32 protein-coding genes, 2 tRNA genes and 1 rRNA gene (1 of these 35 running past the window's edge) are annotated in these 57,671 nt (G+C 43.5%); 23 read left to right on the top strand and 12 right to left on the bottom strand.

The features are described from left to right. Nucleotides 1-39: 39 nt before the first annotated feature. The 3 genes from RDO37_RS09825 to RDO37_RS09835 all read left to right on the top strand — a co-directional run bounded on the left by RDO37_RS09825 (nucleotide 40) and on the right by RDO37_RS09835 (nucleotide 2,324). Nucleotides 40-116: transfer RNA gene (locus tag RDO37_RS09825), tRNA-Asp, on the top strand. A gap of 30 nt (nucleotides 117-146) precedes the next feature. Beyond that, nucleotides 147-263 (top strand): 5S ribosomal RNA (rrf, locus tag RDO37_RS09830). 567 nt (nucleotides 264-830) lie between these two features. Beyond that, nucleotides 831-2,324: a tagaturonate reductase gene (locus RDO37_RS09835; protein WP_308498958.1), complete on the top strand. Its 1,494-nt coding sequence runs from the start codon at nucleotides 831-833 to the stop codon at nucleotides 2,322-2,324. Between the two features lie 167 nt (nucleotides 2,325-2,491). Here the strand turns inward: RDO37_RS09835 and RDO37_RS09840 are convergent, their stop codons facing one another. Further along, entirely contained in the window at nucleotides 2,492-3,355 is an 864-nt protein-coding gene (locus RDO37_RS09840) for an AraC family transcriptional regulator (protein WP_308498959.1), read from the bottom strand. A 602-nt stretch (nucleotides 3,356-3,957) separates the two neighbouring features. Here RDO37_RS09840 and RDO37_RS09845 point away from each other — a divergent pair. The 5 genes from RDO37_RS09845 (at nucleotide 3,958) to RDO37_RS09865 (ending at nucleotide 12,869) form a co-directional block, all read left to right on the top strand. Beyond that, the gene (locus tag RDO37_RS09845) at nucleotides 3,958-6,462 is read left to right on the top strand and encodes a TIM-barrel domain-containing protein (RefSeq protein WP_308498960.1); all 2,505 of its coding nucleotides are present in this window, start codon (nucleotides 3,958-3,960) and stop codon (nucleotides 6,460-6,462) included. A gap of 395 nt (nucleotides 6,463-6,857) precedes the next feature. Then, nucleotides 6,858-7,925: a TRAP transporter substrate-binding protein gene (locus RDO37_RS09850; RefSeq protein ID WP_308498961.1), complete on the top strand. Its 1,068-nt coding sequence runs from the start codon at nucleotides 6,858-6,860 to the stop codon at nucleotides 7,923-7,925. Nucleotides 7,926-7,938: 13 nt separating this feature from the next. Then, on the top strand, nucleotides 7,939-8,460 hold the full coding sequence (locus RDO37_RS09855) for a TRAP transporter small permease (protein WP_303074388.1): 522 nt from the start codon (nucleotides 7,939-7,941) through the stop codon (nucleotides 8,458-8,460). Beyond that, nucleotides 8,460-9,761 carry a TRAP transporter large permease gene (locus RDO37_RS09860; RefSeq protein WP_308498962.1) on the top strand — a complete coding sequence of 434 codons (1,302 nt, stop codon included), beginning with the start codon at nucleotides 8,460-8,462 and terminating at the stop codon, nucleotides 9,759-9,761. The genes RDO37_RS09855 and RDO37_RS09860 overlap by 1 nt, the downstream gene beginning before the upstream one ends. 429 nt (nucleotides 9,762-10,190) lie before the next feature. After that, nucleotides 10,191-12,869, top strand: a complete 2,679-nt coding sequence (locus tag RDO37_RS09865; RefSeq protein ID WP_308498963.1) for a TIM-barrel domain-containing protein — start codon at nucleotides 10,191-10,193, stop codon at nucleotides 12,867-12,869. Nucleotides 12,870-13,232: 363 nt separating this feature from the next. Here the strand turns inward: RDO37_RS09865 and RDO37_RS09870 are convergent, their stop codons facing one another. Beyond that, on the bottom strand, nucleotides 13,233-13,406 hold the full coding sequence (locus tag RDO37_RS09870) for a hypothetical protein (protein ID WP_308498964.1): 174 nt from the start codon (nucleotides 13,404-13,406) through the stop codon (nucleotides 13,233-13,235). A gap of 796 nt (nucleotides 13,407-14,202) precedes the next feature. On the opposite strand from RDO37_RS09870, the gene RDO37_RS09875 reads away from it, so the two are divergent. The 3 genes from RDO37_RS09875 to RDO37_RS09885 all read left to right on the top strand — a co-directional run bounded on the left by RDO37_RS09875 (nucleotide 14,203) and on the right by RDO37_RS09885 (nucleotide 20,653). Next, entirely contained in the window at nucleotides 14,203-15,690 is a 1,488-nt protein-coding gene (locus RDO37_RS09875; protein WP_308498965.1) for an altronate dehydratase family protein, read from the top strand. An 883-nt stretch (nucleotides 15,691-16,573) separates the two neighbouring features. Beyond that, nucleotides 16,574-18,520, top strand: a complete 1,947-nt coding sequence (locus tag RDO37_RS09880; RefSeq protein WP_308498966.1) for an MATE family efflux transporter — start codon at nucleotides 16,574-16,576, stop codon at nucleotides 18,518-18,520. A 936-nt stretch (nucleotides 18,521-19,456) separates the two neighbouring features. Continuing rightward, the gene (locus RDO37_RS09885; protein WP_027939055.1) at nucleotides 19,457-20,653 is read left to right on the top strand and encodes an amino acid aminotransferase; all 1,197 of its coding nucleotides are present in this window, start codon (nucleotides 19,457-19,459) and stop codon (nucleotides 20,651-20,653) included. Between the two features lie 443 nt (nucleotides 20,654-21,096). On the opposite strand, the gene RDO37_RS09890 is transcribed toward RDO37_RS09885, so the two are convergent. Continuing rightward, nucleotides 21,097-22,041: a 1-phosphofructokinase family hexose kinase gene (locus RDO37_RS09890; RefSeq protein ID WP_308498967.1), complete on the bottom strand. Its 945-nt coding sequence runs from the start codon at nucleotides 22,039-22,041 to the stop codon at nucleotides 21,097-21,099. A 470-nt stretch (nucleotides 22,042-22,511) separates the two neighbouring features. Beyond that, a complete protein-coding gene (locus RDO37_RS09895; RefSeq protein WP_308498968.1) occupies nucleotides 22,512-23,714 on the bottom strand; it encodes a polyamine ABC transporter substrate-binding protein in 1,203 nt (400 codons plus the stop codon). Between the two features lie 930 nt (nucleotides 23,715-24,644). Here RDO37_RS09895 and RDO37_RS09900 point away from each other — a divergent pair. From RDO37_RS09900 to RDO37_RS09915, 4 genes are all read left to right on the top strand, one after another. Continuing rightward, the gene (locus tag RDO37_RS09900; protein ID WP_308498969.1) at nucleotides 24,645-25,550 is read left to right on the top strand and encodes a DUF2333 family protein; all 906 of its coding nucleotides are present in this window, start codon (nucleotides 24,645-24,647) and stop codon (nucleotides 25,548-25,550) included. A 718-nt stretch (nucleotides 25,551-26,268) separates the two neighbouring features. After that, entirely contained in the window at nucleotides 26,269-27,207 is a 939-nt protein-coding gene (locus RDO37_RS09905) for a flagellin (RefSeq protein WP_308498970.1), read from the top strand. 278 nt (nucleotides 27,208-27,485) lie between these two features. Beyond that, a complete protein-coding gene (locus tag RDO37_RS09910) occupies nucleotides 27,486-28,436 on the top strand; it encodes a flagellin (RefSeq protein ID WP_308498971.1) in 951 nt (316 codons plus the stop codon). A gap of 353 nt (nucleotides 28,437-28,789) precedes the next feature. After that, nucleotides 28,790-30,625: an ABC transporter ATP-binding protein gene (locus RDO37_RS09915; protein ID WP_308498972.1), complete on the top strand. Its 1,836-nt coding sequence runs from the start codon at nucleotides 28,790-28,792 to the stop codon at nucleotides 30,623-30,625. A gap of 135 nt (nucleotides 30,626-30,760) precedes the next feature. On the opposite strand, the gene RDO37_RS09920 is transcribed toward RDO37_RS09915, so the two are convergent. Continuing rightward, complete coding sequence (locus RDO37_RS09920; protein ID WP_027939048.1) at nucleotides 30,761-31,264, bottom strand: phosphatidylglycerophosphatase A; 504 nt, start codon at nucleotides 31,262-31,264, stop codon at nucleotides 30,761-30,763. 367 nt (nucleotides 31,265-31,631) lie between these two features. Here RDO37_RS09920 and RDO37_RS09925 point away from each other — a divergent pair, with 367 nt between their 5' ends. The 3 genes from RDO37_RS09925 (at nucleotide 31,632) to RDO37_RS10885 (ending at nucleotide 35,238) form a co-directional block, all read left to right on the top strand. Continuing rightward, entirely contained in the window at nucleotides 31,632-32,372 is a 741-nt protein-coding gene (locus RDO37_RS09925) for a dethiobiotin synthase (RefSeq protein WP_308498973.1), read from the top strand. A 1,034-nt stretch (nucleotides 32,373-33,406) separates the two neighbouring features. Continuing rightward, the gene (locus tag RDO37_RS09930; protein WP_308498974.1) at nucleotides 33,407-34,849 is read left to right on the top strand and encodes an MFS transporter; all 1,443 of its coding nucleotides are present in this window, start codon (nucleotides 33,407-33,409) and stop codon (nucleotides 34,847-34,849) included. A 233-nt stretch (nucleotides 34,850-35,082) separates the two neighbouring features. Further along, a complete protein-coding gene (locus tag RDO37_RS10885; protein ID WP_374045315.1) occupies nucleotides 35,083-35,238 on the top strand; it encodes a tyrosine-type recombinase/integrase in 156 nt (51 codons plus the stop codon). 201 nt (nucleotides 35,239-35,439) lie between these two features. Here the strand turns inward: RDO37_RS10885 and bioA are convergent, their stop codons facing one another. Both bioA and bioB read right to left on the bottom strand, forming a co-directional pair. Then, complete coding sequence (gene bioA / locus RDO37_RS09935) at nucleotides 35,440-36,873, bottom strand: adenosylmethionine--8-amino-7-oxononanoate transaminase (RefSeq protein WP_308498975.1); 1,434 nt, start codon at nucleotides 36,871-36,873, stop codon at nucleotides 35,440-35,442. Nucleotides 36,874-37,290: 417 nt separating this feature from the next. Beyond that, nucleotides 37,291-38,616: a biotin synthase BioB gene (gene bioB, locus RDO37_RS09940; RefSeq protein ID WP_308498976.1), complete on the bottom strand. Its 1,326-nt coding sequence runs from the start codon at nucleotides 38,614-38,616 to the stop codon at nucleotides 37,291-37,293. Between the two features lie 847 nt (nucleotides 38,617-39,463). On the opposite strand from bioB, the gene RDO37_RS09945 reads away from it, so the two are divergent. From RDO37_RS09945 to RDO37_RS09955, 3 genes are all read left to right on the top strand, one after another. Next, on the top strand, nucleotides 39,464-41,155 hold the full coding sequence (locus tag RDO37_RS09945; RefSeq protein ID WP_308498977.1) for an 8-amino-7-oxononanoate synthase: 1,692 nt from the start codon (nucleotides 39,464-39,466) through the stop codon (nucleotides 41,153-41,155). Nucleotides 41,156-41,293: 138 nt separating this feature from the next. Further along, on the top strand, nucleotides 41,294-42,196 hold the full coding sequence (locus RDO37_RS09950; protein WP_308498978.1) for a hypothetical protein: 903 nt from the start codon (nucleotides 41,294-41,296) through the stop codon (nucleotides 42,194-42,196). Nucleotides 42,197-42,640: 444 nt separating this feature from the next. Then, nucleotides 42,641-43,744: a methyltransferase domain-containing protein gene (locus RDO37_RS09955; protein WP_308498979.1), complete on the top strand. Its 1,104-nt coding sequence runs from the start codon at nucleotides 42,641-42,643 to the stop codon at nucleotides 43,742-43,744. A 148-nt stretch (nucleotides 43,745-43,892) separates the two neighbouring features. On the opposite strand, the gene ilvN is transcribed toward RDO37_RS09955, so the two are convergent. From ilvN to ilvC, 3 genes are all read right to left on the bottom strand, one after another. Further along, nucleotides 43,893-44,402, bottom strand: a complete 510-nt coding sequence (gene ilvN / locus RDO37_RS09960) for an acetolactate synthase small subunit (protein WP_027939044.1) — start codon at nucleotides 44,400-44,402, stop codon at nucleotides 43,893-43,895. 347 nt (nucleotides 44,403-44,749) lie between these two features. Next, nucleotides 44,750-46,486, bottom strand: a complete 1,737-nt coding sequence (gene ilvB, locus RDO37_RS09965) for a biosynthetic-type acetolactate synthase large subunit (RefSeq protein WP_281709706.1) — start codon at nucleotides 46,484-46,486, stop codon at nucleotides 44,750-44,752. Between the two features lie 830 nt (nucleotides 46,487-47,316). Then, nucleotides 47,317-48,795, bottom strand: coding sequence for a ketol-acid reductoisomerase (ilvC, locus tag RDO37_RS09970; RefSeq protein ID WP_308498980.1), 1,479 nt, complete (start codon nucleotides 48,793-48,795; stop codon nucleotides 47,317-47,319). 849 nt (nucleotides 48,796-49,644) lie between these two features. Between ilvC and RDO37_RS09975 the strand changes: the two genes are divergently transcribed. Both RDO37_RS09975 and RDO37_RS09980 read left to right on the top strand, forming a co-directional pair. Then, nucleotides 49,645-50,511 (top strand): dethiobiotin synthase, encoded by an 867-nt coding sequence (locus tag RDO37_RS09975; RefSeq protein ID WP_308498981.1) that lies wholly within the window; start codon nucleotides 49,645-49,647, stop codon nucleotides 50,509-50,511. A gap of 356 nt (nucleotides 50,512-50,867) precedes the next feature. Next, a tRNA-Pro gene (locus RDO37_RS09980) sits at nucleotides 50,868-50,944 on the top strand. Between the two features lie 315 nt (nucleotides 50,945-51,259). Here the strand turns inward: RDO37_RS09980 and lon are convergent. Both lon and RDO37_RS09990 read right to left on the bottom strand, forming a co-directional pair. Further along, nucleotides 51,260-56,317, bottom strand: a complete 5,058-nt coding sequence (lon, locus tag RDO37_RS09985; protein ID WP_308498982.1) for an endopeptidase La — start codon at nucleotides 56,315-56,317, stop codon at nucleotides 51,260-51,262. Nucleotides 56,318-56,905: 588 nt separating this feature from the next. Beyond that, nucleotides 56,906-57,671 carry the end of a hypothetical protein gene (locus RDO37_RS09990; protein ID WP_308498983.1) on the bottom strand. Its footprint extends 1,574 nt past the window's final position, so 766 of the gene's 2,340 nt are visible here — the last part of the coding sequence; its start codon lies off the right edge, out of view — the gene reads right to left on this strand; its stop codon occupies nucleotides 56,906-56,908.

Here is a 57,671-nt window from a genome sequence, read left to right on the forward strand (position 1 = left end):
TTGTGCGAGAGTAGGTCATCGCCAGGCTTAATAATTTGCGGAGCGGTAGTTCAGCCGGTTAGAATGCCTGCCTGTCACGCAGGAGGTCGCGGGTTCGATTCCCGTCCGTTCCGCCACTTTTTATGCAATAAGAGTTCACCGAGTTTCCTAGCGACCATAGTGCTGCAGAACCACCTGTCCCCATTCCGAACACAGAAGTGAAATGCAGTGTACGCCGATGGTAGTGCAACGTACGATTGTGCGAGAGTAGGTCATCGCTAGGTTTGATTTCAAGAAGAAACCGCCCACGAGGCGGTTTTTTCGTATCTGCACCCTCCAAAACTTCATCCTGCCCAAGCAAAATTGCAATCCATCATCAGCTAAGATAGTAAACAAGCCTCTACTCAATCAATGTGCAACAGTAACACGCGCAATAATCTTTCTACTACGACAAGCCTCTCCATACGCCGTCATGCCTAGCTTGATTTTTAGATCTATAAGAGAGCTGCGAAGAGTACAACCGAATACGCAAAAATCTTAGCCTTCTGGGGCACTCACAAATCTGACGCATTTGTGGCGTGTGTAGCCTAAATGATTGTTATCGTGCTATCACAAGTACTCCATAGGATACCTTGTATTAGCGCTACGTCTACATTAGAACATATGCTTGACGCGATCCCTGTAATTACATGGTATATTTGATTTATTCAATTGCAACTGATTGATCGTGAGAGCACTTAGTACTGCGGTAAGACTATATTTATCGCAAGACTTATTTTGCAGTGGCTATGTGCCTAATTATTGTGTCTCAATAAATTTGTTTAGCGGTCATTGAGAATAATAGAGGCTATATGCAGAAGTTGAATCTTTCTTCAAAGGGTGAGGCTGCGTCTTCTCTTCCTATTCGTGCCATTCAGTTTGGCACTGGTAATTTCATCCGTTGCTTCCTCGATTGGATGATCTATAAGACCAATGAGCAAGGCCTTTTCAATGGTCGTGTACTTGCACTGCAGTGCACTCCTCATGGCAACAGTGTTCCAAAGCTCAAAGAGCAAGATTGCCTCTTTACTACCGTGCTCAATAGCTACGTTGATGGCAAGGCTTGCCAAGAGATAGATTTAGTTAATGCCATTGCTGACGTTAAGAACCCATACGATGAGTGGGAGTCAGTATTGTGTGCTGCAACTGATGAGAATGTTCAGTTCATCTTCTCTAATACCACTGAAGCTGGCATTACCTTTAGCGAGGAAAGCCCATTTAATACTGACGTTTGCCCTCAGTCATTCCCTGGTAAGTTAACTGCTATGCTCTTTGAGCGTTTCAAGGCTTTAAAGGGCAATGCTAAAGCAGGATTATGGATTGTTCCATGTGAGCTCATTGAGGATAACGGCTTAGAGTTAAAGCGCATTGTGCTCAAGCATGCTGATGAGCAGAACTTAGGCGATGAGTTTAAGGCCTATGTTAATGAGCAATGCCGCTTCTTAAACACCTTAGTTGATCGTGTTGTTTCAGGCTTCCCATATGCTGAAAAAGAGCAGTACAACGAGAAGTTAGGCTACGAAGATAAGCTCATTAGCTGCGGTGAGAAGTTCCACTTCTTAGCAATTGAAGGTGGTGCTGACGTATCTGAGGCTCTGCCATTTGCTAAGGCTGGTCTTAACGTTGTAGTAGCTGATGATATTACTCCTTACCGTGTACGTAAGGTACGTATCCTCAACGGTGCTCATACCGCTAACGTACCTGCTGCAGTTCTCTCTTTAATAGAGACTGTGGATGAGATGATGGCAAACGAGGTAACTGGTAAGTTTGCTCGTTCAGTTATCTATGACGAGATCATCCCTTCATTAAAGCTCGACAAGGATATGTTAGTTAAGTTTGCAGACGACGTAGTAGCTCGCTTTAGCGATCCTGCACTGCATCATCAGCTCACTGACATCTTAATGAACTGCACTTCTAAGATTAACGCCCGCGTTATCCCAACTATCTTAGATGCAAGAGCTAAGGGCGTGCTGCCAATGAAGCTGTGCTTTGCTTTAGCAGCCTATATTGCTCTATACAAGAATGCCACTGAGGTGCCTGTTGTTGTACAGCTGTCCAATGGCAAGACCAAGGAGTTCTACGATGACGCCTATGCTGTAGATGTCATCTCAAGTGCTTGGACTCATTATCGTAAGAATGAAGCTTCTGCTGTATTCGTAGTACAGGCTGTGCTTAGCGATAGCAAGCTCTGGGGCTGCAACTTATCTTCAGATATCGATTTAGTTGTCATCACTTCACGCCTGTTGCACGCCATCATCTCTGATGGTGCTATGGCCACTATGCGTGATCTGCTCGAGCACTACTAATCAGCAGTAAATTAAGACAAGGTTAGAATTTTTCTAATCCTTGATAAACAAAGCCCCGCTCAGACTATTTTGTGCGGGGCTTTTCATTTCAGCTGATAAATGGGAAAAAAGCTGTCTTTAAATAGGTTTTAACATGCTCTGATTATCATGTCGTGTTCTTATCCTAGTTAGATGATGATGGTAGTCGTAGCTTGATCAAGTTTTTCTTTGGCATCGCGATCCTTGCGAACATTAGTACAGAATTTCTTGGGAGTTATGCCATTGTTTTTACAAAAGACGCGTTCAAAGTGGGTGAGACTTCCAAAGCCGACTTCAATTGCGATTTCTGTAATGCTCTTATTACTTTCGATAAACAACCTTTGAGCGTGCAATACACGAATTTTGTTAAGGTACTCTACAAAGCTACAGCTAGTGAAGCGCTTGAACTCGCGGCATAGATAGGATTTAGATATGAAAAAGCGCTCACTAAGCTCATCTAAACACAGATCTTTAAAATAGTTTTGATGCACAAAGCTTATGACACTAGCCATCTTCGGCTCACTCAAGGCGCGATGGGTGTTAGTTTGGTTGCGCACAATGGTTATGAGTATGAGCTGTAGCAGAGAGTTCATCACTTCTAAACTCATAAGCTGAGGTTTATCTTGTTCACATATGAGCTGACAAAGCTGTCCATAAAATAGTTTTTGTGTGTCTTCATCATCAATAGAATGAGGCGTTAAGTCGTTTACAAAGAATTCTTTGAGCTCTGTTGATATAAGCTCAGGCTGGAAGTACAAGACTAATCTAGAAAAGCGTACACCATCATCAGAGTAGGAGTGATGCATGGTGAAAGGCGGAAACACAATATAGTCATGAGCTTTGAGTTGATATGAGGTATTGCCGATCACCACTTTTCTCTCGCCTTGCTCTAAGTAGTACAGCTCATAGTAGTTGTGAAAATGACTTTGCATTACATTGTCATTTACTGAGCAAATGCGTTCGGTAGCAATTGACTTACCGTTTTGCATATAGATTGCGGCGTTATCGATCATGCTCAATCCTAATAGCAACATATAGTGTTGACTAAACTAGCCTAATTGTTAGTAGTACGATATTGACCCATAGATTGCTATGTTAAATGTGTAAATTATAGCTAAAGGTTTGGCAGGTCTATATCTATAGATATTTATAAATACCAAATCTATCGCATTTATAGCATTACAGAATAATATGAGCACAAAATTGTGAGATATATCTAAATCTAGTTAGCAGTGCAAGAAATGTTGAAAAATGCCCAAATCAGGGTAAGAAAAGTGGGGCATTTTATCAGGTTAATCCTTAAGATTAAGAGCGTTCATTAAGAGCACATGTTGGTTTTAAGTGCTTTTAGAAAAGAAATGAACCTGTTGAGCAGGCTTTTTCTAAAGTGCGATGTGCAAGCCATCAACCATCACCATCAGCCATTAGCTATCGGCTATCAGCTATCAACCATTAGCTATCAGCTGCAGCAATCAGCCATTAACCATCGGCCATCAGCTGTCATCTGTTAGCCATTAGCTGTCATATGTCAGCTGTATAGCGGCGGTTAGCTGAGCAATTTAATGTTGTATTTATGGTTTGTGGTGCTAAAACTTTTAATCTGACGGAGAGTGACATGAGAGTATGTACTAAGGCTTTATCTTGCGTTGCTGTAGATAATTACTATGTAGTAACTACTGATTGTGATCTGCCAATTCGCATTTACTTCATGACGAAGGATATTTTACGTATTCGTGCAGGCTTTGACGGCGACTTCCAAGAGAGCTCATATTCTTTAGTGACCACCGCCTGGCCAAGCGTCACTGACGAGGTATTAAAGGACTATCGTAAGCGTGTTGAGGTGGCAGTTAGCACTTTAGAAGAAAACGATAACGAGTTCATACTGCGCTCCGAGGGCTTAATTGTCAAAATTGCCCGCGATCCTTATCAGATTACTATTTGCGATCAAAATGGAGAAGTCCTGCATCGCGATTGTGTTGACTTAGCACTTCAAGAGGACAGCAACAAGCGTCGTATTCACGTAAGTGAGATTGAGCCTACTGATGGATTCTATGGTTTTGGTGAAAAGAGTGGTGAGTTTAATAAGCTTGAAGCTTTTATGACCATGTCACCAACGGATGCTATGGGATACAACCCTCAGAAGACTGACTCACTGTACAAGCACATTCCTTTCTATGTGAAACTTAGCAAGAAGACTGGTCGTGCTTGTGGTTACTTCTACCATAGTTCTTGTGAATGCGATTTTGATATGGGCCGCCGCAAGAGCAATTACTGGCACATGCACTCTACCTTTAGAGCAAACAGCGGCGATATCGACTTGTTCTTCATTAATGGCCCTGAGGTTTCAAAGGTAGTTGAGCGTTATACCGATCTGACTGGCAAAAGCGCCATGCTGCCAAAGGCTGCCTTAGGTTACTTGGGCTCCTCAATGTACTACGCTGAGCTAGATAAGAACTGCGATGTAGCCATTGAGCAATTTATTAACAATGCCCATGAGGAAATGATGCCGATCGATGGCTTCCAGCTGTCATCTGGTTATTGCACAGCAATGACCTCAGAAGGCCTTAAGCGCTGTGTATTCACTTGGAATGATGAGCGCTTTGCTGATCCTAAGGGCTATTTTGAGACCATGGATAAGCTCGGCATTGTGGTATCTCCAAATGTCAAGCCAGGTGTATTGTGCGTACACCCTCGCATTGAAGAGATGAAGGAGAAGAATATCTTCGTGCTTGATGAGCATGAGGATAAGCCAGCTGTTGGTACCTGGTGGGGCGGTAAGGGCTACTTTGCAGACTTTACTAAGGAGAGCACTCGTAGCTATTGGAAGCAGCTGCTTAAAGATCATCTGTTTAGCTATGGCTGTTATAGCATTTGGAACGACAACTGCGAATATGACAGCTTAGTCAACAAGGATGCTCGTATCCACGTTGAAGGCTTAGGTGGCACTATTGGTGACTATAAGTCAGTCATGAGCAATATCATGTGCCACATCACTATTGAGGCCTTACGTGAGTTCTATCCAAATAAGCGTCCATTTGTTGTGTGCCGTTCTGGTCATGCTGGTATTCAGCGTTATGCTCAAACATGGTCAGGCGATAACCTTACCTGCTTTGAGGCGCTTAAATACAACATTGGCACTATGCTGGGCATGTCTTTATCTGGTGTGGCTAACCAAGGTTCAGATATTGGCGGCTTTTACGGTATTGCTCCAAGCAAAGAGCTCTTTGTAAGATGGGTACAAAACGGTATCTTCCAGCCTCGCTTCTCCATCCATTCAGTTAATACCGATAACAGTGTTACTGAGCCTTGGATGTTTAGCGATGTTAAGCATCTCATTCGTGATGCAATTAAGCTGCGCTATCGCTTAAGCCCATATTTATACTCACTGATGTATCGCGCTCATGAGACTGGCTTGCCTTACTTTAGCCCAATGCTCATGGAGTTCCAAAATGACGCTGCTGTTTATGATGAGCAGTTCAACTTCATGCTCGGCTCAGCATTGTTAGTAGCTAATGTCTTAGAGGAAGGTCAGCAAAAGCGCACTGTATATTTCCCAAAGGGCGAGCGTTTTTACGACTTTAACACCTTCGAGTGTTTTAACGGCGGCGACACTAAGAGCTTTGATGTTTCTTTAGAAAGCATCCCAATGTTCATTCGCTCAGGTCAGATTATTCCACTTGCTGCTCACGATATTAGTAATCTACAGACTCAGCAGGTACGCTCATTAGAGATTATTTGCGCTCCAGATAAGGATGGCATGTTCTGTATGTACGAGGATGATGGCAAGTCAAATGACTACCTCAACGGTGCATATCTCAAGACCAATATCAAGATGAGTGCTGGAGATCTGACCAAGATCAGCTTTAACTATGAGGGTAATTACACCTCTTCAGTTGAAGACATCAAGCTTACCGTGATTCACAAGGGTAAATGTCCATTCTACGTAAATGTTGATGGCAATAAGCTCGAGCACTTCTTAGTGCGCTCTCACTTTGAAAAGGCTTCAAGCGGCTGGTACTACTCACAGAGCCGTCAGTGTGTTGAGGTCAAGTATCCAAACATTAAAGAAGATTATGAGGTGGTTATCTCATACGAGCCGTTTGACATGATTGGCATGTAAAAGCCAATTGTGGTCAAAAACCGCAATTTCATTCTGCTGCTTAGGCTAGTTTCAGGCGTATTTATTTAGTCCATCTTGTATGCAGTAAACCAAAGCTAAGGGTATTTAAATCAAGGGGGATGGTGCTCTTGCTTATATGTTCAATGCCTACAAATGGAGTCTATCTTATAGCCTAAGCTGCCACGAAGTTTATTAACAATCAACAAACTAAGAGTAATCAACAAACTAAGAGTAATCAACAAACATGGGTTCAAGGCTTTAGCTGAGAGCTTAAGGAGTTTGCACGCCCAAAATTTCCTAGAAATACAAAGCGTGTGGTGTTTGACGTACAAACTGATAAATGAGGCTCAAAGGCCTTGTTTTTCAGATTTGTACGCTTTTATGAGGATTGACTGATGAGAAAACTATGGCATGCGCTGTCCTTGTCGACTGCTGCAATCGCTTTGTCTGTGTCGTTAGGCGGTTGTACCGAGCAATCAGCTAGCACATCAACTGAAGCTACTTCAGAACGACCAATGATCCTAACTCTTGCTCATGGCTTATCTGAAACACATACAGTGCATATTGCTATTTCTGAGTTTGCCAAAGAGCTAGATGAGCGTACCAATGGTCGTATCAAAGTCAGAATCTTTGCTAACGGTCAATTAGGATCAGAGCTTGAGCAAATGGAGCAGGTAATGGCAGGCGTTATCTCCATGACTAAGGTAGCCTCTCCAATGCTAGCAACCTATGATGATTCATATCATACCTTTGGTCTTCCATACATCTTTAATGATACTGAGGACTTCTACAAGACCATGGATGATCCTCTGATGTATGACTTCTTTAAGTCTAGCCACGATAAGGGCTTTGTTACCCTAACTTATTACACCTCTGGTTCTCGTTCTTTTTACACTGTAAATAAGCCAATTCGTACCCCTGCTGATTTAAAGGGCATGAAGATTCGTGTTCAGGATATGAAATCACAGACCGAGATGGTATCAGCCATGGGCGGTACTCCAGTTGCGATGGCTTACGGTGATGTGTTCACCTCCTTACAAACTGGTGTGATTGATGGAACTGAGAACAACGAAACAGCTCTGACCTTAGGTAAGCATGGTGAAATCTGTAAGGTTTACTCAACCGATCAGCACGCCATGATCCCAGATGCATTAGTAATTTCATCCAAGGTATGGGACAACATCAGCCCTGAGGATCAAAAGATCATGGTAGAGGCAGCTCGTAACTCTACAGTGATGCATCAGGGAATTTGGGATAAGTCTGTAGAAGATGCCATTGCAGAAGCTAAAGCCAAAATGGGTGTTACTTTTATCAATGATATTGATAAAGAGGCTTTTAGACAGGCAACTGCAGATATGTTGGTTAAGTACTCAAAAGAGTACGCCGGTGTAGAAAAGATGCTTAATCTCATTGACACCATCCGCAGCCAAAATGCCACAAGTGACGCTGCATCAGTCAATTAAGGAGGCCTAAGTCATGTATCAATTTTTAGTTAAGACTAAGGCTGCTATCAATTTAGTCTTGTCTACTTTATGTACCGTGTTATTGGTCTTCATGACCTTCTTGGTTATTTGGCAGGTGTTTACACGTTATGTGTTAAATGACCCAGCATCATTTACTGAAGAGTTAGTGCGTTATTCACTTATCTGGACTGGCTTTATCGGTGCAGCCTATGCCTTCTCAACTAGAGAGCATATGGCTCTTACCTTCCTGCGTGACAAGCTCGATGAGTCCAATATTAAGCGTCTAAAGGTTGCTGTGGATGTAGTGATCTTATTGTTTGCGCTGGCCATTTTAGTTATTGGTGGTACCAAATTAGCCATTGCTGCTTCTATGGAGTACTCAGCATTATTGGGCTTCCCACGTTCTTTAGTGTATTCCATGGCCCCAATTTCAGGCGTGTTCATTGTGATCATTCAGATCATCAATATCTACGAAGATGTCACTGGAGTTAGCCTCTCTAACAAACAAGATACTCAAACTAAGGAGGACAAGTAATGTCTATTGCATTAACGGCAGTTATATTATTCTGCATGTTCTTCATACTACTTGCTCTGAGCGTACCAGTTAGTGTCAGTATTGTCTTAGCATCAGTAGTTACAGGCTTATCCACTTTAGGTTGGGATCAGCTAAGCTTCATCATCATGCAAAAGATGAATTCTGGTGTAGAAAGCTTCTCCTTGCTTGCTGTACCTCTGTTCATTTTGGCTGGCAATATCATGAACAATGGCGGTATTGCACGTCGCATGATTAACTTTGCCAAACTGTTCTGCGGTTTTATTCCTGGCTCTCTTGCTCAGACTAACGTGCTTGGCAATATGCTCTTTGGCTCTCTTGCTGGTTCTGCTGTAGCTGCAGCTTCAGCTATGGGCGGCTCTATTGCTCCTATTCAAAAAGAAGAGAAGTACGACATGGCTTTTGCCACTGCCGTAAATATTGCCTCAGCTCCAACAGGTCTGTTAATCCCTCCAACCTCAGCTTTCATCGTGTACTCAACTGTAGTTGGTGGTGTATCAATCTCAGCTCTGTTTATGGCAGGCTATGTGCCAGGTATCTTAATGGGTCTTGGCGTTATGCTGGTAGCCTATCTGTATGCACGCTCTAAGAAGTACCCAACCACAGGTATCGTTCCAGCTAAGGTAGCTTTAAAAGTTACTTTAGATGCTATGCCAAGCTTTGCCTTAATTGTCATCGTAATTGGCGGTATTGTCTCTGGTGTCTTTACTGCAACTGAAGGCGCAGGTGTATGCGTAGTCTACTGTTTAGCGCTCTCTTTTATTTACCGCTCAGTTACTCTCAAGTCATTGACCAAGATCTTAGTAGATAGCGCTTGCGTATCTGGCATCATCTTATTCTTGATCTCAGCTTCTTCAGCAATGTCATGGGTGATGGCTTTCTCTGGCATTCCAAGTGCCATTGCAGATGCACTGATGAGCTTTAGTGATAATAAGTACGTAATTTTCTTACTTATTAACATCATTCTTCTGGTCATTGGTATGTTCTTAGACATTACACCAGCGATCTTAATCTTTACTCCGATCTTCTTACCAATTTGCACTTCACTTGGTATGGATCCAGTGCACTTTGGTGTCATGCTGATCTTTAACATGTGCTTAGGCTCTATGACTCCTCCAGTAGGCTCTGTACTGTTCGTTGGCTGTGGTATTACCAAGATGTCAATTGAACGTGTTAGCGCCATGTTAGTGCCATACTTCATGGTGTTAATCGCAATATTGCTTTTAATCACTTATGTGCCAGATGTGTCACTGTTCATTCCTAAGATGATGGGGCTCATGTAAATAAAGATCTAAACGCTAATTAAATAACAAAATAGTGAAGGCGCTCCATCGAATAACTGATCTCCAACAGAGCGCCTTCTTTCATAAAAGCATTCATTGAAAAAAAAACTAGATCCCTCACTTACTTGTTTACAGCATGGCAATCTATTGCCTGTTTATATAGCTACTTCTTCACATAAAGTTTTGGTTGAGTTAATAAGCTCTTGCAATTAATTTAAAGACTTTAAGCAGCAAGCAGCTGACCGATAGTTCTTAAAGACTTTAAGCAGCTGACCGATAGCTCTTAAAGAGTGTTGCGCTAGAGAAAGAACAGCAATAAAAGCGCTACAACAGCATTTAGTTGTTAAGCATGTGACAGCACAGCGGCTATACAAGAATATGAACAAGGCTCTTGGACTAGTTTCATATTAGTCAGACTTGGTGAAAACCATGATTGTTAAAGATTTTGAGCGCTTATATGCAACTGACAATGGCTTTGTGGTTGCTTGCAAAGAAGCTTTGATTAAGCTTGTCTTCTTAACTGATGATATTGTCCGTATTCGCGTAAGTTTTGATGGCCGTTTTGAAGAGCACTCCTATGCTTTAGTTACCACAGCCTGGGATGATGATCTTGATGAGCTGTTTAAAGATGAGCGTAAGCGTATTGAGGCTGTAAAAGTAGAGCCTGCAGTTTTAGATAAGAGCATTGAGTTTGAAACTAAGTCTATTAAGCTTATTCTCAATAAACATCCACTTTCTTTCTCTATGCTCGATAAGCAGAGCAATAAGGTTGTTTACTCTGATCTTAAAGAGCGTGCTTATGAGCAAGATCATTTAGGTCGTCTCTTCCACTACAGTGCAATTGATCCAAAGTATGATCACTTCTTTGGTTTTGGTGAGAAAACTGGCCACTTAGACAAGAAGGGCCGCCATATGCGTACTTGTCCAAAAGACGCTATTGGCCATGATCCAGAGTTTGGTGAGCCACTTTACAAGCACATTCCTTTCTATTTACGCGTCAATGAGTTAACTAAGTCATACGTGGGATTGTTCTATAACAATAGCCATGACTGTGTCTTTGACATGGGCAATGAGCGCAGTGGCTATTGGGATCCTTATTGCTACTATCAAGTTGATGGCGGTGATATCGATCTTTTCTTAATCAATGGTCCAAGCATTAAGCAGGTAGTAGAGCGTTATACATATTTAACTGGTACTACCACTATGCCTACTATGCAGTCATTGGGCTTTACTTCATCAACTATGTACTATGCTGAGCTTGATAGTCATTGTGATGAGGAAATTTACAAGGTAGTAGACAAGCACTTAGATGAAGATCTGTACATAGATAATTTCTGGCTCGCAAGTGGTTATAGTGCAGGTGAAAAAGACAAGCTTAGATACACCTTCAACTGGAACCATATCCGTTTCCCTGATCCAAAGGCATTTTTTGCTACCTTAAATAGCAAAGGAATCAACGTTATCCCAAATTTAAAGCCTGGCGTCTTGATGGGTCATCCATATAAGCAGTACTACATTGATGCCGATGCTTTAGTGAAGGTAGCTGCAGACAAAGATAGACAGCCAAAGTTTGACCATAATGTAGCCATTGACGGAGCCTTATGCTGCTCTGAAGATGTTGCAAGCAATTTAGCTGTTGATCAGAACTACATTGGTCGCTGGTGGGGTGGCCCTGGCTATTTTGTCGATTTTACTGGACCAAAAGGCCGTAATGCATGGGCACATTTACTTGAGGAAAACATCCTCAAGATGGGCACCAAGACCGTATGGAACGACAATAACGAATTTGATGGTGTTGAAGATCGCAATGCTTGTGTATGCGCAGAAGGTCGTGGCGGCACTATGGCTGAATACAAGCCAATTCAGTCATTAATGATGGCATATACTGGCAAGCAGGCCATTGCCAATGTCTATCCAAATGAGCGTCCTTACATCATCAATCGTGCTGGTTATTCTGGTATTCAGCGTTATGCTCAAGTATGGGGTGGTGACAACCTTACCGATTGGCGTACCTTAAAGTTTAATGTAGCAACTATCTTAGGCATGGGCTTAAGCGGTGTTGCTAACACAGGCAGTGATATTGGTGGCTTTGCCGGCCCTGCTCCTGAAGGTGAGTTACTGCTGCGCTGGATTCAAAATGGCATTTTCCAGCCACGCTTTACCATGAACTCAGCTAACAATGACAATACTGTAACTCAACCTTGGATGTATGGTGAGTACTTGCCTCAGATTAAGCAAGCTTATGCTTTACGCTATTTTTACTTAATCTACTTGTACTCCTTAATGCGTCAGGCAAATTTAACTGGTGAGCCAGTATTGCGTCCTCTGTTCTATGAGTTTGAGCATGATTTACAAGCGCTAAATGATCGTAACCTCACTTTCATGTTTGGTCCATATGTATTAGTGGCCAATGTTCTTGAAAAAGGCCAGAGACAGCGTCCAATTTACTTACCATCAGGCCATACTTGGTATGACATGAATGACAATTACAAGGCCTATGAGGGTGGTCAGACTATCTACTATGAGGTAGATGATGATTCTATTCCTATGTTCTTAAAGGACGAGGCAATCTTAATTGCAAGCAAAGACATCAAGCGCATTGTCTTTGACAAAGTTAAGACCTTAGATATCACTGTTGCAGCAACTAAGCCTTTAACTGCTGCAGCAACAGGACTTACTAGTGCTGAGCAATTATTAAAATATCAAAGTGAGCATAATCAAGGTACTTTCTACTTTGATTACTACGAAGACGATGGACACACCAAAGACTTTGAAAAAGGTGTCTATGCTAATACTCGCATTAGTGTCAGCACTGGTGAAGTCATGGAGATTAACTTTAAGAAGACTGGATCATATGAGCACTCTTACCAAAAGTTAAATCTTACTGTGCTGTCTCCATTTAAGGGTGCTTTATTCGTAAGCTGTGCAGGTGTGCAGCTCAAGCGTTATTTAGTTCCTGATGAGTTTGATAAAGCCGAGAGTGGTTGGTATTACAACCTGTCAAGTCGCACCATTCAAATCAAGTGCGACCGTGCTAAGTCAGATGACTACTCCATTATTGTTTCTACCAAGAACTTCGATCTTATTGGTATGGAAAACAACGGCTAAAGCTCAGCTCACATAGCAAAGAACGGCTAATACCGGTTCACATAGCAAAGAACGGCTAATACCTGTTCACATAGCAAAGAACGGCTAATACCTGTTCACATAGCAAAGAACGGCTAATATCTGTTCACATAGCAAATACCTCAAACCATACAAAGTCGTCTAAGAGGTGTCTATTGATGCTATTGCGCATTAATAGATGCTTTTTAGGCGGCTTTTTTTGATCTAAGGTTTTGATCCGTTTATGGATCATTCACAACATGGGCGGGCGCTGCCATCTTTGAAAAGGCTCAACATTAAGTAGAAGTCGAGCTTGTAAACTTAAAGCTTAGATCCCAAACTGCTTTTGCATTGTTAGATGGATGTCTATTTGTCAGTCTTATTTGTGGTTTCTTTATTACTATTGCTTGCTTGTGCTTTTTGGGCAGCCTTGGCATCGCGCTTTTGCTGTAAGAAACGCTCAATAGCATCAGCACGATCGACGTACTTGCTGTTGCCGCTAGTGTTCTGAGATACCTTTGAGATGATATAGGACATCATGATCGTTACTTCCTCATAGTTAGAGCAAAGGATGCTTGCATATTGTTTGAGCAAACGGAGGTTTCATTGTAGTGACAAAGCATAGCAGCAAGACAGCAACTGACAAAAATTGTTAACTTAAAATCGCGTATGAATCACATTCATGCAGTGGATAACGTCAATTTCAGTTGATGGATTTTATTTAAGGCAGTATCGATGGATCGCGTCTTAGAGAGCTGATTTTTTACAGCCGAAAATTGTGATGGAGGTTATAAAACTAGCATCTTGATTATGTAAATTGCACCATCGATGGATAGAGCATAATCAGGCAAAAAATAAATATTGTATACTTCCATACTAGTAGGTTAGATAAAAGTTCTTTAAGCCTATAGTGCATATACATCGCATCTATAGTGCATTACAACAGCAAACATACATAAGGAAGTAGCCATCTGGCTACAAGAGGTAAGGTTTGGCTCAAGCGTTAATCGCGCTTACATAAAAACGCTTGAGCTGAACTTTTTGGCTGTAATGCATTGCAATGCATTAGCGCTTACTGCCCATGAGCTCATTCATGTGCTTGCCCATGATCTTAGGTATGTATTCGCCCATTAGTTTAGGCATGTTGTAACTTGGCTATTTGGCTAGGTTGGGGCCTGAGAGCTTTTATTTATCATGCATGACTATACGTTTTTACTTGTGCCGCTAGCTATTGGCTGTTGCATAAGGTGCTTGGGTTGTGATGTGTTGACCTTAGGATAGATGTAGGCACTTTGAATACTTACGTATTTGAAAGACCTTGAATGAGGTGTTGCTAATGAATGCTCTGGTAATCAATGATCGTGATAATGTGGCAGTGGCTCTGCAGGATTTAACTGCTGGTCAAGAGATTCTTTTATCTGATCGTAAAGTTATTCTGTGCGATGACATTACTCGCGGTCATAAGTTTGCTTTAGACAATATCAAGGCAGGCGAGCCTATCATCAAGTACGGCTACTCTATCGGTAACGCAAAAGTTGATATTCCACAAGGCTCCCACATTCATAGCCACAATTTAAAGACAGCTTTAGATGGTGTTAAGGACTATAGCTTTGACAAGGTAGAGGAAGCAAAGCTTCCTCATGTAGAGCGTACCTTTGAAGGCTATGTACGTAGCAATGGTGATGTAGGTATTCGTAATGAAATCTTCATCATTCCAACAGTATTTTGCGTAAATAACATTGCACGCGTACTTGAGAAGTATGCCAACGACCGTATTAAAGAGCTAAATATTGATAATGTTGATGGCGCTCTGGCGCTTACCCATCCATACGGCTGTTCACAGATGGGAGAGGATCAAGAGAGTACACAACGCGTACTTGCCTCATTATCTAAGCATGGTAACTGCGGTGGAGTCCTCGTTTTAGGTCTGGGCTGTGAAAATAACAATATCAATGTTTTCAAAGAGTATTTAGACCTCGATGATGACCGCATTGTCTTTTTAAATACTCAAGACTCAGATGATGAGATTGACGATGGCTATCAGCTCATTGATGAGCTTATTAATAAAGCATCTAAGTGCCAGCGTCAGAGCGTACCTTTATCTCGTCTGCGCATTGGTCTCAAGTGCGGTGGTTCAGATGGCTTGTCAGGTATTACCGCTAATCCGCTTATCGGAAGACTTAGCGATGTAGTTGTTGGTGCAGGGGGAACTTCAGTTATGACTGAGGTGCCTGAGATGTTTGGTGCTGAACAGCTACTCATGAATCGAGCCAAGGATAATGCCACCTTTGAAAAGTGCGTTAACCTCATCAACAACTTTAAGAATTACTTTATCTCACATGGACAGGTAGTATCTGAAAACCCAAGCCCAGGTAACAAGGCAGGTGGTATTACTACCTTAGAAGATAAGTCTTTAGGCTGTGTACAAAAGGGCGGTAGTGCCTGTGTTTCAGATGTACTTTGCTATGGCCAAATGCTCAGCTCTAATGGACTTAACTTACTCGAGGCTCCTGGCAATGATGGTGTAGCCTCAACTGCCTTAGCTGCAGCAGGCTGTCATTTAGTGCTGTTCTCAACAGGTCGTGGTACTCCATTTGCCACTGCTGTGCCAACAGTAAAGATCTCTACTAATAGCGAGCTTTATCAAAAGAAAGGCGCTTGGATTGATTTTAATGCAGGTTCCATTGTTGAGGGTAAGGACTTTAAGACCCTCACTGATGAGCTCCTTGATTATGTAATCGAAGTTGCCTCAGGAAAAATGACCAAGTCTGAAAAGATGGGCTATCACGAGATCGTCATCTGGAAAGATGGCGTCACCATGTAAGTCAACAAATCTTTTATCTTGAGTTTGTAGAGGGCCGCTTTTTAGCGGCCTTTTTCCGTCTAAAGCACACGCCCCCGATTGCTAAGCCTATAGCATACGCTCCTGATTGCTAGGCCTAAAGCCGGTGCTTGCAAATGTCTGTATTAAGCGAAAAGCACCTGAGTGTTGGGACTAAAGCACACGCAGCCGATTGCTAGCCTAAAGCAGTTGCTTGTAAATGTTGTGGTTAAAGCAAATGCATCCGATTGCTATGTCTAAAGCAAGTCTTTGCAAAAATTTGCAGTACTGTTTCATAAAGTAGAGCAATAGAGTGTAGTTTTTTAGGTTTATGTAGTCTAAATCTGGTGCATGCTAGTGGAGAGCATGGTTCTATTTGTTACTGCATCTATCCGTTAAAATAGGTATCAATGGCCTATAAACAACCTTAAAATGAGCTCTTAGTAAACATGATTTGGTATAGGTTTATATAGTGGATAAATGTATGCACTTACATATGAAATAAAATATCTAAGAGCGTGATGCAGTTTGCAAAATCATGGATATAATTACAGCAAAAGAGAGCAATCACAGTCTGTTTTTATTCGTTTACATAAGTCACTGGTTAATTAAGTTGCAATGCCTCTTTTAGGTATTAACAAGCAACTTGTGCTCATACCAATTCTCAATTCATTGCGTAAGTACATGGAGTAGATGCAAATCAAGCGCACAACTCTATGTTTAGGATTTATCGAGTAGAGCCTCAATCACTGCTAAGCTATTTGACATAAATAATGGCAGCTCGTCTCTTCATGGTTTGCCTTGAGATTCAGGCACAGTGAAAGCAAAAGATATAGCTAGCGTGATACAGGCAGATGCTCACATTGTTAGTGCTAATTAAGTATCGATGAGTACCACACAAATCAAACATGAAGGTGCTAGTGTGCCAACTAGCCGTGAACAAGAATTGGCACAAATCGCCCTGCGTTCAAGCTCATTAACTGAGGCATTAGCCAAGCTTGATAGCGCCAATTTAAAAGCTGCACTTGCCGAGTCATCAAATCGTGGAGCATCGGAGTTTGATGCTTTTGAAGCTTCATTTCCAGCTGGCAGTGATGGAGCCGAGGTTGCTTGGACTTTTGATGATGACAATGAGAGCGAGCTAATAGATCTCATTGCTGCTAAAGTTGGTGCTCAAGCTGCAGCTCCCATCGTTGTTTCAAGTAATACTCAAGCTTTAGAGGCTGCTCAAGTTGCAGCTATTATGGCAGCTGAGGCTGGTGCAGATAAGCCACTGCAAGAGGCGGCTGCTGTGGCCGCCGCAGCTGCTGCAGCTGGTAATAGCAATATCGGTGTGGCCGTATCAACTCCTGATATTCACCTGTCTAATAATGCTAGTGCCGCTGAGGTTAAAAAGCTCTCTGAGGAGCTGGATAACAGTATTAACAAGCTCGATCTTGAGACTCCTCAGCGCTCATTGTTGTCACTGACCTGGCCAATCTTCATTGATCTTGCCTTAAACTTTGCCACTTTGATCATCAACACCATCATGGTGGGCATGGTCTCGGTAAAGGCTGTTGCAGAGCTTACTATTGGTAATCAGGTCTTTGATTTAGCTCTGATCATTTTCAACTTCTTCAATATCGGCGTGTGCGTTGTTTGTGCCCAAGCATTAGGAGCTAACAATAAACGCTTAGCACGACGCATTATTCACATTGGTCTGGGCGTTAACCTCATAGTGGGTACTTTAGTATCGCTGGTCATCTTCTTAAGTGCCGGACTGATTGTTGATGTAATGCGTGTACCTGAAGAGATTGCTGAGAGTTCTCATAATTATCTAAAGATTCTCTCTTTATCCTTCTTGCCACTGTCAATTTGCTTAGTGAGCTCTGCTATCTTACGTGCGCATAACTGTACTCGTGATGCCATGTATATCTCGCTGCTCATCAACGTGCTGACAGTATTTGGTAACACCTTATTCTTATTTGGTCACTTCGGCGTTCCAGTAATGGGCGTAGAGGGTGTAGCGATCTCCACTGTAATTGGTCGTACTATTGCAGCCATCGTGTTTGTACCACTGGTTATCAAGCGTACCCGTACTCGCCTCATTCCACGCTTTATGTTCGTGTTTAGAAAGAAGGTTATTGCCTCGATTTTAAACATCGGTCTGCCTGGTGCGGGCGAAAATCTCTCTTGGCATACTCAGTACATGTTCATGACTGGTGTGGTTGCTTCTATGGGCGCTATGCAGTTAGCTACTCATGGTATCTACTTCCAGATTGTGCAAGTAATGATGATCTTAACTGCCTCTATCGGTATGGGTACTGAACTATTAGTGGCTCACTACACAGGTGCAATGCGTCTTGATTTAGCTAACAAGCAGCTGATTCGCTCAGTGATCGTAGGTGAGGTGGTTACTTTCTTCTTAACCTTCTCTATGCCTTTAGGTACTGGCGCACTGCTTATTGGTATCTTTACCGATAATCAAGAGGTACTGATGCTTGCCTCGTCCTTGTTCTTATTAACTGTATTCATGGAGCCTGGACGTATCTTAAACATCATTATCATTAACTCCTTAAGAGCCACAGGCGATACCAAATTCCCTGTAGTAATGGCGGTTATCTCCATGTGGGGTATCTCTGTACCACTAGGCTATTACTTAGGCGTTACTTTAGAGATGGGCATTTTAGGTGTCTGGCTGGGTTTTGCTGCTGACGAATGGGTTCGTGGTATTGCCATGCTGCTGCGCTGGAAGTCAGGTGCCTGGCGTGCTGCAGCTAAGCGAATCTACGAGGAAACTCTTTCTCAAGAAAAAGATCGCGCTAAGCTCAAGCATGCTTCAGTAGAAGCCTAGAACTACACAATTACAAGGATGCATAGGCCTGTGCAGCAAAGGATTGGCCTGTGCAGCAAAAGATTAGCGTATGCCTAAAGCAAGGTATAAGCATAAACAACTATAGCTAGGCATCAATTTAGAGTTCTAGAGCATGGCAGTAGCCTAGGCAACTGCAGCTAGGCACGCTTAGCATGGCCTTGCTTTGCCTAGCTTGCCTAGGCACGAGCTTTGGCGTGCAAGCGTCATGATCTGCATAGGAACTCATGGTTCATAAGAGCGAGCTGAGGGGCCTTAGTGGTCTTATCAGGGTGCGGTGACCATCAAATTTATGCACAAAAAGTGATCAACGGCTTTTTGCTCGCTTATGGTGAGATCGTAGAAAGATCTTACACAATGCTTGTAAAGATCGGGCTTGTAAAGGCTTTTAGGGTCATTTCATCTCTTTTGATGCTTGCCTTATTTGGGAGCATGATTTGTGACATAGCGCACTTTTATAAAGTGCCTTGCATATAATATGAGGGCGCTTTGTTGCGGATGTGTAACATGCACTTAACTAAGTCTTTTCACAGATTACAAAAGTAAGTGTGTGAAGATTATTGTTGATTAGTTGCTTGTTAGACACTAATAACACTGCAACAGTGTATCTTGTAGTAATACTGTTGCTTTGTCATTTATTAACAGGACTACATTGCTGTCAAGCATAATGCACGTACTGTATTCATACATGTGCTTAAAGAGAGATAACAAACTTTATCTTAGTGATAGGTTCATCCCTTGCTCTTAAGTACAGCCTGTTGAGGGCGTATGTTTACATAAGCTTAAGACAGTATTGTGTACAAGCTAGCTTTGGCTTTATATGCTCAAGCTTAGTTTGGTGAAAACCTGTAAGCGCAAGCTTAGGGCAATTCATGCATTGAGCTAAGAAGTTTCTTAGCGTATTCAGGAAGGAATCATATGTTTTTTGATCATTTGGAGTTGGCTCCTGCAGATCCGATCCTCGGCTTAACCGATACTTTCAAAGCTGACACAAATCCTAATAAGATTAATCTCGGTGTAGGCGTCTACCAGAATGAGAATGCTGTTACTCCAGTATTAAAGTGCGTCAAAGAAGCTGAGAAGATCCTTCTTGAGACTGAGCAGAGCAAGTCTTACTTACCAATCTCAGGTCTTCCTGAGTACGGTCGTTTTACTCGTGAGCTCATCTTCGGTAAGGACAGCCCATTAGTAGACGACGGTCGTGCTGTTACCTGCCACACTCCTGGTGGTACCGGTGCTATCCGTATTGCCGCTGACTTCTTATATCAGCAGCACGTAACTCAGCGTGTTTGGATCTCTGATCCTACCTGGGGTAACCACTTCCAGATCGTTGAAGCTGCTGGCTTAAAGACTGAGCGTTATCCTTACTACGATCGCGTTAACCACTCTTTAGCTTTTGAGCGCATGCTCGACACCTTAGAGCAGGCCTCTGAGGGTGATGCAGTTATTCTGCACGGCTGCTGCCACAACCCAACTGGTATCGATCCAACCCCAGAGCAGTGGGATGAGTTAGCTGCTTTCTTAGCTAAGAAGAAGTTACTGCCTATCGTTGACTTTGCTTACCAGGGCTTTGGTAATGGTCTTGAAGAGGATGCTTACGGCTTACGTAAGATTGTTGAGCTCAACAGCGAAGTTATCATTTGCTCTTCATTCTCTAAGAACTTTGGCATGTACAACGAGCGTGTTGGTGCTTTAACTTGCGTTGGCGCTAACAAGGAAGCTGGTACCAAGGCTTTATCTCAGATTAAGCTTGCTATCCGCTGCGCTATTTCTAACCCACCAGCTCACGGTGAGAAGGTAATCATCACTGTATTATCTAACCCAGAGTTACGTAAGATGTGGGAAGACGAGCTTGCTGAAATGCGTGAGCGTATGCACCGCATGCGTCTGTTATTAGCTGACAAGCTCAAGGAAAAGGATGCAGGTGACTTTGACTTCATCACCAAGCAAAACGGCATGTTCTCATTCTCTGGTCTTTCAAAGGAGCAGGTTGAGACCTTACGTGCAGGCTATGGCATCTACATTGTAGGTTCAGGCCGTATCTGCGTTGCTGGCATTAACGACAACAACATCGAGTACTTAGCAAACGCTATTGCCAACGTTGTTTCTCATTAATTGAGCAAAATATTTAGCCCATGCAAAGATAAGCAATCTTAATGCATGAGCAAAAGCGCCTCATGAAAAAATGCCATGAGGCCTAAAACAATAAGCCCTGACTAGTTAAGCGCTAGTCAGGGCTTTTGTCTTTGGAGTAAGCTCCAATAAAAATAGAAATGCTCATCAGCCCCACAAATAGCAAAGGCTTAATGCTTAAGCAAGGCGAGCAAGACTTATTTGACGCTTGCCGTGTAACAATAACTAGACACTAGTGCCATCACAAGAACTCAATACGTGCCAAGTCACAAGAAGAAGACACTTGCGCAGCTGCAAGAGCTAGCGGCTTACAAAGTTGCAAGAACTAGCAGTTTGCGAAGTAGCAAGAGTTAGAGTCAGGGCTCTTAGCTATAACTAGCGGTTTGTGAAGTCGCAAGATTAGAGGCTGGGCTCGTAGCAATAACTTAGACAATAGGATCGTCAAATGAGGAGCCGTCTGTCATTTGCTTGCGCAGCTCATCCACAGTATCACGAATTGCAATACCATCGGTAGTGGCTGTAGCAGAGCCAGTAGCTACTGCCATCATGGCAGCACTCTTAAGATTATGGTTGACGATATAGTCAGCGAGGAATCCAGAGATCATAGAGTCGCCAGCGCCAGTCCTATCAATCATCTCTCCGCCTGGAGCTGCAATACGGGTGGCATTGCCATCCTCATCTAAGAATACAGCACCGTACTTACCAATAGAGACAAGAATGTTGCGAGCGCCTTCTTCTTGTAGCTTGTAACAAGCATTAAGCACGTCTTGGCCATTGTGAAACTGCATGTTGACGTATTCTTTAAGCTCGTTAATGTTTGGCTTAATTAAGAAAGGACGGTACTTGAGGATGTACTTAAACTGATCTGCAGGAGCATCGACAATGACCTTTGGCTGTGAGTTTTCTTTTAGCGCCTCAAAGAAGATAGAGTAAATGTCGTGTGGCAGTGATGGTGGAACCATACCTGCAAGGACAAGGTAGTCATCGCTAGTTAAACCTGAAAGCTTTCTGACCATGTACTGAATATCATCAGCTGAAACTTCTGGGCCTAAGCCATTAATGGAGGTCTGCTCCGGAGTTTCCTTGATACGCACATTAATGCGGGTACGACCACGACGTACGCGCAAAAAGCCGGTCTTAACACCAGTAGCTGCAGTAAGTCTCATCAGCTCGTCGCCAGAGAAGCCTGCAACAAAGCCAAATGCAGTAGATGTAACACCGAGGTTATGCAGCATGATAGAAATGTTGATGCCTTTGCCACCAGGGCGTAACTCTTCACTTACGGCACGATTTGTTTGACCAATCGCCAAAGGATTCTGTAGTTTCATTACCAGATCCAATGAAGGCGATGTTGTTACTGTATAGATCATGGCCGTTCCCCCAGTAAAAAGTTCACACAAAAGCTAGCTCCATGCTAACACGAATAGCTTTGCATAGATGTTAAGCTCGGCAAAAAACATTTGCAGATGCAATATAACCACTTTCATAAAGCTCACATCTTTGCGATTGCTATAAGCAAAGAAAACAAAACAGCTATATGCTTATCGCATAGCTCATATTCAGGTAGCTGCCAAAAGCATCTATAAGCCTGTTGCATAGATTCTAGTCAGGTAGCCGCCAAAAGCATCTATAAGCCTGTTGCATAGATCCTAGTCAGGTAGCAGCCAAATGCATCTAGAGTCTTAGCTAATGCCCAAATGCACAGCGGCCCATATCTTATCGATATAGGCCGCCGTGAATAAATTAAATTGCTCAGAGCACTCAATCTACAATGCCAACAAGCAATATCTACTTGAAAGAGCTAGTTTCAAGATTGAGTATGCATCTTGACTGATTACTTTTATGATGATGCTGAGATTACATTGTTCCAAGTGCGAGTCATGATACGCTCAACCTCGGTTGGAGGAACAACGATATGCATACGCTTAAGAGTTTCTTTGTCGTAGTAGATGCCAGGATTACTAGTGATCTCAGGATCAACTAAAGGAGTTGCATCCTTGTTAGCGTTAGCATAGCGTACATAGTTGGAGATCTTAGCAATCACCTCAGGGCGCATGATGTAATCAAGGAAAAGATGTGCGTTATCTACATGCTCTGCATCCTTTGGAATAGCCAGCATGTCATAACCCATTAAGGCACCTTCCTTTGGAATGATATAGACAATCTCTTCGCCCTTAGCTTCTAAAGAGCGCTGATTTGCAAGCTGTGCATCACCTGCCCATGCAGGAGCAAGACAGATGTCACCAGAGGCTAAATCATTGCTGTACTGTGCAGAGTGGAAGTAACGTACATACTTGCCCATGGCGCGCATCATATGTGCTGCATCGGCATAGTCTTGTTTGTTAGTAGACTCAGGATCGCGGCCCATGTATAAAAGGGCGGTACAAAGCATGTCCGATGGGGAGTCTAAAGCTGCAACACCACAACTTTGTAACTTCTTTAAGTACTCTTCTTTAAAGAGAAGATCCCAAGAGTCAACCTTGAAGTCTTTGCCAAAAAGAGCAGCAATCTTAGTCTTGTTATAAGCAAGTCCAGTAGAGAGCTCCATGTATGGAATGCCGTAAGTATTATCTTTATCGACAGTAGCAGCTTTAGCCATCTTGTCCTCATCCATGTGGGAGAGGTTTTTAAGCTTGCTCTTGTCTAAAGGTAATAAAAGACCATTTTCGCCTAAGCGCTTAAGTACGTGAGCTGATGGGGCAATAATGTCATAGCCGCTCTTGCCAACCATGAGCTTAGCCTCAAGCACCTCGTTTGAGTACATCACATCATAGTGAATCTTGATGTTGTACTCTTTTTCAAAATCCTTAAGTACGCTTGGGTCGATGTAATCAGACCAATTAAGAATGTACAGGGAGTTTTCATCTTTCTTAACTTGCTCAGATGCAAAAACATCATTAGGCATAATGGTAGAGACGATCACTGCAGCTACGCCCACTAAAGCAGCGAGCGCAATGCGTCCTACACCATTTAAAAGTGAAAATGAATACAAAAAGGCAGCGGATGCAGTGCGTCCTGAATGACCACTTGAACCGGAACTCATATTTAACGCCCAAATATTGCAGCTCGAAAAGAGCTAGAAGATAACAAAAACATTTGCCGACATCTGCTAAAAGTGAAAGTGCATATTGTCAAAAGCGTATAGCCGTATATCTGCCAGGAATTAAGAGGCTTTGAAAACAAGCAGACGTTGTAGTCTTGCCTGAGCGCTTTTGCTGAACAAATCTCTGCATCGATAAGATGCTTTTGCAACTGAGTCAAAGAATCAGGCAATGTATGTAGATGCTGTCGCTCACCAGAAAACTAGCTAGCAGCGTTGTGCATGCATTGTCGCTCATACGTCTGTCCAAATGATGTTTGATAGTTTGGAGCGGGCGCTGTATTGGTTGCAAAGCATATGAGATGATCGACTTTGCGCCTATTTTATAGAAAAGGTTGTAAAGAGTTGAGTGCCTTGCAAAAATCCTAGTCACAACAAGTCCGATAAGATCGGGATTTAGCTGATTGTTTTGCAATTCTTTATCACCTTGATGAGTTTCATTGCACCTGAAAATACCAAAATTGCTCAATTGCACCAAAGATATGAGCTAACTATGCACACGTAAGCACAAGTACTTGAGATACCAAGATACCCATCAAAAAAATCCATAGAACCCATGCATAAATAGCAATTTGATAAAGAGAGACATGCTTAGATGAGTATTTGTTGTACCGTGCAACTTTCTGCAGACTATTAGAGTGCATTAAGCAGCAAGAGAGCAGTTTGAAACAGATAGATGTTAATTTTTTGATAGTAAGTATGTGCGCTAGTGCTCAAATCTAGACTTCAATAGCTCTAAGCAAGGCTAATGCAAAGACTAGTCTAAGTTTTTGGTGCTATGATTTTATATTATGCACAAATACTATATGCAATCAGCTAGTGCCTAGCGATTGTAAGTGCACAGTTTTTTATGTCTTAGATTGAGTTTTACACATGAGTATAGGAACAATGATCCGCAACGCAATCATTGCTGTTGTTGGTGTACTAGTTTTATGGGTCTTAGCTATAGGCCTGTTTTCATCTCCATCTAGCAATCCATACAAGCCAGAGACACTTGCCCCAGAGGCAACTGATCAAGAGCGTGCCACTGTAATGGCAAATGCAGTTAATTACGCACTGCAAGATCAGCTAGGCTCTCTGTTTGGCTTCTTGCCAAACGATCTGATTGCTCCATGGGTTGTCGATAACACCGTTAACTATCAGATGGGTGTTATCTATGCAACTCGTCCGGCATCAGAAGTTATCTCTAACGATGTAGCCCGCTATGGCAACCGTGACACCATCGATCCTCGTTTAGCTGACGCTACCTCACGTTTCTTCAGCTACTCTGAAAAGGTTTGGGGCTTCTTATTCATCTATGATGCTGAAGGTAAGTACAAGGCCGGTATCAAGAACTGGGAAGCATGGGCAAAGTCTATCGGTACAAATGCCAAGAATGCTGGCGTATTCAACATGAAGTCTGATGACGTTTACAACATCATCAAGTACTGCTTAGTTATGACCGACTATGCCTTAGGCGTTCTGAACAATACTGACGTTGGCCACTTCAAGACTGATAACAACGTTTACTATGCTAAGGGTGTTTGCGCTGTAACTGCCAACATCTTCCGTGCTCTTATTGCTGTTGACTCTTCAGTTGTAGATCGTGGTGGTGTTGAGAATGTTAATGAAGCTTTACGTCGCTTTGATATGATTGAAGAATTCAATCCAGTCTACGTAATGGCAGGCGGTAACCAGGTTGGTGATGCAATGCTGCCAAACCACACTGCTGCTTTAGCCCGTCACATTGACGTTGCTAACAACCGTATTGCAGATATCTTAGCTGCAATGGCTCGTTAGTCAGTAACTTCATGAGCCAAAGGCCTTAAGGTTTTTGAGCTCATCCTTTCCTTACTCAGGGATTCATCAATTTTATCCTCGATGGATCCCTGGAAAATCCCATACAAATCATTAAAACCCCTCCATAACAATATCCTTAGCTATCCACCAAAAGCGCTAAGCTCATTCACTTCAAACCACAAGCGATAAGCGCCTTAACTCTAAAAGTAAAAGCGCATTCAAGCCAAACGCGTTAAGTTCTTCTACTCAAAGATCACTGCCTAAAAGCTCATTCAGTAAAACCAGCGCTGTGTACAAGTTGATGACTATCTTGCATCTATTCAATCCAATACCTTCTTTAAAAAGCAAGCTAATTTGTAGTTAACAAAACAAAGGCAATTTATGTTATTGGTGTTGTATCTATCGGGTCAATTTTATGTTGTCTAATAGACCATCATGATAAAGCGCTTTGCCTTTTTGCATCTATAGTGAAGCTTATCTGATTAACATCGATCTTCTATGGCGAAATTGTAAAATTTTGTTGTATCTATGAAAGTAAAGCAAAATAAGCAATTATTGGAAAAAAGTTAACTTCGTATCACCCATGCCGTATTTATAGTTAGAAGGTTATAGCGACTAAGTTCAAGCTAGCCTTAACAGAATTCCAGACTACTTGACTGTTGAGATTTGAAGCAAAAGTTATCTCCAGAAGTTAGTCACAAAGAATAAAGGGTCTATCATGGCAGTATATGTAAATACCAATTACAGCGCTCTTCAGGGCCAGCGTTACCTCGGCAATGTCCAGAACCAGCTCACTACTACATACCAGCGCTTATCAAGCGGTATGCGTATTAACAGCGCCAAAGACGATGCTGCCGGCCTCCAGATCGCCGATCGTTTAACCTCCCAGATCAACGGCCTCAACCAGGGTAACCGTAACGCCTCCGACGGTATTGCATTAGCTCAGACTGCAGAGGCAGGTATGGACGAGATCTCTGGCATGCTCCAGAAGATTCGTACTCTTGCAGTACAAGCCTCTAACGGCACTAACACTATGTCTGATAAGCAGGCTTTATCTAAGGAAGCAACTGCATTAGCTACTGAAATTACCCGTATTGCTAAGCAAACCACCTTTGCTGGCAAGTCTATTCTTAATGGCGGTCAAGCAAACTCTATTTCCCCAGAGGCAGATCCTACAAAGGCTGGCAAAACTCAGTCAATCACTCTTCAGGTGGGTTCAAATAAGGGTGATGTAATTAGCTTTAATCTTGAAAACTTAGTATTTTCTAAGATCGGCGTAGATGGCGGTGTTGATGCAGGTAAGTTTGCCGATAACAAAACTGCTTTTGCTAAAGAAACTGCTGCAGGTGTGGTTGCTGTTAACTTCTCTGTTGCAGGAGCCCCACAAGATATTATCGGCTTTATGGATCAAATGATTGCTTATGTTGATGGTAAGCGCGCCGATTTAGGTGCCATCCAAAATCGTCTTGAGAGCTCTATCCGTAACCAGTCTAACGTTGCAGCTAACGAAGCTGATGCTCGTTCCCGTATCCGTGATGCTGACTTTGCTGAAGAGTCTGCAAACCTCACTCAGCAGAACATCATCCAGCAGGCTGCTTCATCAATGCTGATGCAGGCTAACACCCGCCCTCAGCTTGGCTTAAGCCTCTTAGGCTAATAGCTCTTTAAGCTAAAGATTTGAGCTTTATGCTCTTTAAGGAGACCCCCGCAATTGCGGGGTTTTCTGCTTCTAGGAGTGTTGATGTTAAACATTCATTATCTTTCTAGATGAAAGTGATTTCCTGAGGCAATATTCGATTAGATAATTAGCAGACAGGGTCGTGAAGTAGACTCTGCAAAACAGAATTCAAGTGCTCTTTAGTCAGCGGCCGGGCCCTCCTGACATAGTTCATAGCGATTGCTATATAGAGCAAAAAGCATCTTAGGAGAAAGGCCATGGCAGTATATGTAAATACCAATTATTCCGCCCTTCAGGGTCAGCGTTACCTCGGCAATGTCCAGAACTCTTTGACCACCACATACCAGCGCTTATCAAGCGGTATGCGTATTAACAGCGCCAAAGATGACGCTGCTGGCCTCCAGATCGCCGATCGTTTAACCTCCCAGATTAATGGCCTCAACCAGGGTAACCGTAACGCCTCTGACGGTATCGCTTTAGCTCAGACTGCTGAAGCAGGCATGGATGAGATCTCAGGTATGCTTCAGAAGATCCGTACTTTAGCAGTACAAGCTAGTAACGGAACAAATACCATGGAAGATAAAATGGCTTTGTCAAAAGAAGCTTCTGCATTAGCAACTGAAATCACTCGTATTGCTAAGCAAACTACTTTTGCAGGAAAGAGCATTCTCAATGGTGTTAAAGAGGCTAATAAAAACAACACCATTTTCTCTGCAGCTGCTGCTGGTGATGTTGGTAAGGCTGGTACAGTTACTCTGCAGGTCGGATCAAACAAGGGTGATACCATTAGCTTCCAATTAGATAACTTTGTGTTCTCAAAAATTGGTGTTGATGGTGGTGTAGATCAGGCAAAGTTTGGTGATGCAACTAAGGCATTTACAAAAGAAGATGCTAATGGCGCTGTAAAGGTAAACTTCTCAGTAGCTGATGCTCCTCAAGATATTATCACTGCTATGGATCAGATGATTGCGCAGGTTGATAGCAAGCGTGCCGATTTAGGTGCCATCCAAAATCGTCTTGAGTCATCTATCCGTAACCAGTCTAACGTTGCAGCCAATGAGGCTGACGCTCGTAGCCGTATTCGTGATGCTGACTTCGCTGAAGAGTCTGCTAACTTATCACAGCAGTCAATCATTCAGCAGGCCGCTGCTTCCATGCTGATGCAGGCTAATACCCGTCCTCAGCTTGGCTTAAGCCTCTTAGGCTAATAGCTATCTAGCTTCTGCTCGCTTGAGCAGGCTCAAAGATCTTTTTTAAGATTAATATGAAGGGCAGCCGTATGGCTGCCTTTTGCGTTTTTGAGGGGGTGTTTTTGATTTTTCAGTTGCTAGATGGTGTGGCATTCTAAAATCTATGCTATCTGCCTATAATCTGACTATGTTTCATGTCGTATACTATGCTGTAGTTAAGAGCTGATGCTAGTTGAGCATGTGCGTTTGTTTTGGCAAATGTTTTGCTCAAGTTTTTGCTAAAGTTTTAGCTAATGTCTTAGCTCGTTAGGCCTCTTGATGAGGTTTTGAGCTTGTGTCTTTAGGCTTATTGATTCTTGCAGGAGGTTATCGTGGAGCGAATATGGCGCTTTTTTGAACATTTGATTCCACCATTCCCATCTGCGCTCAAAGGAGAACCGCCTAAGGGCCTGATTCGTTTCATCCTTTTCTACACTAAAGGTCTGTGGCCGTTTCTAGCCATCATTGCCTTTTTGACCTCATGCATGGCTGCAGGTGAAGCTCTGTTCTTTATCTGTCTAGGCCTGCTCGTTGATTGGACTCAATCCTCTTCCCCATCTGAATTCATTCAAAACCATGGCACCAATCTGATGTTGATGGTGATCGTGGCAGGCATTGTTTTGCCTGTAGCTACAGTGCTGCATTCGCTCTTGCTGCGCCAAACGGTTTCGTCTAACTACCCAATGCAGATTCGCTGGCAGGTGCATCGCTATCTTCTAGAGCAGTCATTATCGTTCTTTACTGAAGAATTTGCAGGCCGCATTGCCAACAAGGTAATGCAAACTGCCATGGCGGTGCGTACCTCGGTACTCAAGCTCATGGACGTATTGGTCCACTTAATGGTTTATTTTGCGACCATGGCGTGGATGCTTGCAGATGCTGATCTGTATTTAGCCATCCCTCTGATGGTATGGCTAGTTCTCTATCTAAACGCGGTATTTATCTTTATTCCTAAGCTACGCCGCATGGCCCAAGCACAGGCCGATACTCGCTCTGACATGGTTGGCCGTATCGTAGATAGCTATGTGAATATTTCTACCGTGAAGCTCTTTGGTGGTCGTGGTCGAGAGCGTAAGTATGCTCAAGATGCCATGAGTGACTACATTAAGGCTGAATATCGTGCGCTGCGTGTTCTTACTATGTTTGACGTGTCTGTGCAGCTTATGAACTACGCTATGCTGATTACTACTGCAGCATTAGCCTTGTTCTTATGGTCAAACTACGCGATCTCCTCAGGAGCCATAGCGATCTCTATTGCTGTATCCATTCGTGTAATCAATATGTCTCGTTGGATGATGTGGGAGATCGGTGCCATCTTTGAGAACATCGGTACTGTATACGACGGCATCAATACTATTGCCCGTCCAAAGAGCATTCAAGATCCTGCTCATCCTCATGAGCTTAAGGATGTTAAGGGTGATATCGAGTTTAAAGATGTTTCTTTCCGCTATCGTGATGATAAAAACATCATCAAGAACATCAATCTGCACATTAAACCAGGTGAGAAGATTGGTGTGGTTGGTCCATCAGGTGCAGGTAAGTCCACCTTAATTTCATTGCTATTACGCTTTTACGATATTAAGTCTGGCGCTATCTTGCTTGATGGTGTCAACATCAAGGATTTGCGTCAAGAAGACCTGCATGACTCTTTTGCTATGGTGGCTCAAGATCCTGCACTCTTGCACCGTACTGTAGGCGAGAACATCGCATACGGTTGCTCTGACTTTTGTGAAGAGGATTTAGAGCGAGCTGCAATCCTGACCGACTCGTTAGACTTCATCCAAAACCTGTCAGACTTAAAGGGAGCACAGGGATTTAATGCAATGGTTGGTGATCGCGGCGTTAAGCTATCAGGTGGTCAGCGTCAGCGTATTGCTCTTGCACGTGTGGTAATGAAGGGTGCTCCTGTTCTAATTTTAGATGAGGCTACCTCAGCTTTAGACTCAGATTCTGAGCACATCATTCAAGATAATCTTGAAACCATTATGAAAGGACGAACGGTAATTGCTATTGCCCACCGCTTATCCACTTTAGTGATGATGGATCGCATTGTGGTGATGGAGCAGGGAACCATTGTTGAGCAAGGCACTCATGAAGAGCTGCTTAATAAAGATGGCTTATACGCTCGTTTATGGAACCGTCAGGCAGGTGGCTTTATTGGCTCTTAGCGTGGTAGCCAAAGTTTCTGTGTGGAGCTAGGCTTAACGATCCTGTATTAGCAAAAAGGCACCATGAGGTGCCTTTGCCTTATTTGGAAGATGTTTATAAGTTTGCTAGAGCTGTATACGGTTTTGGCGCTTCCCTTAAATGAACAGGGCTGTGCCAGTAAAGTAAAGAATGATATGGCAGGCGATTAGAGAGTAAATGCCGGCTAGGACATCATCTACCATGACACCAAGGCCGCCGGTGATCTTGCGGTCGGCTACGTTGACTGGGAATGGTTTGAGGATGTCAAAGAAGCGGAATACTACAAAAGCAAGGAAAGCTAAGTGCCACTGTCCTTGAGGGAAGGCAATTACAGTAATAAACATGCCCACAAACTCATCGACGACTAGACCGCCGTGATCGTGGGTTCCCATAGCTTTCTCTGCCTCATTACAGGCTTTAACGCCTAAAAAGAAGAATACAATTGCGGCGATCAGAGCTGCATACCAAGGAGCCATGATGAGGCCCATGCAGATAAACATGGCTAAAAAAGATCCTGCAGTACCAGGTGCTTTAGGACTTAAACCACTGCCAAAACCAACTGCGATAAGGTGCCATGGGTTCTTAAGATTAAGCTTACGGAGCAGGGCATAGTCGGCCATTAGAGTTCTTCCTTTGTGATATTGATTCACGCTATTGTAGCAGCTTGATATTAAGCGCTGCTACAATAATAGCTTGCGAGCAAACTTTGTTAGACAAAGCAAAGTTAATAATCGTGCTTTTTCAGCGCGTTTTCTAGTAAACATTGAGTGTTCTTGCTAGTGAAAAGTTAGTACCGTTACTAGCAAATTTAGGTACTCTTGCTAGTGAAAAGTTAGTACCGTTACTAGCAAATTTAGGTACTCTTGCTAGTGAAAAGTTAGTACCGTTATTAGCAGATTTATGTGCTTTTGCTTATAAAAAGTGACCGCTATTACTAGTAAAATGTGGGTGCTGTTTTAGATACGTACATAGTTTTAGGAGATTAATATGCCTGGTGTGGCCTTACTCGGATGCGAGCCAAAAGCTGGAAAAACTTACATTTCAGCCTTGTTACTTAAAGCGCTCAAACAATCAGGCTTAAACCCAGGCTATTTTAAGTGTGCATCTACTGGCGTTAAGTCCATTGAGCAAAGTGAAGCCGCCCAAATCCGCTCCTTAGTCCCAACAGGTCAGGAGCTTACTGAGATGATCCCATACATCTATCGTCAGTCTGGTCCAGTGCATTTATTAGGTCGTAAGACCGGTAATTACATCGACGCTCAGGTAATCCAAGAGCGCTTTGGCTGGAATACTGCTACTCACTCTTGCATGGTATTAGAGGGCATTGGTGACATTATCTCTCCGCTCATCATGGAAGATAATGAGGTGCTCTTACAAGAAGACATTATCTCCAGACTGCGTCTTAACGTGGTGCCAATTGTGCGTATGAGTGCTAAGTCCATGAACTTATCTACTCTTGCGGTGCTCTACTTACGTCGTATGGGCCTTAACGTTCCAGGCATCATTATCAATGACTACGATCAAGCTAACTATGCTCATCGTGATTCATTAAAGCTTATTGAGCGCTTTAGCCAAACCCCAGTTATTGCTACTGTAGCTAAGAATCAGACTTCAATTCAGTTAAGCCTGCCATTTGATGAGCTCTTTGCGCGTCAAGACAATTTAGACTTCTACAGCGCTGCAGATGATATGGACGTAAGCGACGATTACGACGATATTACATTCTAAAAATGCGGGCGGCTGCTAAGCAGTAATACTTATGTTTAGGCTTATCGCATTGTCGTAGTCACATGCTTAACTCTTTATGCAGATGTTGATGAGTGCGCTTGATTGATCAGATAAGTGTCTCACTTAGTTGCATGAGGGTAGATGCTTGTTGTTGCCGCAAAGCTTGATGCCTGATGGCCTAGCCATTGGTTTGGCTAGACCATTGAGAGCTTTAGATACGTTCTTTGGGGCTTTTGTTGTGTGCTCAGCATGAGCAATTTCTAGAGGGTTAAAGTCCCTTACGTTCCCGCTAGTGGGAAGCGTTAGCTGAAGACAAGGTGTGCATGGTGACATGTATGCTAAAGGAAGTCGGTTTTGATTCGATATTATAAAAATCGGTTCAATGATATTTTTTGTGGGTTTAGAAGAAAAAAGCTATACCCAGCTGAAGTAAAGCCATCATGACTTATGATTAGAAGAGGTATGTAACTTTTAGACGAGCTAGTTATGGCATACCGGACACGAAGTACTTCTTCGTGAAAATTATGGATGCCTCTAGGCGCTTTGGAAGAAATAATACTACGGCCTTGAGGCTTGAATAGTTTTAAATTTGACAAATGGGATTTTATGGATCCCACAAAAAAATAACATTGACCCAAAAAATAACATTGACCCAAAAAGACGCCTATATCTTTCAACGATACGATGCGAAGAATGGCTGATTTTCCCATAGATATCCTCTTCACCAATGTATTTTGTAAATATATGGCGAAAGATCCTCAATATATCCTAGACTAATTTTTAAAGAATATTTTGGTGCAAAGACTAGATTAGAGTGTGATCTATATCATTTTATCAGCTTGCCGTAGTATATTTAGTCATGCTTTCAGTCGCGACGATAGCAAACACTTGATTAATACCCAGCCTTAATACTGCTTGCACGCTACGCTTTGTGCTTTGCTTGCATGAGTACAGTCATACATTACTGGACAATTATGACTTTAATTTTGGTATTAGGCATCAAGAACAGCCCAATATGATTAAGGATATTTTTCATGAGCAACTCTAAACTTGTTGTTGGCTGCGTGAGCTTGAGTCTTTTTCTTAGCTCGTATATTGGTAATGCTTTGACTGTAGCCGTGCCATTTTTCGTAGAACACTACCAAACTTTACCTCAATACGCATCTTTTGCCCTTACAGGCTATGCTACTGCTTTGGCATGTTTCTTACTGCCAGCTTCATTATTAGCCAAGCGTTTTTCAAATCGTACTATCTTTTTATTAGGCCTTAGCTCATGTGCAGTAATCACCGCACTAATACCATTAAGCTCTACCCTATTAATCTTAGTATTGGGCCGTATTTTACAAGGTGCTGCTGCTTCTATGTGTTTAGCTACTGGCATGGCTTTGATTTCTAATCATGTTCCTACTGGCAAACGCTATATCGCCATTGGCATTGCTGTATGCCTAACCTATACAGGCGTATCCTCTTCTTTAAGCTTTAGCGGAGTGATCATTGATAATTATGGCTACCAGTACATGTTTTATGCTGCCAGCTCAGCTATGGTTCTTTTATTAACCTTAGCCGTACGTATCCCTAAGGATAATCAAGCTCTTAACTTTAAAGATCAGTCTTTTCCTTATGGCAAGTTGGTACTCTTTGTTCTTTCCATTGGTTTATGTTTACTCTCCCTATCAGCTTTAGCTTCCTTTAGCTATGCTCGCTATGGTCTAGCCTCTGGTTTAGCATTATTAGCTGTATTAGTGATCTATGAATACCAAAACTATAAGAAGGACAACTATCAAGAATTATCCACTGTCATTCCTGTACAGTTTTTAGTTAACAATAGACGTTTTACTTACTGCTTCTTAGTCAGCTTTGCCGCCTATGTATCAGTAATGGCCGAACCTGTATTATTAGCTTTATTCTCACAATACACCTTAGGCATTAGTGCCAGCGCAGCAGGTTTCATCATCGTAGTACAACCTATTACTATTGCTGTAGTTTCTTACTTTACTGGCCGTATTACTAAGCTTTTAGGAGGCAATGCTACTGTAACTTTAGGCTTAATCATTCAGACCATAGCTTTAGCTACTTTTGTAGTAATTGACACCAATACTACAGTACTAAGCTTAGTGTTACGCCAATTAGCTGTGGGTACTGGTTTTGCCCTGTTCTCTGCCCCTAATACTACTTTAATTACCTTATCCGTTGCTCCAAAGGACTATGCTTTAGCCTCCTCAATGCAACAATTAGGCAGATCTTTAGGTCAAGGCACAGCCTACGCTTTAGTAACCGTAACAATTGCTGCCTTAGTAAGTGCAGCACCAGGTTCTATCGCTTATCCAGAGCAGTTTGCTCAAGCATCTGTAGTGATCTTAGCTATCTCTGCCGCTTTAGGTCTCTTAGGTATTGTCTTCTCAACTCTGGGCTACTTAGAGTCTAGAAAGGCAGAAAATGAAAGCTCTCTTAATGAAAGTTCAACCTTAGCTGCATAATTTACCAAATAATAATTAAGCTGCTCTTAATAGAACTTATCCTACAAAAGGTCATAAAGCCGCAAGCTTTATGGCCTTTTTATTCGCACATTAGCACAATGCAAACAAAGCCCTAAAAAAAATTACTTACTACATCAATAGCTTTAAGCTAACCGCATATATTCCAGAAATAAGATGACTATCGCCAACAGAATAGTCTCCGTAAGCTTCATTAAACAGACGCTGTACCTAATGTGCATACACATATGCTCAGACATACTATGGCAATGCACCTCTATAGAAATGGTGTCGCTCTAGATCTGGTATCTCAACTACTAGGTCATAGTAGCGTTGAGACAACAACGATCTATGCCTTTGCTGATACTGAAATGAAAAGAAAGGCTGTATAGACTTCGATAGAACACAGAATCCATTCACTGCCAGAAAACAAAGATTTTTGGAGTGATGAGGAAAAACTACTAAAGCTTGCTTCGCTAATGTAATCATTACTTTTCTTATGAAGACTTTGATATTAAACATGTTTGCTTAAAAAGTAATGATTACTCAAAAGTAATGATTAGCGTGAGAGCCCCCGAAAGGGAGCTACTCGATTAGACAGGGTTGTCTTCTAAAGAGACGCTTTGAGGAACGGCAGGGATGGAGCCGTCATCGATCTTGCGTGTAATGGTGCACATAGCTGCGATGATCTTGTCCATTTCTTCTTTTGTGGTGGTAAATGGTGGCATGCAGTATAAGAGATTACCCATTGGACGGAGCCATACGCCGAGTTTTAAGCACTCTTGCTGTACAGCCTTAACATTGACGCGCTCATACATCTGCACCACGCCAATTGCGCCAAAGACGCGGATCTCATCAACACATGAGGCTGAGGAGAGCTCCTTTAGACCATCCTTAAGCTGCTCTTCAATACGTTTAACGCTATTAGACCAATCTCTAGAGAGCAGGGCATCAATTGATGCACAAGCAACAGAGCAAGCAAGTGGATTAGCCATGAAGGTTGGGCCATGCATAAAGACGTATGGATCAGATTTGCTTACCGCATCTGAGATCTTAGAGGCGCACAGCACAGCAGATAAGGTCATATAGCCTGCAGTCAGACCCTTGCCGAGCATGGTAATGTCCGCATTTACCTGAGCATATTCTTGAGCAAAGAGCTTTCCAGTACGACCAAAGCCAGTTGCAATCTCATCTAAGATAAGAACGATATCAAACTCATCGCATAGAGCACGCATGCCTTTTAAGTACTCAGGAGAGTAGAAGAACATGCCGCCTGCGCCTTGTACGATTGGCTCTAAGATCAGGGCTGCGATCTCGCTTGAGTGCTCTGCAAACATCTTACGCAGATTCTCAAGATCCTTTTGCACTAATTCTAGCTCTTCACTCTTAGTTAAAGAGACGTGCTGTGGGCGGCTTTGTGAATAGACAATGCTACCGCTAAAAGGAGCTTGAGGATTAGGAGCAAATAGACGCTGTTGCATGGCTGAGCCAAAGACATTGTGCATGCCGGCTGGATCGCAGACAGACATCGCATTCCAAGTATCACCGTGGTAGCCAGAGCGTACGGTAATAAAGTTATTGCGGGAAGCATAGTTAAATGGCGCGTCGTCTTTGTCTTGATAAGCAACAGCTTTAGCATGCTGATACTGCAGTGCCATTTTCATAGCAACTTCTGTGGCTACAGAACCAGAGTCAGCGTAGAAGATGTGCTCATTACCTGGCAGCAGTTTTAATAAACGCTTGCCAAGCTCAATGGCTGGATCATGAGTAAGACCTGCAAACATGACATGAGATAAGCGATCTACCTGCTGCTTTAAAGCTGCTGTGATCTCAGGAATTTGGTAGCCAAGATTACAGCACCACCATGAAGACATGGCATCGATAAGCTTGGTTCCATCTACAAGCTCTAAAGTACGGTCGCGGGCGCTGACAACTTTTAACGCAGGCAGTGGGTCTAAAGCTGAAGTGTATGGATGCCACAAATGCTTCTTGTCAAAGCTATCAGTTAGGTAACTTAACTCGCTCATAGATTATTAGCGCTATAACGTCTGATGGCGTATTTTGCGCTATCTCCTTTTTTAGTCTAGTTTGGGTTACAAATAATTATTTCTTGATGCTCGCAAGTCTAAAAAGCTTATATCACAGCTACATAGAGCACTAAGCATACACCTTCTTGCCTCATCAAGGCTGCACAACGTCGTATTTGTAAGGGATGTGTTAATGGCCTTAGATTATAGTGCTTATATTGTATGAGTACGCAAGCATAGGCCATTGCCAAGGTGTATCGCTGTTTGGGGCATGGCACATGGCTTGGGATGCTGCTGCGTTAGATGGCTGTTTATAGCTATCTTGTATAAGTAGCTAGCTTGTATAAGCCTCAATAGCAAACATGCCCATAACTTTCGCTATGGGCATGTTGCTAAGAGATACTTGTGATTTGCTTATTAGGCTTGAAGAGTTGGAGCATCGGCCTTAGCTGATACCTGTGCAGGGATGTCAGGCAGATCATAGTGATGCTTGGCAAAGCGAGCACGATCCTCGTCTACTACTGAGCCTAAGGTAGTTAAGAGATCGCCAACAATGGCAGCGTTGATACCGCAGTAGATAGCCTTGTTAACAGTCTCATCGCTAAGTAATGCACGACCACCAGCAAAGCGCAAGTGAGCATCAGTGTTTACGAGGCGGAAGATACAGATAGCGCGTAAGACTTCTTCATCACTAAGACGGCGCTGATTCTCAAGTGGAGTGCCTGCAATTGGGTGGAGTACGTTTACAGGAATAGACTTAATGCCTAAGCGACGTACTGCCAGGGCAAGCTCTACACGCTCTTTGTCGTTTTCACCCATGCCAATAATACCGCCTGAGCACAGTTCCATGCCGATATCACGCGCATCGAGCAGAGTCTTTATCTTGTCTTCAACGGTATGACGGGTAACTACGTTCTTAAAGAAATCAGGTGCAGTTTCTAAATTGCAGTGATAGCGCTCGATACCGTGCTCTTTGAGCGCAGTAAGTTGCTCTTTATCTACTAAGCCTAAAGAGGCACACAGCTTAATTGGCAGGTTTTCTTTGATGTAATCGATGATCTCGATAAGCTTTTCAAACTCGGCCTTAGATGGCTTACGACCGCCTGCAACTAAGGAGAACATCTCGACTCCCTTGTTGTAGCACAGACGAGCCTCTTCAAGGCACTGTTCCTTGCTCTTTACGTCGTAGATATCCACGCCAGTAGCAAAGTGAGCAGACTGAGCACACCACTTACAATCTTGGGTGCACTTGCCTGACTTTACATTGGTGATAGAGCACAGGCTGACATGGGCTGATGCAACTTGTGAAGTAATCTTGTGGCTAAGCTCAATTAAGGTCTCAAGGCCCATACGCTCCATGCAGTAGAGCGCCTCAGCACCATTGATATTGCCACCAGCTACCAAGCGCTGCTCGATTTCAGCGGCTACAGCCTCATCGGACATGCCCTCAAAGTGGCACTCACCATCAATAAGACCGCTCATATCGCCAGTTATCTTGCCTTCACATCCGCAAGTAGATGCATCGACTGCCTCATGGCAGCCGCAAGTAGAGCTACCTTCGGTCTTGCAGCAGGTAGAAGAGGAGTCAGCTGATGTAGTAGAAGACCAGCATTGACTAGAAGCTCCTGCGGTACTTCGAGCATGGTCTTGAGACATGTCAGAGCAAGAGCAGTGAGTGTGGTTCTCTACAGTATCAGCACAGCAGGTAGCTGCCTGAGTCTTGTTAGCAGAAGAATCTAGCATCAATATAGTTCCTTTTTTTCTAAAAAGGCCCTCATCTTAGCATAGCCATCACTAACAGAAGCACTTTGTGCAAAAGCACTAAAAAAGCTTATCATCTAAGCGCTTTTAAGCTAGTCTAACTTAGGTCTAAGACAGATATTGTAAGCTATCATACTTTATGATTAGATGGCCAATATATGCCAATTTAATCTATCAATAGGCAATGTAGACGCTAGGTTAGATAATCAATTGCTCAAATGCCAAATTTATAGACTTAACTTGTCTTTAAGGCATGTGTTAGTTATTGCTTGAGGATTGCTGTTTTTTTAGGTCGCATGGGCTTATTACTCGCAAATCGTTTGCATACTTACGCTTTGGGTATTGATGAACATTTGCAAGAAGCAAGGCATAAGATAATTGCGGGCAGGCTAAACAGACCCTATAATTAAGGCTCGTTACAAAAATGTTCAAAACACTAGCGTTATCAAGCAATATGCAGTGCAATTTTGCGTTGTATACACATTGAACAGGGTTTTAGCTTAAGCCTTAGCTTTGGATAGTTTTACTAAGCATAAGCTACGATATGTTGCTAAAGATTTTGAGCCGAATAGTGCTTAAATAAGCGCTTTGCTTACGCATTTTGCAAAAGTAGAGTAAACTGGCTGCAAGAGTGCGACAATGTGAACTTGTCACTGTGCGCTCAGTGAATGTTGCTTAAAGAAACTTATCGGCCCGATAATAAAGCAAGAGGCAATAGATCAAGACTTGTTAACTATGCTTAGAAGTACATTTTTCTAGCGTAGTTTAGGCAATATAAGTTTAGTGCGCATGCTTCTTTTGAGGCTAAGCACATAGGACATAGAATAAAGTGGGTAAGCTTTTTTATCAGAGATTACGAAGTGAGCTTAAAGCTCGTCAGCTTGCAGGCAATTTACGCGAGCTGCCACTCGTATCTTTCCAAGGCGACAATATCATGCTTGATAACATGCCGTATATCGACTTATCAAGCAATGATTACCTGTGTATTGCTCGCGATCCGAAGTTCTTTACCACTTTTATTGAAACCATGCTCGATAGTAAGAGCACCGGTTCTCAATTTGCAGGGGAGTTCCTCATCAGCGCTATTAGCGCAGGCTCCACTGGCTCCCGTCTTTTAACAGGTAATCACACTGCCTACTACTTTGCTGAAGATCTGATTGCATCATTGTTTAATGGCTCCATGTTCTCATCCATTAATGGAGAGGATGAGTCATCTTTATATGGTGTTTCAGCAAGCGCTAATACTCCTAAATACGATGAAGCAGCCAAGGACGAAGTAGAAGCTTTTAAGCAAGGTTCTTGCTGCTGTGCTGATAGCGATTCAGGCAATTGCTCACAAGCAAGCTCAGCTTATGCTTTTAGCACTGACGGTGTCGGTGATGATCTTAAATTAGCCTCATCTGATCCGATTACAGGCGCTGTAAATCAAGAGCTAGATACTAAAGATCTTAGCGAAAGCGCAGTTCAAGAGCAGGATAACGCCAATAGCTCTTCACTCATTGATGACGATGGTGCTGCGATTAAGGCTAGAGCCTCTAAGCGTGTGCCAAAGGGCGGCTCTGAGATCAACGATTATGATGCTTTAGCAAGTGAAGAAGATCGCACAGGCTATAAAGCACCTGACGTGAAGGCTCGCGCATGCCTGTACTTAAACTCAGGCTTTGATGCTAATAGTGGCGTTTTATCGGCGCTGTTTGGCAAGCATGACTTACTTTTAGTAGATAAGCTTAGCCATGCTTCTATCATTGATGGCATGCTCCATAGTGAGGCCAAGGCTTTACGTTATGCTCACAATGATATGCAGCATTTAGAACAGCTTTTACAAAAGCACGCTCACGAATATGAAAGTGTAGTCATTGTGACTGAGTCTGTCTTTAGCATGGACGGCGATCAGGCCAAGCTCAAAGAAATTGTGGCGCTCAAAGAACGCTATGATAATGTCTTACTCTATGTTGATGAGGCACATAGCTTTGGCTTGTTTGGCGATGATGGTTTAGGCCTGTGTAAGGAGCTTAATCTTTTAGACAAGGTTGATTTCCTGATGGGCACCTTAGGCAAGGCCATTGGCTCACATGGAGCGTTTTTAATCTGCTCTAAAGAGGTTAAAGACTATCTTGTTAACTTCATGCGCCCATTAATTTACAGCACGGCTCTGCCCCCAGTTAATATCACCTTCTCGATGTACGTAGTAGGCCTGCTTAGAGCTAATGCCATGCATTACAAGCGCGATTATTTACGTAAGATTAGCAGCTATCTGCACTCTAATTTGCAAGAGTTAGGTATTAGTCCATCTCAAAGCCAGATTCAGCCGCTAATTACTGGCGACTCGCAAAAGGCGTTAAAGGCTTATGCTATTTTTAAGGATGCCGGACTTCTTGCTATGCCGATTCGTCATCCAACCGTACCAGAAAATAAGGCCCGTTTGAGACTTAGCTTAAACTGCAACTTAAGAATCGATGATATTGAGCTGATTAGTGCTTTAGTTAAGCGCAATATGTCACTATTTGTGCAGAATGCCTAATTTTCAGGATAATTGAGTGGCAATTACCTAAACAATTTAGCAATAATCTCGATATATATAAGAAAGTTGGACTTAAGTTGCCCGTGCAGCTTAAGCGTATTTAGCTCAAAAATTAATCAAATTGTGAGTGAAATTTGTATGAAATTAGTAAAGCTCAATCATCAAGACCAAGTAACTCACAAACTCATGCGTCTCTTTGTCTCAGGCTTTGGCCAAGATGCCGCTGTACTGCAGCAGATTTTGCGCTCTGATGATCTTGAAAAAGAGACCTGCCCTGATGTCTACTTGACAGCAGAGTATGCCGATAACATCTCTAAGGACATTGATGCTTTAGGACCGCGTTGTTCTATATTTGAACAGGACTTACTCGATACTAGCGAGCTTGAAGCAGTCGTTGCTAAATACGAAAAAGTGGAAATTATTGGTTGGAGCTTTGGTGTACGTATGGCTCGTGCTCTAGCTGATAAGGTGCCACATTTAAGCGAAAAGATTAGCTTTGCCGTAGCGCTTAACGGTACCATCTTTAGCGTAGATAACAATTACGGCATCACAGAAAAGAACTTTAATCCAACTTATCGTCGCTTCTCCTCTCCAGTGTACGATGCTTTTATTGAGAACACCTTAATTAGCACCGAAGATGAGCTAGTGCAGGCAAATGTGAACTTTGCTGAGGATACAAGTACTTACAGTGAGTTTGATGATCTTAAGCACTCACTTGCTTGTCGCGATATGGCTATCTTAAAAAGCGAGCTGCGCTTTATGCCATATATCAAGCTCTCTGAGGCATGGGATAGCACCTTGTTATCTTTAGAAAAAAGCGCTGCTACTCCTCCGCTTGTCTATAACGCTGCCATTATCTCTACAGAAGATAGCATCATCATGCCGCGCAATCAGCAAGCCTATTGGACCATGTACCAAGGCAACGGCCTTGATATTTACAAGGTTAAAGCCCCGCACTTTTGCGCCATGCTCATGAGTGCTCTGCTAAAGCCAAGCACCCTCAACGCTGCTGTCTTAAAGGACATATTGCTACCACAATAACTATAGCAACAAGCTTCCCATCTGTAGCGTGCAAGCACTAATAGCTACAGTGTTGCCCCAAACGCAACCTCGCACATTTATAGCCTCGTAGGCAGCCCAAAACGCCGCCAAGCCAGCGCATCAAAGGCAGCCCAAAAGGCACTAAGCCATTGCACAAAGGCTGCCCAAAAGGCCGCCAAGCGACCGCATCAAGGCTGCCCAAAAAAGTACGCTAAGTGGGCGCATCAAAGGCAGCTTATGAGTCAGGCAAAGCGGCGATAGTTAGTCTTTATTATGATATGCCGCTTGTATGTTGTAGCTAATGTTGTGCTTTGTTTATAGCAAGTAGCTTGTCATAGTTAGACGGTATTCGTGCCCTCAAAATTGCGAACTTATTAAGATTTTGGTGTAATACCTAACCGCAAACTTTGTTGTCCTTGTGTTTTGGTCGGGATTAGACTCATTATGGTCGATTTTCAGCGTGTACATGATTGCTTTTCAAAAGCAGCATCGTCTTATTACGATGATGCTGTCATGCAAAGTAAGATGGCCTCACGCCTCATCGATCTTATTTGCAGCAATTTGCCAAGCACAAATACCTCATGCTACGCACAAGCACAGGGCCAAAGCCAAGATAGCCATGGCTACAAAGTGCTCGAGATAGGTTGTGGCCCTGGTAACTTCACCACACAGCTTTTAAACAAGCTGCCCATCAAAGACTTATGCTTAAATGATCTGAGCTTGCAGATGCTTGAGCAAAATATGCTCAATCTTTATGAGCAAGGCTACATCACACGAGATCAGCAGATCTTGTCCATGCAAGGCCACAAAAGTAAGTGGCAGCCACTGACACAAGCTCACGAAGCAACAGATCAACCTCAAGCAACTAATAAACTGCAGAGCTTTACTGCCATCTGTGGCGATGCCCGCTTGCTTAGCAAGCTCAAGGTGCAAGCGCAAGATCAGGCACATGAGCCTGTGCAAGCCCATGTGCACAAGCCGGTGCAAGCTAAAGCTAAAGCTAAGGCGCAAGATAATGTGCAAGCAGGGGTCGAAGTTGCTGCAGGTGCAGCAGGTGTATTTAGCTCCTCTTTTGATCTTATTGTCAGCAATGCATCGTTTCAGTGGTTTGAAGATTTAGCTGCAGCCTTACTTGGCTTTCAAGAGCTAGCAAGCCAAAAGACAAAAGCTACCCAAGAAGATAATGCTATCTTAGGACAAGGGTATAGTGTGCTTGCGTTTTCATCGTTTTATGCAGGGCACTTTGCTGAGGTTAAAGAGCTTACTGATGTGGGCTTAAACTATCTTACTAAAGAGAAGGTGATTGAGGCGCTTGAGCGCTGTCAGCTTGATTATCAGGTCTTTTTTGATGAAGAGCTGCAGTACTTTAACTCTAGTGTTGAGCTCTTTAGACACTTACATGTTACTGGCGTCAACGGCATTGCAGCTACACCATTAAGCGCCGGCTCGTTAAGACGCATTATGCGTGAGTATGAAGAGCGCTTTACTGAGAAGATGGGCGTGCGCCTCACGTGGCATCCTTACTACGTGATTGCCAAGCTCCATTAGCACGCAACTGGTATCGACAGCTGATGAACCCTGTCAAATGCAAAAGGCCCTCAAAATGAGGGCCTTTTTGATAAATACTAGTCAGATGGCTAACTAATTTGGCTGCTAAGTTAGCCATGAGTAGTGTGAGAGAAAAAGCTTTGTGTTGCTATTTGTGACCAAGAGCCTTGGAGCCACGTGAAATGGCAACCACGCCAGAGCGTACGGTCTCGAGGATTTCGGCTGACTCTTGCATTGCTTTCATCAGACGATTGATCTTATTACGGCCAGCAGAGAGACATACGGTATAAACCTCAGGGGTCAGATCTACGATCTTGGCATCGAAGATGTCTGCAATGCGCTTAACGTTTTCACGCGCAGCGTTATTGTTGGCCTTGACCTTTAAGAAGATGAGTTCAAGCTCAATGGTATTTTCGGACTTACCATCTTCTAAAGTAGATACGGTGTGTACGTTAATGAGCTTGTGAATCTGCTTTTTAATCTGCTCTAAGTCTACGTCATCACCAATAGTGGAGATGGTGATACGAGACATATGAGGATTCTCAGTTGGAGCAGCAGTGATAGTCTCGATGTTATAACCGCGCTGTGAAAACATACCGACCACACGAGATAACGCACCAGTCTCATTTTCCAGCAGGATAGAAATTAAATGACGCATAAAACTGTCCTTGTAGTCCGTTTTGATTGCTAGAGCCTACACTTCCACTAGAGTTTGATTACTCTTTTGAGCATCTTGGTTACTACTTTGTAATCTATGGCATAAAGCGGCCTTACTAAATAGCTGCATAAGTAGCTTTATCTATGCTGCTTTACTTGCTCATGAGCATGAGAGTTTAAATGTGACTAGTGTAGGTTTGCATAATTGCTTAGCTGCACAGTCTCTTTATTGGCATGTAACGTCTTATACGTCTTTGCCTTCAGCTTTAACAGTGATTTGCAAAGCAGCATAAACTGCTTATGCGTGCTGTGCTGCAATTATGGCTTACAATCAAAACTTATAGCTGTTTAAGCCTGGTTAGCTTCATCTGATGGCAGGAGCATTTCATCCATTGCACCAGCTGTCTTTTGCATTGGTAAAACTTGTGAGCAGGTGTTGCACATTACGTCTACAACTACGAGCTTGTCCTTCATGGCTAAAGCCTTGTTCACAGTTTCCTCAAGCTCTTCAGGTTTGCCTACCACAAAACCGCTATGGCCATAAGCCTCAGCAACCTTAACAAAGTCAGGGTTGTGATTGAGGTTTGTAGAGGTGATGCGGCCTTGGTAGAACAGAGTCTGCCATTGACGCACCATGCCTAAGGTGTGGTTGTCGAGAATAAAGACCTTAACTGGAACATTGTACTCAAGACAGGTTGAGAGCTCTTGAATGTTCATCTGGAAAGAGCCATCACCGGTGATGAGCACCACTTCAGTATCTTGATTACCAAACCAAGCACCAATAGCTGCAGGGAAGCCAAAGCCCATGGTACCTAAACCACCTGAAGTGATGAAAGTACGTGGCTTTTCAAACTTGTAGTATAAGGCAGTGAACATCTGATGCTGACCCACGTCAGTAGAGATGATCACGTTTTTACCTTTGCATGCCTTGTAAATGGTCTCAACAACCTCAGCAGGGTGGCAGATGCCATCTTCTTTGTGGTATTTGAGTCCATCAACTTCCTTTATTTTGTTGATATACTCCCACCACGTCTGCAGTTGAGCCTCTTCTTGCTTTACGCCCATCTCATCGGACATATCTAAGATTTGGCCTAAGATGGTAGCAGCATCACCCACGATTGGCAGATCGGCTTCAATGATCTTGGAGATCGCTGAAGGATCGATGTCGATGTGAATGATCTTTGCGTTTGGACAGAACTTCTTGGTATTGTTGGTGATTCGGTCATCAAAACGCGCACCCACGCAGAAGATCAAATCACTCTTGGCAATAGCTGAGTTAGCCTGATAAGTTCCATGCATACCGAGCATGCCTAAGAAGTTTTCTGAGGAGGCAGGTACGGCACCAAGGCCTAATAAAGTGCTAACTACAGGTAAGTTAAAGCGCTTAACAAACTTATTTAAGTTCTCGCAAGCATTACCCACAATCGCACCGCCACCGGCAAGCACGATAGGACGATTGGCTCGCATCAATTGCTTGATAGCACGGCGAATCTGACCCTTGTGACCTTGTGAGGTAGGGTTGTAAGTAACTAACTTTAAATCTTCCTCATGGATTGGCTGGAAGTCAGTGCCAGCAGAGGCAAAGCCGACGCAATCTTTTGGAATGTCAACGACCACTGGACCTGGCTTGCCGGTTGATGCAATGTAGAAAGCCTGACGAATATACTTTGGAATATCGTGCGGAGTCTTACACAAGAAGGAGTGCTTAACCACAGGACGAGTAATACCCATGGTATCAACTTCTTGGAAAGCATCAGTACCGATAAGTGAGGTTGCAACCTGACCAGTCAGTACCACCATTGGCACTGAGTCAGCATAGGCAGTTGCAATCGCGGTAACTGCATTGGTAGCGCCTGGGCCTGAGGTTACTAAGGCACAACCCACCTTACCGGTGGTACGTGCATAACCATCAGCCATATGACAAGCACCCTGCTCATGGCGAGCTAATACGTGCTTGATTGACTCAGAGTGCTGCAGCGCGTCGTAGATATCGATTACAGCACCGCCAGGGTAGCCAAACAGATATTCAACACCCAAGTCTTCCAAGGTGCGCACTAATTGTTGTGCGCCCGACATCTTTGTCATTGCCCAACTCCACATTAGACCTGTATCTGACAGCTTCTAACAACGAAAACCAAGCTATCACACAACAACAAACTAAACATCCACATGTCCCATCATTCATATAAAGGCCATATGATATCAACTATGCTCTACCTGCCAGGATCACCACATAAGTAGTGCGTAAAGCTATTAAATTGCGTGTAATTAAGCTAATTAAGGCACCAAACCTCAGATCCATCAAAGGCAAAATAATATTAGCCCCCATTGCCACTAGTAAAACTAACAGCAACAGTAACCGCCCAGGGCAATTAGATGGCAAGCCCATAGGCTTGTAAAAGTCTATGCCTCTAAGCTAGCCTGATATGGTAAAAAGGTTTAGTAATGGTTTGCAGTCACGAGAAGTGTGCAGTTAAAACGTAAGTATAAGTCGTAGCTACTCAATAATTGTTAAAAGCGCGATCAAAAGGTTAAAGCACGGCTTATCTTTATATCAGCTTCATATGAGTAGTCGTCAGATAGAATCAAACAGAACAAGTTAACTACTAAAGCTACGCCACATGCCATCAGTAAAGCTGCCCAACAAAAAGCGCACGAGACGCACAAGGCGCAAAAGGCGCACAAGGCTAAATTCCAAAGCCAAATGCTAACAGCAAATGCCTAAAGCAAATGTGAAGGCTAAAAGGCCTAGGCGAAGTGCAAAGGATCCGTTTTGGTGGCAGCTAAGCAAGCTTATGGTTTTTGTCTATATTGCTTTGAATATGACAAAAAGACCCAGGTTTCCCTGGGCCTTGCTGGTTTGTGAGATTAACTTGTGTGGCCCATTGTAAGTATCTGGGCCTTTACAAGGCTCATTAGCCTTGGAAGCTAAGCTTCTTCATGTCTGACATGTAGGCACGTAAAGTGCGACCTACGACTTCAATTGGGTGATGGTAGATTGACTCGTTAGCCTCGATTAAGGCGGTGTTATCAACGCAGTTGTCGCCAGAGAGGCCCTCACCAATCACATCTAAACCGAAGCTGTTGACGTAGTCTCTTAAGAGTGGGATTGCTGCATTAGCAAAGAGGTAGTTACCGTACTCAGCAGTATCGGAGATAACTACGTTCATTTCGTAGAGACGACGACGAGCAATCAGGTTAGCAATTAATGGAAGCTCGTGGAGTGACTCGTAGTATGCAGACTCTGGATAGATGCCGCTCTTAGTCATGGTCTCGAAGGCAAGCTCAATACCAGCCTTAGCAAAGGCAACTAATAAGATGCCCTTATCAAAGTATTCTTGCTCGCTAATAGCAACGCTGCTCTCAGAAGCAGTCTCAAAGCCAGACTTTGCAAAGTTTTCACGCCAGGTGTGCAGATCGTGATCGTCCTTGCCCCAGTCTTCAATCATGCCTGCAGAGAAAGCACCAGAGATAATGTTATCCATGGTCTTTAAGTACAGAGGAGCTAACTGCTGCTTTAAGCTATCAGCAATTTCACAGGCCTTGAGCTTAGCTGGATTAGAAAGACGGTTCATCATGTTGGTGATACCGCCGTGCTTTAAAGCCTCGGAGATAACTTCCCAACCATACTGAATGAACTTGCAAGCATAGGCGCTATCAACACCCTTAGCTACCATGTGGTCATAGCATAAGATGGAGGCAGCCTGCAGCACGCCACATAAAATGGTCTGCTCGCCCATTAAGTCGGACTTAACTTCAGCTACGAATGAAGAGCGTAAGACACCAGCACGGTGACCGCCAGTACCTGCAGCCCATGCCTTGGCGATTTCCATACCATTGCCATCAGGATCGTTTTCAGCGTGAACAGCAATTAAAGTAGGAATACCAAAACCACGCTCGTATTCTTTACGCAGCTCAGTACCTGGGCCCTTTGGAGCCATCATCACAACGGTGATGTCATCACGGATCTTCTCGCCAACTTCAACGATGTTAAAGCCGTGGGAATAGCCTAAAGCTGCGCCCTTCTTCATGAGAGGCATAACAGCACTAACTACGTCTGAGTGCTGCTTATCTGGAGTAAGGTTAATGACAAGGTCCGCAGTTGGAATGAGTTCTTCGTAGGTACCGACTTTAAAGCCGTTTTCACTTGCACGAACAAAAGAAGCACGCTTTTGCTCGATGGCCTGAGCACGTAAGGCGTAGGACACATCTAGGCCTGAGTCACGGAGGTTGAGGCCTTGGTTAAGACCCTGTGCGCCGCAGCCTACAATCACGACTTTCTTACCCTTTAAGAAGTCGCAACCATTTGCAAACTCGGAGCGTTCCATAAACTCACAGCAGCCTAACTGTGCTAACTGCTCACGTAAATTCAAAGAATTAAAGTAATTCGCCATTTTTTGTACCTTGATGAGAACTCGGCCCCACCTTGCCGATAATAGAAAACCTGTAAATGACTAACCTTCCGATAATCTCTTAGCAAAGCTAATGGTCTTAGCTTGATTGTGGCTACTGTCGGTAAACGTGTAGCTTTAATTTAAAAGTGCGCAGAGTAGTTTCAGGGCAAAAAAGGTAACCCTGACTCGGATGTATCGGCTAATGAAGTGCGGTAGGTTCATTTAAAGTGCCCTGCAATAGGTAAGTTACTTAGCACTGCCAATACGCGGAAAGTTAAAACAAGAGCATCTAAACAGCTAAACACCAACTTTTGAATAACAGCAAGTAGCTTTAAAAGGTAGTATCAACAAGTAAGTTAAAGCTGCGCATTATCAGTTCTATCTCAGGAAGCTTTATTTAAGCTTAAGAGCATAGCTAAAGCTAATTTGACCAACACTATCTTATGTGGTCGACACATGGTTTTAAGCAAAGCCATGGTTAAAAGCTTAGCGATCTCATTCATGAGCAGATTGACTATGCAATGTATGTCTTGATTTGTTTTCATCTTAATCAAATAACTAAGCTAACTAGGTCAATGCACAATAAGGATCATCACTTAGAGCTAGTTGATCTAACTTAGTGCATAAAAACTATTGTCTTTGCACTAATAAGGATGCTAACCACAAAAATAACCACAGCAAACGCTGTAAAGCTTAGGTAAAGATTTCATTTTGCACTTTATTTGTTGCAATTGACTAGAGCGTGTAAGATATGCAGTCGCTAGATGCACATAATCTTGGTCTTATTAAGCTGCCAAGCACGTAAGACAAAGGTTTAGCACAAGTTTTTAACGACTTTTGAGGGTAATTATGACTAAGTCAAACTTAAAGCCGATCTTTGTTACTGGTACTGGTACTGATGTGGGTAAAACCTACGTAACTGCCATGCTGTGTAAGTTTGCCTCTGACTACCTCAAAGGCCAAAAGGGTGAAGTTTGTCCATGGCAAGAGACGCCATCTTTTGTTCGCTTAGTTGGTTATTACAAGGCTGCAATTAGCGGTGCAAACTCTATTGCTCAGTCCGATGCAGGTTACGTCAATAGCTTTGCATCACTTGGCCAAAAAGATGAAGACCTAACTTCATATCTGTATGAAGAGGCCGTCTCGCCACACTTAGCTCAAAAGCACGCTGGCGGCGAGCCAATTAGCTTTGACAAGATTATGCAGTGCTTTTACAAAGTCTATGACACCTCCAAGCTTACTGTGCTTGAAGGAAGTGGTGGTGTTTACTGTCCATTACGCTGGGATGATGAGCTCTATACTTATGCTGCAGCTTGCTGCGCCGACTCAGCCATGGCCCAAGAGAGCTGTGCAGCGCTAGACGCACTGAAATCTAGCAAGTACTTTAATAAGCTTAACTTACAGCGCTTTACCATCTTAGATTTAATGCGCATTGTAAAAGAGGAATTAGGCATAAAGGTCGTGATTGTGGCTGATGCTGCTTTAGGCGTTATCAACAATACCTTAACCACAGTTACTTCGCTTACTCAAGCTGGCTTTGATACCAAGGATATGCACATCATCCTTAATAACTTCATTGCCTCCAACCCAATGTATGAAGACAACAAGAAGATGGTGGAGACCATGACCTCTGTTAAGGTCATCGCCACCGTAGCTAAGGGTGATAGCGAGCTAAAGTTCGCAAGTTCTAGCTGCCAAGCCCTCTTTGAGCACTAAGAGCCCATAAGATAAAGAGAAACAACCCCATCGCAGCACCATCACACGCGCTGTGCCCACAACAACAAAAAAGAAAGACCATGTGGGTACCCCAAAAGCTTGGCAAACAACACCAGGCTTTTGTCGAGAATGCGCATGTAATATAGCTTTAATGCCTTTAGTGTATGGCTTTAACAACATGAGCTAGAGGCAAAAAAGCCACCGCCACAAGTAAGCAAATTCTCTTTAAAAAGCCTATATCTATCGGCTTTTATTGCAACATGAGCCAATGAGTGCGCTCAAGTTAAGCATATTTTGGAAAAAATCTTATTTAATTTGTTGACACTCATATGGCGCTTTCCTATAATGAGCGCCGTCGGTGATTAGCGCAGTCCGGTAGCGCAACTGCTTTGGGAGCAGTGGGTCGTAGGTTCGAATCCTACATCACCGACCAGTAGATGAAGCACCTTAAGGTGCTTTTTTCGTTTCTGGCCACTGCAAAATCTCGCAGCGCCAACCTCGGCCCCAAATAGGCCTATCCAAAAAAGCCTATCATCGAGCAGCCCATCACGACCAACCTAAGCTGCATCCTTCTCTTGAGCTCCATTCAAAGTCAAAGCCAAAGCCAAAACGAAGCTAAAGTCTCAGATAAGTCCCATAAAAGGCGCACTTGCTCAGCACCGCTCTCAAAAGCAAAAACGGCAGACCAATTTGCATCGATCCACCGTTTTAATGGCCATTTCCGGCCCGAACTAACTCAAAGCTAGTCTTAAGACTCAGACTTCTTCTTAGTAGTTTTCTTAACAGTCTTGGCCTTTGCTGCAGTAGCTTTCTTGGCTACAGAAGCCTTTGCCTTAGAAGCTGCAGTAGCCTTAGCTGCAACCGGCTTCTTGGCTACAGAAGCCTTAGCCTTAGAGGCTGCAGTAGACTTTGCAGCAACTGGCTTCTTAGCTGCAGGGGCCTTGGCCTTAGAAGCCGCAGTAGACTTTGCAGCAACTGGCTTCTTAGCTGTAGTGGCTTTTGCCTTTGAAGCAGCAGTGGACTTGGCTGCGGTAGCTTTCTTGGCTACAGGAGCTTTAGCCTTTGATGCAGCAGTAGTCTTTGCAGCAACTGGATTCTTAGCTGCTGGTGCCTTTACCTTGGCTGCAGTGGTCTTATTAGCTTCAGTCTTCTTGGCTGTGCTTGCCTTGGCAGCAGAGCGCTTGGCAGCACCGGCTTGCTTGATGGCCTCAGCATTGTCGCCAATAAAGGAGCCAGTAGAGGCCTTACTATTGCGAGGTGAGGCGGCACCTGGAGTGCCTGTAGACTTTGCTGCTGTCTTTACCTTGGATGCTACCTTGGTAGTTGCTTTTGATGATTGTGCTTTGTCGGCCTTATCCTTGGCATCCTCTGGGAAGAGGCCATCATCGTCAAAGTGGATTACCTTTGGACCGTTGTAGCCTGGTAGTGCCTTCTTAATGAGTGGCTGAACCTGACTAAAGAGGGTGTAGGCCACATCCTCGTACTTGTCAGCAAAGTAGAAGGTTACACCAGAGCGTACGTGCTCAGGTAATTCTTTAACGTCGCCCTCATTACCAATTGGGATAATGAGATCGAAAATACCAACTCGACGAGCTGCAATCACCTTTTCACGCAGACCACCAATAGGCAGTACGTGACCAGTTAAGGTGAGCTCACCAGTCATAGCATGTCTTGCAGCAGGAGCGGTGTTTAAGGCCAGCGAGAGTAATGAAGTAGCCATGGTTACACCAGCTGATGGGCCATCCTTTGGAATAGCGCCTTCAGGAACGTGTAAGTGTACGGTCTTCTTCTTAAAGAAAGCTGTCTGTGTCTTAGTAGAGCAGAACATGTTCAGGTGTGACTGTACATAAGAAAGAGCAATCGAGGCTGATTCTTTCATCACGTCACCGAGTGATCCAGTTAGCTTAAAGCCTGCAGTATCGTGGCTAGTAATAATGGACTCAACAGGTAAGGTCACACCACCTGAGGCAGTCCAAGCAAGACCAGTTTGAATACCAATACCCTCTAAGAGCTTTTCACGCTTAAATGGAGCAGTTCCAAGATAAGTCTCAAGATCAGACTCGTTGATGATGACCTTGCTCTCACCTTGAATGAGTTTTACTGCAGCCTTACGAATCAGCTTAGCAATGGATCGCTCTAAAGAACGCACGCCGCTTTCACGAGCATAGCCATCGATAAGTGCAGTTAAGCACTCATCAGGCAGACGCAGGGCGCTGCTATTACGCTTCATGCCAGCATTTTCTAAAGCACGTGGCAGTAAGTGCTTCTTAGCAATGGCAAACTTCTCTTTAGCAATGTAGCCAGAGAGTCTGATTGGATCCATACGGTCTAGCAGCGGAGCTGAGATAGTCTCAGTGCTGTTGGCAGTACAGATAAACAGACAGTTAGACAGATCCATCTTTTCATCTAAATAGACGTCTAAGAAGTTCTTATTTTGCTCAGGATCTAAGGTCTCAAGCAGAGCTGAGTCAGGATCACCGTGATAAGACTTACCAAGCTTGTCGATCTCATCGAGCATGATAACTGGGTTCATCACCTTAGTTTCACGCAGTGCTGAGACAATCTTGCCAGGCATTGCGCCTACATAAGTCTTACGGTGGCCTTTGATCTCGGATACATCATCAATACCGCCTAAAGATAAGCGATAGAAAGGACGATTCAAGGCTTTGGCAATGGACTTACCAATAGAGGTCTTACCCACACCAGGAGGGCCCACAAAGAGCATGATCTGACCTGAGGTATGACCTTTAAGAGCGCCGACAGCTAAGAACTCAATAATACGATCCTTAACATCCTGCAGACCCTCATGATCCTCATCTAAGATCTTACGGGCACGCTCTAAGTTAACGGCATTAGCTTTCTTAGCATCCTTAGACTTATTGGAGGCTAAACGCTCTTTGCTCATCTTGCCCCATGGAATGGAGGTGATGATGTCTACATAGTTACGGGTAGTGCCGTACTCGGAGCTTGAGGTTTCAAGCATAGAGAGCTTCTCAATTTCCTCATTAAAGCGAGCTTTAATATGCTCTGGAGGATTGAGCTTAGCCATACGCTCTTTGAACTTCTCAATATCGATGTCTTTTTCATCAGCTGAAAGACCCAGCTCTTTTTTGATTTCATTGAGCTGTTCGCGTAAGAAGAAATCCTTTTGGCGCTTTTGAATCTTGTCAGATACCGATACTTTAATCTTGTCTTGTAACTTAGCAGCAGAGAGCTCACGTGAGATGAGATCAAAGGTCAGCTTTAAGCGTGGCAAGATTGGGATGGTGTCGAGCACCTCTTGCAGTTCTTCTGGCTTAGATTGCGTAATTGAGGCTGCGCAGTCAGCTAAGGTAGATGGATTAGAAATGTCAAAGCGTGACAGATACTGTCTCATCTCCTCGGTGATCATAGGATTGAGCGGAATCATCTCCTGCAGCGCAGCAGTGATGCCTAAGCAATAAGCGCGAGTCTCGACTTCTTTTTGAGCACCAGCCTGGCGCTCATTTAAAGAGCTCACACCAAAGACAACCTTACCGCCTAAGATGTTAGCAAGCTTGCTGCGGATCATAGCAGCACGCTGCAGATCGCCCCACTTGCCAGAGCGCTTTTCAGCACCCTTAGCTGCACTCTTGGCAGAGGTACGCTTGGATCTCTTTGATCCTTTAGTCTCGCCCTCATCGTCATCAAGCTCATCAACCTCTTCCATATCGGCAGTGATTTGAGCTAAGTCCTTGCCCTTCATTAAGAAGCTTAAGAACTCTTTGAGCTCAGGCTTAATTTGACCTTCGCCACTGACAACTAAGTTAGTCTCTTGAGAGCCATCTTCATTTTGCACATCGCCAATAATGTGCATTTGAGCGCCTTCAGACTCATTGTTATCTAAAGAGGATAAATAGCCCTCAGCATCATCAGCAGCCTTGATAGTTTCAGCTGCAGATGCTTCTTTAGCTAACTGTTGCTCGTGTTCATTTTGAATCTCAGTTAAGCGCAGGAGTAAATCCTCAGAGGAGTCACGACCTGGCATAAAGGTAACGACAGCAGTATCGTTGTTGATAAAGCCGATATTTGGACCTGTAACTGGCTCTTCGTTAGGAGTCTCATCTTTAGGAGTATTAGCGATGATTTCTTTAAGCGCAGCGTCCTTAAAGTCTTTTTTCGCACGAGCAGTTTCTTCTTCCTCGCGCTCACCAATCTTAGCAATGAGGTTAAAGAGATCTTCTCTAGAGTGACCTTCACTAGCTTCATGATCTGAGCTATCTGAGGCGCTACGATCAGACTCATCTTCTAAGATCTTAGAGATACGCTCCATGAACTCATAAGAGAGCTTATTATCGGCTTGCTCTAACTTACTATCGATCTCGGCCTGACCTTTTTTAGAGGTAACGCCAACGAGCTGCTGATCATTATTTGGCTGACGCTTTTGACGCAGCTCAGTAATCGAGAACATATTGCTAAGCTGCTTAGCAATATCAGATAAGGTCTTATCGTTAATCTCATCATCATCATTAACGTTAAGGCGCATGGTAATAGTGTCATTACCCTCACTATCCTTACCCACAATAGTCTGACTAAGCTGACTTTCACCTGGTAAGACAGAAACACCATCTTTTGAGACAGGGCCATCTAGAGCATCCTTAGCGTCAACAACACCCTCAGCATTAGCTGCTGCATTAGATGCAGCATCAGCCGGAGCTGCATCAGCCGCAGCAGTTGATGCAGCGTCTGCTCCATCTTCCGCGATAGCAGCAGCATTGCTCTTGTCTTTCTTAGCTGTGCTTTGTGTATCGTTTTTGCCTGAAATAGCCTTGATGGCCTCTAAAACAGGAGAGCCATTGGTTGAGGACTTATCAACATTGCCGATGAGGCTTTGGGCGATCTCACGGGCCTTTGGAGAAATATGGGCGAGATCTTCATGCAGCTGCTTTGATCTTTCGGTGATGATGCGTACAGCCTTGGAATAGTATGAGTTGAGCTTGCTAAGCTCATCCTTAGTTGGACGAGCTAAGAACATAGCAATCTGATACTTCTCGTCATCAGAGAGATCTTTATAGCCAATAAAGTCAAAGAGGCTATCTAATTTAGCCTTGGAAAGACGACCAATGGTGCGATCATCTCTAAAAATGAAGTAGTTAAAATCGAAGGTGCCAGGCTTCTTTTGGACATCAACACCAATAGATCTGCCATAGTCACGCATCTCTTTTAAGATGTTCTGCAGCTTCTTATCAAAAGCAACAGAGCGATCAATGCTATCGCGTAAAGCTTGATTGTTAGCATTGAGCTTGTCACGAGTAGATGGATTGGCAAGACGATATTCGATTTCTGGGTAGCGTACCTGTGCTAAGTTCTTACGGATGTCAGCAACTTCAATGAGGCTAACACGGCGTACACCCTCACAGACAATATCAATCTCCTCAGGGCCTGAGCGAGCAGAGAGCAGACGCACCACAGTACCAGTCTTAGGAAAGTCCTTAACTGCTAAGTGAGACTTCTTAAGCTTGTCATTGTCCACTGCGAACATGGCAAAGGTGTGATGGGATGAGGAGATAACCTCAGTAATCACATCGAGCCATTCGATAGACAGCTGAATAGTTGTAATCTGCGATGGCAAAATTGGGCGGCCGTACAGAGGGACCACATGAAGCTTAGATGGCAGACGGTTACCCAATTCATCACGGTACAGATCTGTCATAGCTAGAGGATTGTCATTATCATAGCCATCTTCAATCTTGTACTCGTTATCACTCTTCTCTTCGCTGCCCATGTTAAGTGGGCTAGCTACTAGAAGAGAGTTCAACATAGTCTTGATATCGTCAAATTCAGCCATATGTGTGTGAAATCCTTGAACGAACCCCTTCATTTGCGCCTCTTGAGAGCTCAAAGACTTCAAAGCTTCAAAAAAGCATGTCCTTAAGCGTCAAAGGGGCAAACAACAGTTAACTTATCTATTGCAGCATACACTTAAGATAGAAAGTAGACATGGCCAAGTGCACAGAATTTAGAAAAATAATCGTTTCTAAGTCATGCAAACCATCGCTTCGCCATTTTACTAGTCAACTAAAGCCGCCATGCTGCTCAGCAGCACCATCTAAGCACCAAAAGCACCTTTTTACCCGTCAAATGCACCTCAGCCCAACACAAACTTGCAGCGCCATAAAGCGCTTACCATGCAACAATGACCATATGCTTTGAGCATGACGTTATCTGCACGCCGCTGTGGGCATGTGCTTTGAGCATGACGTTATCTGCATGCTGCTGTGGGCATCTGCATTGAGCATGAAGTTATCTGCTGCTGTGAGCATATGCTTTGAGCATGACGCTCAAATTTAAAACGAGCATCATGCACATATCGAATGCAAGCAAGCTAGGCTTAATCGTGTAGCTTGTGGCTTAGGCTTAATTGCCTGGACTTTAGCTACTCAGCGCTTTTCTTAGCGCGAGTGCGCTTTGGCTTTACTACCTCAGCTGCCTCATAGGCAATAGCGCTAGCTTCTCCTTGAGCTGCAGCAGTATTGCTGCTACGGCGACGAGTTGTTCTCTTGGTAGCTTGAGTCTCTGACAGCGCCTCATCTGCAGCTGCTGTAGCTTTGCATCTACGTGATCTTGGGCTCTTTACTACCTGAGTGTCTTCTTGTGTTGTATCAGCTATGCTCTTAGCACTTGAGCCTTTAGATCTGCTGCGAGTGGTAGTCTTTTTAACTGCCACTTGAGTGTCTTCGCTAGTAGTTTCAATTGTATCAGCGCTAGACATAGCTAAGCTTGATTGAGCAGCGCTTGACGCATTAGTGGCGCTATCGGCATCAGACTGTGAAGCTGCATCTTTAGCGATGCTCTTAGTGCGCTTGGTATTCTTTGTCTTTTTGCTCTCGGAGCTGGTGCTAGTTCTGGCTTTTTTGCTCTTGTTCTTATCCACCTGAGACTTAACATTAGCTAAAGCAGCAGCTCTTTCTTCGGCTAAATCATCTGGATTGATATTGGCTGCCTTAAGCTCATCATCGTGAGCGCCCATGACAGGATCATCACCAAAGGCAATAGCCGCTGCACGCAGTAAAGCTGCATTTGGGAACTTAGAAGTAGTTACTGCTTCATCACCCTTGTCTACAGATGCAATAGTATGGTGCTCTGCTTCGTTACCATGAATCTTAGCTAAAGTGAGCTTGGTGCGCTTACGAGTTAAGGTG

It is taken from the genome of uncultured Anaerobiospirillum sp. (assembly GCF_902485895.1).
Lineage (GTDB): Bacteria > Pseudomonadota > Gammaproteobacteria > Enterobacterales > Succinivibrionaceae > Anaerobiospirillum > Anaerobiospirillum succiniciproducens.

Coding starts and splice junctions, on each gene's coding strand:
- RDO37_RS09835 (WP_308498958.1), top strand. CDS start 831: ATGCAGAAGTTGAATCTTTCTTCAAAGGGTGAGGCTGCGTCTTCTCTT.
- RDO37_RS09840 (WP_308498959.1), bottom strand. CDS start 3,355: ATGATCGATAACGCCGCAATCTATATGCAAAACGGTAAGTCAATTGCT.
- RDO37_RS09845 (WP_308498960.1), top strand. CDS start 3,958: ATGAGAGTATGTACTAAGGCTTTATCTTGCGTTGCTGTAGATAATTAC.
- RDO37_RS09850 (WP_308498961.1), top strand. CDS start 6,858: ATGAGAAAACTATGGCATGCGCTGTCCTTGTCGACTGCTGCAATCGCT.
- RDO37_RS09855 (WP_303074388.1), top strand. CDS start 7,939: ATGTATCAATTTTTAGTTAAGACTAAGGCTGCTATCAATTTAGTCTTG.
- RDO37_RS09860 (WP_308498962.1), top strand. CDS start 8,460: ATGTCTATTGCATTAACGGCAGTTATATTATTCTGCATGTTCTTCATA.
- RDO37_RS09865 (WP_308498963.1), top strand. CDS start 10,191: ATGATTGTTAAAGATTTTGAGCGCTTATATGCAACTGACAATGGCTTT.
- RDO37_RS09870 (WP_308498964.1), bottom strand. CDS start 13,406: ATGATGTCCTATATCATCTCAAAGGTATCTCAGAACACTAGCGGCAAC.
- RDO37_RS09875 (WP_308498965.1), top strand. CDS start 14,203: ATGAATGCTCTGGTAATCAATGATCGTGATAATGTGGCAGTGGCTCTG.
- RDO37_RS09880 (WP_308498966.1), top strand. CDS start 16,574: ATGAGTACCACACAAATCAAACATGAAGGTGCTAGTGTGCCAACTAGC.
- RDO37_RS09885 (WP_027939055.1), top strand. CDS start 19,457: ATGTTTTTTGATCATTTGGAGTTGGCTCCTGCAGATCCGATCCTCGGC.
- RDO37_RS09890 (WP_308498967.1), bottom strand. CDS start 22,041: ATGATCTATACAGTAACAACATCGCCTTCATTGGATCTGGTAATGAAA.
- RDO37_RS09895 (WP_308498968.1), bottom strand. CDS start 23,714: ATGAGTTCCGGTTCAAGTGGTCATTCAGGACGCACTGCATCCGCTGCC.
- RDO37_RS09900 (WP_308498969.1), top strand. CDS start 24,645: ATGAGTATAGGAACAATGATCCGCAACGCAATCATTGCTGTTGTTGGT.
- RDO37_RS09905 (WP_308498970.1), top strand. CDS start 26,269: ATGGCAGTATATGTAAATACCAATTACAGCGCTCTTCAGGGCCAGCGT.
- RDO37_RS09910 (WP_308498971.1), top strand. CDS start 27,486: ATGGCAGTATATGTAAATACCAATTATTCCGCCCTTCAGGGTCAGCGT.
- RDO37_RS09920 (WP_027939048.1), bottom strand. CDS start 31,264: ATGGCCGACTATGCCCTGCTCCGTAAGCTTAATCTTAAGAACCCATGG.
- RDO37_RS09925 (WP_308498973.1), top strand. CDS start 31,632: ATGCCTGGTGTGGCCTTACTCGGATGCGAGCCAAAAGCTGGAAAAACT.
- RDO37_RS09930 (WP_308498974.1), top strand. CDS start 33,407: ATGAGCAACTCTAAACTTGTTGTTGGCTGCGTGAGCTTGAGTCTTTTT.
- bioA (WP_308498975.1), bottom strand. CDS start 36,873: ATGAGCGAGTTAAGTTACCTAACTGATAGCTTTGACAAGAAGCATTTG.
- bioB (WP_308498976.1), bottom strand. CDS start 38,616: ATGCTAGATTCTTCTGCTAACAAGACTCAGGCAGCTACCTGCTGTGCT.
- RDO37_RS09950 (WP_308498978.1), top strand. CDS start 41,294: ATGAAATTAGTAAAGCTCAATCATCAAGACCAAGTAACTCACAAACTC.
- RDO37_RS09955 (WP_308498979.1), top strand. CDS start 42,641: ATGGTCGATTTTCAGCGTGTACATGATTGCTTTTCAAAAGCAGCATCG.
- ilvN (WP_027939044.1), bottom strand. CDS start 44,402: ATGCGTCATTTAATTTCTATCCTGCTGGAAAATGAGACTGGTGCGTTA.
- ilvB (WP_281709706.1), bottom strand. CDS start 46,486: ATGACAAAGATGTCGGGCGCACAACAATTAGTGCGCACCTTGGAAGAC.
- ilvC (WP_308498980.1), bottom strand. CDS start 48,795: ATGGCGAATTACTTTAATTCTTTGAATTTACGTGAGCAGTTAGCACAG.
- RDO37_RS09975 (WP_308498981.1), top strand. CDS start 49,645: ATGACTAAGTCAAACTTAAAGCCGATCTTTGTTACTGGTACTGGTACT.
- lon (WP_308498982.1), bottom strand. CDS start 56,317: ATGGCTGAATTTGACGATATCAAGACTATGTTGAACTCTCTTCTAGTA.